Here is a 47,050-nt window from a genome sequence, read left to right as displayed (position 1 = left end):
AAGAACTATTTTTTAGCAAGTTGTTGAAAATACAGCAAATCAAGAAAAATCTATCTCGCATTCCATACCTATGTAGATATATTAATATAGAAGATTTAGCAAGTTAGATTTTCTTGTAAAGTGGTGTAAATAAAATACAAGCACTTCAAATTGTTTGCCAAAGACCTAAAGAGCTTACAAGAGATTCTTTAAAATCATTAAGACTTGAGCTGAATAAACATGGTTTTTCAGAAACACAGCTTAATAGTGCTTATAAAAACATGACTAATGAAGATATAACAGCAGATATAATCAGCTTTATTAGACAACAAGCAATAGGAAGTTCATTAATTGACCATGAAGAAAGAATCAAAAAAGCTATGAAGAAAGTCAGAAATCTTCAAACTTGGACTAAAGTCCAAAAACAATGGCTAGATAAAATTGAAAAGCAGCTTTTAAAAGAATGTATAATAGATAAAGAATCTTTTAATAGTGGAGCATTTAAAAAGAATGGTGGATATGATAGAATTGATAAGTATTTTGAAGGAAAACTAGATGAAGTAATAGAGGTTATAAATGACAACTTATATGATGAGAGGGGACTAGCATAATAATGAATAATCAAGAAATAGTAACTAAACTATGGAACTTATGTAATGTACTAAGAGATGATGGAATTACATATCACCAATATGTAACTGAACTTACTTATATATTATTCTTAAAAATGGCAAAAGAAACAGGAGTTGAGGGTAATATTCCAGAGGAATATAGATGGGATAATCTTGTAGAAAAAGAAGGAGCAGAGCTTAGAAGTTTTTATAGAAGGCTGCTTCTTGATCTTGGAGAAAAAGGCAATGGCAGAGTAAAGCAAATATATGCAGATGCCAATACTAACATAGAAGAACCTAAGAACCTTGAGAAAATTATTAAATCTATAGATTCACTAGATTGGTATAGTGCAAGAGAAGAAGGACTTGGTAATTTATACGAGGGACTTTTAGAGAAAAATGCAGGTGAGAAAAAATCAGGAGCAGGACAGTATTTTACACCAAGACCGTTAATAAATGTAATAGTACAGCTAACAGATCCAAAACCAGGAGAAAGATGCAACGACCCTGCTTCAGGAACTTTTGGATTTATGATAGCAGCAGACCAATATATAAAAGAGAAAACGGATGATTTGTTTGATTTAAGTGAAGAAGAACAAGACTTTCAAATAAAAGAAGCTTTTTCAGGATGTGAACTAGTACATGAAACTCACAGACTAGCACTTATGAATGCAATGCTTCATGATATAGAAGGAAATATATATTTAGGAGATTCATTATCTAACCTTGGAAAACAAATGAAAGGTTATGACGTAGTTATGACTAACCCTCCTTTTGGAACTAAAAAAGGTGGAGAAAGACCGACTAGAGATGACTTAACATATCTTTCATCAAATAAACAACTTAACTTCCTTCAGCATATTTATAGATCGCTTAAAAAAGATGGAAAAGCAAGAGCAGCAGTAGTTCTTCCAGATAACGTATTGTTCCAAGATGGTGATGGACAAAAGATAAGAGAAGACTTAATGAATAAGTGCAACCTTCATACTATACTTAGACTTCCAACAGGAATATTCTATGCTCAAGGGGTAAAAACTAACGTATTGTTTTTTACTAGAGGTACTACTGAAAAAGAGAATACTAAAGAAGTATGGTTCTATGATTTAAGAACTAATATGCCATCTTTCGGTAAGAGAACTCCATTTACAGAAAAACATTTTGAAGAGTTCATAAAAGCATATAATGCTGAAGAGAGAAGCAAAGTAGAAGATGAAAGATTAAGTGTATTTACAAGAGAAGAAATAAAAGAAAAAGGAGATACACTGGATTTAGGACTTATAAAGGATGAATCTTTAACTAGTTATGAAGACTTACCAGATCCTATAGAAAGTGCAGAAGAAGCAGTAGCAAAACTAGAAGAAGCAACAGACCTTCTTTTAAGTATTATAAAAGAGCTTAAAAGCTTAGAAGGAGGAAACTAGATGCCTAAGAAGAAAAAGACATTAGAGGAGTTACTAGAAGAAGCTTTAGTGCCAGAGGATGAAGTGCCATATAAAGTTCCTGAGAATTGGGTGTTTACAAATTTAGGTACTTTAATTTCAGTATCATCAGGTAAAGGTCTACCTAAATCTAAGATGAATTCAGAAGGTAGTGTACCTGTTTATGGTGGAAATGGAATAACTGGTGTTCATGATACGTATAACATAGAAGAAGAAAAGATTATTATCGGAAGAGTAGGAGCTAACTGTGGAAATGTTCATATAACCAATACAAAAGCGTGGGTTACGGATAATGCATTTATTGTAAGTTATCCAGATGAAAAATTAAATAAAATGTATTTATATAGATTGTTAAATAAAATTAATCTAGGTCAATATAGCAAATCTTCAGCACAACCTGTTATATCTGGACAAAAAATATATCCTGTATCACTACCCCTTCCTCCGCTTTCAGAGCAAAAGAGAATAGTTGAAAAAATAGAATCTTTATTTTCTAAACTAGACAAATCAAAAGCACTTATTGAAGAAGCTAGAGAAGATTTTAAAAATAGAAAATCATCAATACTTGCAAAAGCTTTTAGAGGAGAGTTAACTAAAAAGTGGAGAGAAGAAAATACTGGTGTTGAATGTGCAGAGACGTTATTAAAAAGAATAGAAGAAGAAAGAGAGAAGTTAAATAGTAAGAAAAAGAAAACTAATGATAGTGACAATATAGAGTCACCTTATGAGATTCCAGAAAAATGGAAGTGGGTAAAAATTGGAGATATAACAGATGTAGTTAGTGGAGGTACTCCAAAAACTTCATGTAAAGAATACTATGAAAATGGTAATATATCATGGATTACACCGGCTGATTTGTCTAATTACCAAGAAAAATATATACATTATGGGAAGAGAAATATAACAGAATTAGGATTAAATAAAAGTTCAGCCAAATTATTAAAAAAAGATACATTACTCTTATCTTCAAGGGCTCCTATAGGATATGTAGTTATTGCAGGAAAAGAATTATGTACAAATCAAGGATTTAAAAGTTTTGAGCCAACTAAAGCAATGTATCATATATATGGGTATTGGTATTTAAAATTTTCAACTGGTTTAATTGAATCATATGCAAGTGGAACGACATTCAAAGAAATATCAGCAAAAAAAGCAAGAATTATTCCTGTTCCTCTTCCGCCGATTGAAGAACAAATACAAATAGTAAAAATACTAGATAAACTTCTAGAAGAAGAATCTAAAATAGAAGAATTAACACAGATTGAAAACCAAATAGAACTTATTAAAAAATCAATACTTGCAAAAGCTTTTAGAGGAGAACTTGGAACTAATGATCCAAGTGAAGAAAGTGCATTAGAGTTATTAAAAGATATATTAAAAGAAAAGTTGTAGAATAAAAACAATCCAAAGTTTAAGAACTACATCTACAAAATGAAGGGGATTAAAATGTTAGTGAATGATTTAAATATTTTTGTATAAAACTCGTATTACAGCTTATTGAAGATACGTTAAGAAAGTTCGTTGTCTGACCGTAGGGAGTTTAGAACTTTTAGTATATTCAATAAGATGTAATGCTTAGTTTTATTAAAATATTTAACACATTCACGTTATTTTAATCCTCTTTATTTTGGATTAACCACCTAAGTTTCTTAGAGGTTTTTGAAAAATGAGAATATGCGAATTTTGGTGAAGTTTTCCTATAAAAAATTATAAAAATGAATGTTGACAAAATTACTTGGGTATAATATACTGAAATCAGAATTCATAGTTAAACACTAGGGATTAAAAGAGGTGATATAGTGAAACTATCAACTAAAGGAAGATATGGATTAAAGGCCATGTTTGAACTTGCTTTAAATCAAGATAATGGACCAGTTCCACTTAAACATATAGCACAAAATCAAAATTTATCAGAACAGTACTTAGAACAAATATTTGCAAAGCTTAGAAAAGCTGGGCTTATAAACAGTATAAGAGGAGCACAAGGAGGATACTTATTAGCTAGAGAAGCTAGTGATATAACTGTAGGAAATATAATAAGAATATTAGACGGTCCTATAGCTCCATCAGATTGTGTTCTTGAAAATGAAACAGAATGCAAAAGGTCGGGACATTGTGTGACTCAAGTTGTATGGGAAAAGATTAAAGAAAGTGTAGACAGTGTTATAGACTCGATTACATTACAAAATATGATAGATGATCATAAAAAACAAAAATAAAGATGAAATGAAGTAGAGGAGGGTGTCAAAATGGAAAAAAGAAGAGTTTATATGGATTATGCAGCTACAACACCTATGAAGAAAGAAGTTCTTGAGGCTATGCTGCCTTACTATAATGATTTATTTGGGAATGCATCTAGTGTACATGCTTTTGGAAGAGAAGTTAAGGGATGTCTAGATGAAGCAAGAGATCAAGTAGCTAAACTTATAAATGCAGAGTCTTCAGAGATTTATTTTACTGGTGGTGGATCTGAATCAGATAACTGGGCAATTAAAGGAGCTGCATTTGCTAATAAAGAAAAAGGAAATCATATTATAACTACTAAGATAGAGCATCATGCTGTACTTCATACTTGTGAATACTTAGAAAAACATCATGGATTTGAAATAACTTATCTTGATGTTGATTCTGAAGGACTAATAGATTTACAAGAACTTAAAAATAGTATTACAGACAAAACTATACTTATATCAATTATGTTTGCTAATAATGAAATAGGAACAATTCAACCTATAAAAGAAATAGGACAAATAGCTAAAGAAAAAGGAGTATTATTCCATACTGATGGAGTTCAAGCTCTAGGAAACTTGCATATAGATGTTAAAGATTTAAATGTAGATTTAATGGCTATGTCAGCTCATAAAATATATGGGCCAAAAGGTGTAGGAGCTTTATATATAAGAAAAGGTGTGAAACTACATTCTATAATTCATGGTGGAGCTCAAGAAAAAAGAAGAAGAGCTGGAACTGAAAATATGGCTGGGATAGTAGGTTTTGGTAAGGCAGCTGAACTTGCAAGAGTTAATTTAGATGAAAATATAAATAAATTAACTGAACTTAAAGAAAAACTTATAAAAGGTGTTTTAGAAAAAATACCTTATACAAGAGTCAATGGAAGTTTAAAGCATAGATTACCTGGAAATACAAGCTTTTGTTTTGAATTTATAGAAGGGGAATCACTTTTATTAAGTCTTGATATGATGGGAATAGCAGGATCTAGTGGATCAGCTTGTACATCAGGATCATTAGACCCATCTCATGTATTAATGGCTATAGGTCTTACACATGAGATAGCACATGGATCTTTAAGGTTATCGTTAGGATACAAAAATACAGAGGAAGATATAGATTATGTATTAGAAACTCTTCCGAAAATAGTAGATAAATTAAGACAGATGTCACCATTATATGAAAAGATAGTTAAGGGAGGAAACTAATAATGTATTCAGAAAAAGTAATGGATCACTTTATGAACCCTAGAAATGTTGGGGAAATAGAAAATGCAGATGGTATAGGAGAAGTTGGAAATGCTAAATGTGGAGATATAATGAAAATCTACTTAAAAGTAGAAGATGATATTATAAAAGATGTTAAGTTTAAAACATTTGGATGCGGTTCTGCAATAGCAACTTCAAGTATGGCTACAGAAATGGTGATAGGAAAAAGTCTTCAAGAAGCTTTAACTCTTACAAACAAAGCAGTTGCTGAAGCTTTAGATGGACTTCCGCCAGTTAAGATGCACTGTTCAGTTCTAGCAGAACAAGCTATAAAGTCAGCTATAATAGACTATGCTAATAAAAATAATGTTCATGTAGAAGGACTTGAAGATGTAGAAATAGAGGATGACCATGATCATCACCATGATATAGAGGAAGAAGAATAAAAAATTACCCGGGAAAATTCTCGGGTTTAATTTTTTTTAAAATATTATATAATAATAGTTGTATAATTACATAATAAAAATAAAAAATAAGAATAATTTAGTCTAAAAAATTAATCATAAGAATAGATAGAGGTGGTCTTTTTGAAAAAAAGAGTAATGATAGGAATGAGTGGTGGAGTAGACAGTTCTGTCGCAGCATATTTACTAAAAGAGCAAGGGTATGATGTCATAGGAGTAACTATGAAGCTTTGGCAGGATGAAGATGAGGAAATAATGGAAAGAGAAGGTGGTTGTTGTTCTTTATCCGCTGTTGAAGATGCTAGAAGAGTTGCAAATAAAATAGGTATTCCTTTTTATGTTATGAACTTTAAACAAGTTTTTAAAGATAAAGTAATAGATTATTTCATAGATGAGTATTCCAAGGGAAGAACACCTAATCCTTGTATAGCTTGTAACAAATATATTAAATCGGGTGAGTTTTTTGAAAAAGCTAAACAGTTGGATTGTGATTATATAGCTACTGGACATTATGCTAAGATAGAACATGATAAAGAATCGGGTAGATATTTACTTAAAAAATCCATAACTGATGCAAAAGATCAAACGTATGCTCTATATAATATGACTCAACATGAGCTTGAGCATACTCTATTTCCGCTTGGATATTATACAAAAGATAAAATAAGAGAGATAGCAGCTGAAGTTGGACTTATAGTTGCAAATAAGCCTGACAGTCAGGAAATATGCTTCGTAAAGGATAATGATTATGCAGGATATGTAAAGCGTCATACGAATAAACAAATAAAAGAAGGATACTTTATAGATAAAGAAGGAAACATACTGGGAAAACATAAGGGAATAATACACTATACTATAGGTCAAAGAAAAGGACTTGGCATAGCTCTTGGAAAGCCTATGTTTGTAGTTGATATATTACCAAAGAAAAATGCAGTAGTTTTAGGAGACCATGATGATGTATTTAGTCAAGGATTAATAGCTACTGATGTAAATTTTATACCTTTTGATGATATAGAAGAACCTATTAAAGTTCAAGCTAAAGTTAGATATTCTGGTAAACCGGAAAATGCTACGGTTTATAAAGAAGGAAAAGATAAAATAAAAATATTATTTGATAAAAAGCAAAGAGCTATAACTGCTGGTCAATCTGTAGTTATGTATGATGGAGATATTGTCATAGGTGGAGCCATAATAGAAAAAAGAATATAAATCGAAACTTAATTCAGATGGAGTTTTTACCCCATTTGAATTTTTAGCTGAGCTAATCCAGAAACTGTTAAGTTCTTAACTACAGCCTTAAAGAGGATGGAGTTTTAGAACTTTTAGATTTCGGATAAATATGAAAATTTTACTCAGTATATATTTTTCTCCTTTGTAAAAAATAGTTTTAGAAAGGGGTGAATAATATTGAAGAATAATAATAGTGTTATGACAAATCCTATGGTTATAGGCGGAGTTATAGGAGCAGCAGCTTCTATGTATGCAGTGTCTAGAATGAATATGGGACAAAGAAGAAGAATGTATAGAACAGGAAGAAATGTTGCTAAAGTTGCAAATAATGTAATGAATAGAATGGATAGAGGTTTCTTTTAATTATTGACATAATTTGATTTTGAATATAAAATTTAATTATGTAAAAATTCATATTTAAATACTGTGAAGAGAATTAGTAGATTGATTGATTCTTATAGAGAGGAAACCCTAGGCTGGAAGGTTTCTAGATAAATCTATCGAAGCTGTCTCGGAGTAGCGTTTTTGAAACAATTAAGTAGAAAACGTCGGATGTGACTCCGTTAAAACTAAGGCTTTATCCTGAGACTGCTTTGCAGTTGAAGTAGGGTGGTACCGCGAAATCAATCCTCGCCCCTATGTTCTATCATAGAGGCGAGGATTTTATTTTTGAGCAACGGAGTACGTTGGGACTCGTTGGCAACATGAGCAATGCGTTAGTATAAAGTGAATTTTTGTACATAATTATGAATATAAACTTAGGAGGAATAAGAATGAAAAAATTAGGATTAAATGAAATAAGAAGTAGATTCTTAGATTTTTTTGAAACAAAAGATCATTTAGCAAAAGGAAGCTTTCCATTAGTTCCACAAAATGATAATAGCTTACTTCTTATAAACGCTGGAATGGCTCCACTTAAACCGTATTTTATGGGAAAAGAAATACCGCCTAATAAAAGAATGGCTACTTGTCAAAAGTGTATAAGAACTGGAGATATAGAAAATGTAGGTAAGACAGCAAGACATGGTACTTTCTTTGAAATGTTAGGTAATTTTTCTTTTGCAGACTATTTCAAAAGAGAATCTATAAAGTGGGGTTGGGAGTTTATAACAGAAAATTTAGAAATACCTAAAGATAAGGTATGGGTTTCTGTATATGAAAATGATGATGATGCTTATGATATATGGAGTAAGGAAATGGGATTTCCAGAAGAAAGAATGGTTAGACTTGGTAAGGATGATAATTTCTGGGAGATAGGAACTGGACCTTGTGGACCATGTTCAGAACTATACTATGATAGAGGCGAAACTTATGGATGTGATAATCCTGATTGTAAACCAGGATGTGACTGTGATAGATATATAGAGTTTTGGAATCACGTATTTACACAATTTGATAAGGATGAGCAAGGAAATTATAATGAACTTGCAAGCAAAAATATAGATACAGGTATGGGTCTTGAAAGAATGGCTTGTATAATGCAGGGTGTAGATAACATATTTGAAGTTGACACTATAAAATATATATTAGATTCAGTAGTTAAATTATCTAGTGTTGAGTATGGAAAGGATAATAAAACAGATATATCTATAAGAATAATAACTGATCACATAAGAGCAACATCTTTCTTAATAGCAGATGGAGTATTACCTTCTAATGAAGGAAGAGGATATGTTCTTAGAAGACTTTTAAGAAGAGCTGCAAGACATGGCAAGTTACTTGGTATAAAAGGAGCATTTTTATATGAATTAATGGATAAGGTTGTAGATATAAGTGGAGATGCTTATCCTGAACTTGTTGAAAAGAAAGATTATGTTAAAAAGGTACTTAAAATAGAGGAAGAAAGATTTGAAGAAACTATAGATCAAGGTATAGAAATATTAAAGTCGTATATAGATGAACTAAAAGAAAACAATGAAAAAGTTTTATCTGGAGAAAATGCATTTAAATTATATGATACTTATGGATTCCCAATAGATTTAACTAAGGAAATACTTGAAGAGGAAAATCTTGAGGTTGATGAAACGTCTTTTGAACAAGAGATGCAAAAGCAAAGAGAAAGAGCTAGAAATGCAAGACAAAATGGAGAGTCAGATGGTTGGAAAGAAGATGTGTTCTCAAAGCTTGATAATGATATAAGAAGTGAGTTCGTAGGTTATACATCTTTAGACAACGAGTGTATAGTTAAAGCTATGGTAAAAGGAAACGAAATAGTAACTGAGGCTCATAATGGGGAGAGTGTAACTATAATACTTGATAAGACTCCTTTTTATGCAGAAAGTGGAGGTCAAGCAGGAGATAAAGGTATATTATCAAATGATAACTTTGAAGGGGATGTATTAGATACTAAAAAAGGTATAAATAATAGGATACACCATGAGGTTATAATAAAATCAGGAAGTTTGAAGTTAAATGATAAGGTGTGTGCTTTAGTAGAAAAGAAGATAAGAATGAATAGTGCTAGAAATCACTCTGCAACTCATATTCTTCATAAAGCATTAAAAGAAGTTTTAGGAGATCATATACAACAAGCGGGATCACTTGTAACTGCTGAAAGGCTTAGATTTGACTTCACTCATTTTGAATCAATTTCAAGTGAAGAACTTTCAAAGATAGAATTAATAGTGAATAGTCAAATTATGAACTCGTTAGATATTAGTGCAACTGAAATGTCTATAGCTGATGCTAAGAATATGGGAGCTACAGCTTTATTTGGAGAAAAATATGGAGATGTTGTAAGGGTTGTTTCTATGGGTGAGTACTCTGTTGAACTTTGTGGAGGAACTCATTTAACTAATACTTCTCAAATAGGAATGTTTAAAATACTTTCAGAGTCAGGGGTAGCATCAGGAGTTAGAAGAATTGAAGCTATAACTGGAATGAGTGTTTATGAATATTTAAACAAGAAGGAAACTGTTATAAATGAAGTATGTGCTACCTTAAAGGTTAAAGAAGATAACATTATAAATAAAGCTAAGTCTATTGTAGAAGAACTTAAGGATTCTAATAAGGAATTAGACTCTATAAAGAATAAATTAGCCATGGCTTCAGTTGATGATGCAATAACTAGAAAAGAAATCAATGGTGTAAATTTAATAACAGCAAAGTTTGAAGATATGGATATGAATGCTTTAAGAAATATGGGGGATAATCTAAAAGATAAATTTGGATCATGTGTCGTAGTAATCGCAAATAAAGCTGATGATAAGGTTAACTTTATAGTTACTGCTACAAAAGATGTGGTTCAAAGAGGAGTTCACTCTGGTAATATAATAAGAGAGGTTGCTAAGGCTGCTGGTGGAAATGGAGGAGGAAGACCTGACATGGCACAAGCTGGAGGTAAGGATTCTTCTAAAATAACAGAGGCTTTAATGAAAGCTAAAGAAGTATTAGAAAATCAAATTAAGTAATAATAGAACAGGAGCGAACTAATGCTCCTGTTTTATGTTATAATAGGATATTATGTAATAAAAATATACAAAAGAGGTGTTAATTATGGAAAATATGGACTATACTATGAAATTTGAGGCATCGAAAGAAGATAACCTAAGTGTTGATCAAATAATAGAAAGTGTTTATGCTGCTTTAGTTGAGAAAGGATATAATCCTATAAATCAATTAATCGGTTATTTATTATCTGGAGACCCTACATATATAACTAGTTACAATAATGCAAGAAGCTTAGTTAAAAAATATGAAAGAGATGAGATATTAGAGGAAGTTTTAAAAAAATATCTAGAAGGAAAGTAGGTAGACGAATTTGAAAAAGAAGTTTTTAGTATTATTTTTGCTAATAGTTGTACTAATTAATTCTGCACCCGACATGAGTTTTGCAAATGAAAAAGGAAAAGTCATATTAATAAATATAAATAGAACTAGTATAACTGATTTTGAAAATATAGAATATCTAAATAATAAAATGAATGAAACTGGATATGTAGGACTTATGAATATAAAAGGCTCAAATGGAACTTCAGATATAAGGTCCTATGCAAGTATAGGTGCAGGAACTAGAGCTTATATAAATCCGTTAGACATAGACTTTAGAACTTTAAATGAAAATAACAAAGAGATATACCTTAGAAGAACTGGTATAAATCCTGGATATATAAATAATTTAGATGTTAACAAAACTAATGTGTCTAATGAAAAAGGAGAATACGGAGCATTTTTAGGTGCTATTGGATATGAATTTAATAATAAGAATCTGGATTTAGCTATTTTGGGAAATGCAGATACTGATGAAGAAAAAAATAGAGAGATAGCTCTTATAGGAATGGACCAAAATGGACAGATTGAAAATGGAAATATAGAGGATATTAATATTAAAGATCAAACTATGCCGTTTGGAATAAGAACAGACTATGATAAGTTAAAAGAAGAAACACAAAAGTATTATGATGAAAATAATCTGCTCATTGTAGAACTTGGAGATACATATAGGTTAGATATGTATAAAGAAAATTTAAATGAAGCTTCTTATGAAAAAATAAAAAGAGAAATATATTCTAATATAAGTGATTATTTAGAAAAAGTATTCGAAATATCAAATAAAGACGATAGAATATATATTATTAGTGCTTATCCTGAAAAGCAAGACTATATAGATGGATACAGTTTATCTCCTATAGTTTTATTTGATGGAGAGGGAAAAGGATTAATAACATCTGGGACAACTAGAAGAAAAGGTGTTTTATCAAATTTAGATATATCTGCTGATATATTCGATTACTTTGGAATAAAGTCAGATGTTATAGTTGGAAAAACTATACAGAAAATTTCATATGATAATAATATGGAATTTTTATCAAAAGATTATGATAAAATAGTATCTAATATGAAAATAAGAATACCTGTACTTTATACTTATGCCGCATTTGAGATGATAATGTGGATAATAATGCTTGTAGCAATATTCTTTAGGCATAAGACTCCTAAAAATACATTTAGAGTTTTGTGTGCTATATTGAAATTCACAATATCTATACCATTTGTATTATTGATAGCGCCTTTACTTAATTATTCAACTAAAGGATCCATAATAACTTGTATAATAGGGCTACTAATAATTGTTTACTTTATAGTATATAAATTTGTAAAAGATGATTTGAGCAAACTTATACTTCTTAGTGCATTAGTTGCTGGGGGTGTATTAATAGATGGTGCTACAGGTCAGAATATGATAAAAAGCTCATTACTTGGTTATGATCCTATAATTGGAGCTAGATACTATGGTATAGGAAATGAATATATGGGAGTTTTGATAGGTTCTTTAATATTCTCAGTTGTAGGTATGCTGCAAAAAAATATAATAAATAAAAAAGTAGCATCTCTAATACTTCTTGCATCAATAGTAATACTAGGACATCCTAAAATGGGAGCTAATGTAGGTGGAACTATAACAGCAGTATTTTCATTCTTATATTTGATAATGACGCTTTATGATATAAAAGTAGATTTAAAGAAGATGATTTTTATAGGAGTTGCTGTAGTCGGGGTAGTATCTACTATGGCAATAATAGATATATACTTTATAAAAAGTCAATCTCATTTAGCAGGAGCTATAAAGAAAATAACATCTGGAGGACCTTTTGTAATACTTCAGATAATAACGAGAAAAATTGCAATGAATATGAAGTTAATAGGAGTATCTATATGGAGTAAGGTTTTAATATTAGGACTTTTAATAGTAATTGTACTATTTCAAAAACCTGTTGGAATACTTAAAAAAGTATGCGATAAATATTCATATCTTGCAAAAGGATGGACTAGTATTATAGTTGCAAGTATAATTGGATTTTTAGTTAACGATTCTGGTGTAGTTGCAGCTGCGACTAGCATAGCTTATGTTATAATACCTGTACTTGTCTTACTTACAAAAGAACTAGATACATCAAAATGATTTTAAGTCCCTGTTAATCAGGGACTTATTTTAAGGTGAAATTTACGATAAGGATGGTGAAAACCTTGGAGTACAATATATTAGGCAAAAGCGGATTTAAAGTTTCTAAAATGTGCTTTGGAGCTTTAACCATAGGACCACTTCAACGAAATTTTAATGCAGAAGATGGAGCAAAAGTTATAATTGAGGCCTTTGAAAGAGGTGTTAATTTTATAGATACAGCAGAACTTTATGGTACATATAAACATATAAATGAAGCATTTAAAAGTTATCAAAGGGATACGATAATACTAATGACTAAATCATATTCTTATTCTAAAAAAACAGCCGAGGAAAGTCTGAAAAAAGCAATGAAAGAGATGAATACTGATTATATAGATGGATTCTTGCTTCATGAACAAGAAAGCGAACACACATTAAGGGGACATTGGGAGGCTATGGAATATTTCATCAAAATGAAGGAAAAAGGATATATAAGATCTGTTGGAATATCTACTCATACAGTATCAGCAGTAAAAGCTGCTTCAAAAATTGATGAAATAGATATTATTCATCCAATAGTCAATAAATCAGGGATTGGCATACACGATGGAAGTATAGAAGATATGATAGATGCTATAAAAGAAGCAAAAAAAAATAATATAGGCATATACGCTATGAAACCTCTTGGGGGAGGAAACCTAATACACTCCTATGATGAATCATTGGATTTTGCACTTAATTTAGATATACTAGATTCAATAGCCATAGGAATGCAATCAAAAGAAGAAGTAATAGCTAATATTTTCAAATTTGATGGAAAAGATATACCTCAAAATATAAAAGATAAGTTAAACAATAAAAAAAGAGAACTTAAAATAGCTAATTGGTGTGAAAGATGTGGTGCTTGTGTATCAAAATGTCAGCACAGAGCATTATCTATAATAGATGATAAGGTAGTTATAGATAAAAATAAATGTGTACTATGCGGATATTGTTCAAAATACTGTAAAGACTTTTGTATAAAGATAATTTAGGAGGAATTTATGAAAAGAATAATGGGGCTTGATGTAGGTAATAAAACAATAGGTGTAGCGGTTAGTGATTTGATGGGACTCACAGCCCAAGGGATTACAACGATAAGAAGAAAAGGTATAAAAACAGATTTGATAGAGCTAGATAGAATAATAAAAGAAAAAGAAGTTACAGAAATAGTTGTAGGTCTTCCTAAGAATATGAACGGAACACTTGGACCTCAAAGTGAGAAGGTTGTTAAATTTACTGAAAAATTAAAGACTATAACTGATCTTGAAATAAAGTTTTGGGATGAAAGACTTACAACTGTTGCGGCTGAAAGATCATTAATTGAAGCTGATGTGAGTAGACAAAAAAGAAAAAAAGTAATAGATATGCTAGCTGCTGTACTTATTTTACAAGGATATCTAGATATGACAAGAAATATATAATATTGCTATATTAAATTTTAGGACTTTGGTATATAATAATAGTAAATATAAAAATTTAATGAGGTGACTTTAATGGAAGAAAATATAGTAACATTAGTAGATGAAGATGGATTAGAGATTCAATTTGAAGTTATAATGACTTTAGAAGCTCAAGATAATGAATATGCAATACTTATGCCGTTAGAAGAGAATGATGATGAAGAAGCATACATATTCAGAATGGAAGAAGAAGTAGATGGAGAATATGCTATTGTTCCTATAGAAGATGATGAAGAGTATGAAAACGTAGTAGCTGTATATCATACTTTAATGGAAGAAGAAGGATTAGAATAATATGATTTTTAAAATTCATACTAGAAATAGTATGAATTTTTTTTTGCACAAAATACAACGTTGACATTCATTATCATATGAAATATAATGTATTTATGAAATGAGAACTGTTTTAAATTAAGTGTGGGAGGAATTGCAATGACTTTAGATAAAATAGATAGAGGACAAAAAATAGAAATATTAGAAATACCAAATGAAAAAATTAGAGTACAGGCTATAAGACTAGGTCTTTATGAAGGAGCTAATTTAATTTGCTCTCAGAAGGTATTTGCAGGACCAATAGTTTTAAAAAATAGATTTCAAGAAATAGCTATAGGACGAAAATTAGCCAAAACCATAAAAGTAAAAGCAGTATAGGAGGAAATTAAATGTCTACATGTCATACTTATAATCCAAGCGTAACTATAAAAAATAGTGATATAAAATTAGTCTTAGCAGGTAATCCAAATGTAGGTAAGTCTGTGTTTTTCAATTACTTAACGGGTATTTATGTTGATGTATCGAATTTCCCAGGCACTACTGTAGATATAAGTTCTGGAAGGTTTGAAAATTATGTTGTAATGGATACTCCGGGAGTTTACGGAATATCTTCGTTCAATGATGAGGAAAGAGTAGCAAGAGATGTAATTCTTTATGCAGATATAATATTAAATGTTGTAGATGCTCTTCATTTAGAAAGAGACTTATTTTTAACTCAACAATTAATAGACACAGGAAAACCTGTGATAGTAGCTCTTAACATGATGGATGATATAAAGCGGAATGGAATAGAGATAGATATAGATAAGTTGTCAAAAGAATTAGGTGTTAAAGTAATACCTACAAGTGCTATAAAAGGTCAGGGACTTAAAGAGGTAAGAAATAGCTTAAATGAAGCTAGAGTAGGTAATATAATAGATATAGTAAAAGAAAAAACTAGTGAGATAAAAGAGATAGCAGATTTTGACTCAGAAAGACTATTGATACTTGAAGAAGATGAGAATTTATTAAAAAGACATGAAGTAAGTGATTCTCCTAGTTTAAGAGAGGATATATATAATCAAAGAAGAACTAGGATAGATTTTATTATATCTAGTATAATAGAACAAACTAATGAGGGCGCATCTTTTAGAACTAAACTAGGAAGATGGATGGTTGAACCTTTAACCGGAATACCGATATTACTTTTAACATTGTATATGATATACCAATCTGTAGGTGTATTTATTGCCCAAACTGTTGTTGGTGTAACTGAAGAGATCATAATGGGACAATATTATTACAATATTATAATGAATACTGTTGGAAAATTAGTATCAGATACTTCCTTTATAGGACACTTATTAATAGGAGAGTTTGGCGTTTTAACTATGGCTCCTATATATCTATTAGGACTTTTACTACCACTTGTTGTAGGTTTTTATTTCTTCTTATCTATATTAGAAGATACAGGGTATCTTCCAAGGATAGCGACATTAGTAGATAGAATGCTAACTTTTATAGGCCTTAATGGTAGAGCTATAATACCTATAATACTAGGATTTGGTTGTGTAACAATGGCAACTGTAACGACAAGAATATTAGGATCTAAAAGAGAAAGATTTATTGCTACTATGCTTTTGGGTCTTGCAATACCATGTTCAGCTCAATTAGGAGTTATAGCAGGTCTTATAGCTTCTTTGGGAACTAAATATACATTTATTTATATAATTACAATAGTACTTGTATTTGGTATTGTAGGAGTTTTATTAAATAAATTTATGAATGGTGAATCTACTGATTTGTTGATAGATTTACCACCACTTAGAATGCCTAAAGTTTCAAATGTTATGAAAAAAACATATTTAAAATCTAAAATGTTTATAATAGAAGCAGGACCTTTATTTGTATTAGGGGCTGTTATAATAACTGTTCTTCAGGATACAGGAGCTTTAGATGGTATAATAGATTTATGTGCTCCTATAACACAAGGTTTCTTAAAGCTTGATCCAAGGGTTGCTCAAACTTTTATAATGGGTATTATAAGAAGAGATTTTGGAGCAGCTGGACTGACAGATTTAGCATCTCAAGGAGTTTTAAATTCACCACAGCTGTTAGTGTCTTTAGTAGTTATAACTTTGTTTGTTCCTTGTATAGCTGCTATTATGGTTATATTTAAGGAAAGAAGCTGGAAGGAATCTGCTGCTATATGGATAGGAAGTTTTGTTATATCTTTCTTAGTTGGAGGAATATTAGCACAGTTTATATTATAATAATAAAATATATAAAGAAATTCTTGAGCATAACAACTCAAGAATTTTTTTAAATAAATATAAGGGTGGAAAATTTCAACTTGTAGAAAGGTGGAGTTGTGATGGAGATTAAATGTCCAACATGTGGGTATAATATAAAGGATAGTAAAAATATAAAATGCCCAAGATGCAATGCTAGTTTGGCTGATTTTTTTAAGTGTAGTGGAGTTTGTAAAAAGTGTAATCTAAAGAAAGAATGTAAAAAATAATATTTAATAATTTCAATTGAAAAAATATCAATTGATAAAGCTTGACATAACCATAAAATATGGATAAAATATTAAATGAAAAGAATTATTATTTGAAAATGTAGGTGATTATATGGAAAATTATATAGAGGTAGTGAAACTTAAATTAAAAGAAGAAGGTTATAAATTAACTCCGCAGAGAAGATCTATAGTTGACATAATGATAAAAAATGAAGGAAAACATTTGAATAGTGAAGAAATATATGATTTAGTTAAGGTAGCGTGTCCAGAGATTGGACTTGCAACGGTGTATAGAACTCTTCAGTTATTAGATGATATTGGAGCTGTATCTAAGCTTAATTTAGATGATGGGTGTTGTAGATATGAGATCAGCTCAGATGATGAATCACATAATCACCACCATCTTATATGCAAAAAGTGCAATAAAATAATAGAAGTTGAAGAGGATTTACTAGAGACTTTAGAAGAACAAATAGAAAAAAATTACGGATTTAAGATATTTGATCACGATGTTAAGTTTTTTGGGATGTGTAATAGCTGTAAATAAACCCCGTGGCATTCGCCATGGGGTTTTTAAAAATCAAAGTTTATATTTAAATGTACATATGACTACCAAAAAATATACGAACGTATAAATCAATTCAAATATATTTCCAGATAAGCTACCCACTTTAAATGGTGCTAGAGAAATTTTTTTATTAGATATTGGATAAAATATAGGTATTCCCATTTTAGTAAATATATCACCTAATAATATATGTGAAGCATAGCTAATTGAACTAAATAGTGCAAGTTGTGGACAGTTTATTAATGATTCTATTTCCTTTAATAAAAAATATAAAAGTATAATACCGATTAAACTATGAGTAAAGCCTCTATGTTTTAGCCATGGGGTGACTCCTATAAATATAGACAATGAAATAAAAGCAAATGGAGTTTTTATATAATACAAAGATAAGCATAGTATGAATGCTAAGGCTGAAAATAAGGATTTTCGAAGTGTAGTATGTTTTAATTTATTTTCTATAAATATTATCAATATAAAGCTTAATATAAAATTAAAAGTTAGATTTTTATTTATGTATATTAATATAAAAAAAGTAATCATATTAATCAAGTAAAGCGTATATCTGTAAATAGCTTTAGAAAATGAACTTTTTATTAATAAATTAGAAACTGTAGAATGAGATTCATCTATGTCTGGAAGTAAGGAACAAAATGACGAAATCATGAATGTTAATGGAGAAAGTGGTTTGTCGATTAATATCGAAGTTTCGACAACTGTCAATACTCCTATTGCAAAGTGACTTACGCCTCTCATGGGTAACCTCCTTAGTTTGAATAAGATTTAATTTGAGAATATCAAAATAAAATAAATTTGTCAAAAAATTATTCTATTAAATATATATAGATGTATGATAAAATGTATAAGTACTATGGTAATAGTTGGACGTTTTTTATTATTACCTATTTAAAAAAATGAACGGGTAAAACGGACAATTTAAATATAAAAGGAGATGATTTTATTGATGAGAAAAACGAACAAGTTAAAAATAATTCCTCTGGGAGGGTTAAGTGAGATAGGAAAAAATATGACTGCTATTGATTATAAGGATGAAATAATAGTTATAGATTGCGGTCTTAGTTTTCCTGAAGATGAAATGTTAGGTATAGATATAGTTATACCTGATATTAGTTATCTTTTAAAGAACAAAGATAGAGTTAAGGGTATATTCTTAACTCATGGACATGAAGATCATATAGGTGCTCTTCCTTATGTATTAAAAAAATTAAATGTACCTGTATATGGCACAAAGTTAACTATAGGACTTGTAGATGTGAAATTAAAAGAGCATAGACTTAATAATGTAAGTCTTAATATAGTTAAGCCTAAAGATATAATAAAAACTGATTTAATGGAAGTTGAATTTATAAAAGCTACTCATAGTATACCGGATGCATGCTCAATAGCTATTCATACAGAATTAGGTGTGATATTCCATACAGGAGATTTTAAAATAGATTATACTCCTATTGATGGAGATGTTATGGATTTTCATAGAATAGCAGAACTTGGGAAAAAAGGAGTTTTAGTTATGTTGGCGGACTCAACTAATGCTGAAAGATCGGGTTCTACAATGTCAGAGAGAACAGTGGGTTCATCTCTTGATGATATATTTAAAGGAGCTAAGAAAAGAATAATAGTTGCAACTTTTGCTTCTAATATACATAGAGTACAGCAAATAATTAACTCTGCTTATAAGTATAATAAAAAAGTAGCTGTATCTGGAAGATCTATGGTAAATGTAGTAAATGTAGCTAAGGAATTAGGATATTTAACTCTGCCAGAAGATATATTGATAGATCTTAATGAAATGAAAAATTACGAGCACAATGAATTAGTTATAATAACTACAGGATCTCAAGGAGAACCTATGTCAGCTCTTTCTAGAATGGCAGCATCAGAGCATAAAAAGATGGAAATTGAAAAAGGAGACTTAGTAATAATCTCTGCTCATGCTATACCTGGAAATGAAAAAACAGTTTCAAGAGTTATAAATCAGTTGTTTGAAAAAGGAGCAGAGGTTATATATGATGATTTAGCTGATATACACGTTTCAGGACATGCTTGCAAAGAAGAATTAAAACTTATGCATAGATTAGTTAATCCTAAATACTTTATACCTGTTCATGGGGAATATAGACACTTAAAACAACATGCTGAACTTGCAAAATCATTAGGAATGCCAAGTGAAAATATATTTACAATTAACACAGGATCTGTTGTTGAATTTGGCAAAAGCCATGCAAGACTTGCAGGATATGTTCCTTCTGGAAATATACTTGTAGATGGACTTGGTGTTGGAGATGTTGGAAATATAGTTTTAAGAGATAGAAAACACTTATCAGAAGATGGACTTATGGTTGTTGTCGTAACTATATCAAAAGAAAATGGAAAAGTTATAGCAGGACCTGATATAATTTCAAGAGGTTTTGTATATGTTAGAGAATCAGAAGATTTAATAGAAAAAGCAAAGGTTGTAGTAAGAGAAGCTTTAATTCAATGTGAAACTAAGCAAATAAGAGAATGGGCATATTTAAAAAATACTATAAAAGATGAACTTAAAAATTATTTATATGAAAAAACTAAGAGAAATCCTATGATACTACCTATAATTATGGAAGTTTAATAAATAATTACAAAAAGATGCAATTAATGTTAATTGCATCTTTTTTTATGCTTTTTTTACCAAATCTCAAACTGTATAATAAACCTTTTAAAGTGTCAAAATATAACTAAAATGAGATGAGGTGAAAAGAATGAAAAAAAAGTTAAGTTTAGCTTTAATTATGCTAATAATCATATCCTCATTTACTTCGTTTGCAAATGAAGATATGAATTTAACTTCAAAATCTGCTATATTGATAGATGCGAATAGCGGAACTATTCTATATGAAAAAAATTCCCATGAGAAACTACCTCCAGCTAGTGTTACAAAGATAATGAGTATGCTACTTACTATGGAAGCTTTAAGTGAAGGAAGAATAAAATTAGATGATAAAGTTACTATAAGTGAAAAAGCATCCAGTATGGGAGGTAGTCAATTATTTCTAGAACCTGGAGAGATTAAAACAGTTGATGAATTACTTAAAGGTATAGCTGTTGCTTCTGCCAATGATGGATGTGTAGCCATGGCAGAGCACATCTATGGAAGTGAAGAAGCCTTCGTAAAAAAAATGAATGAAAAAGCACAAGAATTAGGTATGAAGGATACACATTTTGCAAATACTAACGGACTACCTGTAGAAGATCATTACACAAGTGCTTATGACATATCATTGATGTCAAAGGAGTTAATAAAGTACAAGGACATTCATAAATATTTAAAAATATGGATGGATGAAATTGTAGTTGGTAAAAAGCAAAAGAAAATAGGGCTTGTAAATACTAATAAGCTTGTAAGGTTTTATAAAGGTGCTAATGGTATAAAAACTGGGTTTACTAATGAAGCTAAGTTTTGCTTGTCTGCATCAGCAACTAGAGATGATTTGACACTAATAGCTGTAGTTTTAGGTGCCCCTTCATCTAAAGAACGATTTAACGAAGCATCATCTTTGCTAAATTACGGATTTGCTAACTATGAGACTATAAAAATATACGACCAAGGACAAGTAGTAAAAAAAGTAAAATTAGAAAAAGCAGATACTGATAATATAGAGCTTACATGTGAAGAACCTCTCTATTATCTAAACAAAAAAGGAGATAATAAAGATTTCAAAGAAAAAATAGTTATATATGAAAATTTAAAATTCCCTATTGAGAAAGGTCAAAAGATAGGAGAGGTTCAGATTTATAAAGATAAGAAAATTATTATGAAATCAAATTTAGTATCAAATAAAGATGTTAAAAAAGCTGGTTATATGAAAATGTTAAATAAAGTATTAAACTCAATATTAAAATAAAAATTAACGCATAGTTCATGTTGTCAACGAGTCCTAACTGGTTGTGTTGATCTTCAATAATCAATAGCATCTATAAGACGAAAATTATATGATTTTCTAATAAATAAAAAACAGTCTAAGTTTTACTTAGACTGTTCTTCTTTTTATCTATTAGGTGTTAATCTGTTGAATATATTTTGAAGTTCGTTATTAATATCGGTCATAGGCTTTCCAGATTGCATATCTTGTCCTAATCTTTGTAATTGGTCATATACATCATTATCTTGAGTTATAACTACTTTTGTTATATTGCTATCAGCATTTTTGGCAACAGATTCTATTTGATTTTTTAAAGATTCAGTTAAAGTTCCCTTAGGATCTACAGCAACAACACAAGTATCTCCATTCACTGCAACTGAAGAATCTTCAACTCCTTTTAAATCGTTACATTTGTTTCTGATTGTGTTATTTAAACCAGCATTTTTTATATTCATATTGTTTTGATAAGTATAATTTGGATTTTTAGTATTTCCTACATATCCTGTATATTGATTAGTGTTGTAATTTGGATTTCGAGTATCTCCTACATATCCTGTATATTGGTTAGGATTATAATTTGGAGAATTTGGATTTCCTAAATAACCTGTATATGGTACACCTCTGTAGTTATTTGCTGTATTAGGGTATGTTGATTGATAATTAGGTGATTTCATTCCTACATTTCGATCATTTATATTTCTAGCAGCTTGATCATTAGTACAACCTATCATAAACGTAGATAAGCCCAATACTGTTATTGTAGTATAAATTAATGGTTTTGAATTTTTTTTCATAAATACACCTCCTATCAATTAGTCTTTCTTTTTGTATGAATTTTATAACGTTAGATAATTAGCAAGATATGAAAAAAATTCAAAATTAATCAGAAAAGGTAAATGTTCTAGATATTCTCGTAAGTGAATTTATAACTACTGTTATTGTGAGTGTTGCTGGAAGTCTAGGAGATTTTGAAGTAAATATAGTATCAAAATCTATATTGTTTTTTATAAGTAGCGAAGTTAAAGCGTTGACTTGTGCTAATTGAATTTTATCTGAATTTAAAAAACATTTAAATGCTTCGCTTTCTAGTAGACATGATAGTTCACTGTAAAACTTTTTCATAAAAATCTCCTTTCTATGTAAGATATAAACAAAAGACATTCTTCTTTTTATAATATGAAATATATATATTTATGCCACTTGACTATAAAGTAAAACTTAATTGAGCTATATAATGAAATTTCTTTAAAAAAATAGGTGAGTTTGTTATAATAAGTAATATCGTAAGAATAAGAATGGAGAATGAGAAATATGATTGATTTTTTAATAACTCTTCCGGGCATATTAGTAGCCATATCTATACATGAATTTGGGCATGGATACGTAGCATATATGTTAGGAGATGATACAGCAAAAAAAAGTGGAAGACTTTCGTTAAATCCATTAAAACATATAGATCCTATAGGATTTTTAATGTTAGTTATTGCACGTTTTGGATGGGCAAAACCAGTTCCTATTAATTCTAATAACTTTAAGAATGAAAGATTTGGACTTTTTTTTGTTTCAATAGCTGGTGTTGTATGTAATATAATATTTGCGATATTATGTTTATATTTATATAAGTATGAAAAAACATATATAGATATGTATGCATTAAATAGCATAATTTTAAGTGCCATAAGTATAAATATTGGATTTGCAGTATTTAATTTATTACCTATACCTCCTTTAGATGGCTCCAAGATTTTACTATCTATTCTTCCTAATAAATTGCATTATTATTATTTTAAATACGAGCATATAGGAAGCATTATATTAGTAATACTAATGATTACTGATAATATAAGAATAGTAGTAAATCCTATATATATTGTTATAAAAAATTTGATAAATATTATAGTTTAAGGGGTTTGATATGGGATATAATGTAGCTTTAAATTTTTATGAAGGACCAATGGACCTGTTATATGATTTAATAGTAAAAAATAAAATAGATATATACGATATATCTATCTTTGAAATAACCAAGCAGTATTTAGAGCATTTAGATACAATGGGTAAAATGGATCTTGAGATAACTAGTGATTTTATAATAATGGCTTGTAGGCTTCTTGAAATTAAATCTAAATATTTGCTATATAAAAAGAATGAAGAAGAAGAAGATCCTAGAGCAGAGCTTATGCAGCAGCTTATAGAATATAAAAATTTTAAAAATGCATCAAATTATTTGAAGGATAGAATGTATTTAGGAGAAGGCGTTTTTTTTAGAAAAAAAGAAGAAATCTATATAGAAGAAAAAATGGATTTATCAAATTTAAATATAGATATGCTTATGAAATTTTTACCAAGTGTTGTGAAAGAAATAAGAAAAGAAAATACGAAAAACAGATTAGATACAATATATAAAAAGCCTACTATTTCAATAGAAGAAAAAATTTCTTATGTAAAAGATCAAGTAGAGAAAAAAGGCAGCTTATTATTTAAAGATTTGATAAAAACTTCAGATAAAGAAGAAATCATAGTTACTTTTCTATCTGTTCTTGAACTCATAAAAACAAAAAATGTAGTAGTAAAACAAGAGAACTACTTATCAGATATAATAGTTAAAAAGGTAGAGTGATTTTATGAATAACAAAAAGATAAAAAATATTATAGAATCTGTATTGTTCTCATATTCAGATCCTATAACGGTAAAGGAAATAAAAGAGGTAATAAATGAAGATATGAGCTTACGTGATATAGAAAATATATTAATAGAATTACAAAAAGAATATGAAGGCCAAAATAGAGGAATACAAATATATAAGGTTCAAAACAGGTATCAAATGGGAACAAATAAAGAGTATGAAGAATATGTACGAAAGTTATTTGAGCCTAAAAAGAAAAAAAGTCTAACACAAGCTACTCTTGAAACATTGACTATAATCGCTTATAAACAACCTATAACTAAGGTAGAAATAGAAGAAATAAGAGGCGTTAAGTGTGATAAGGCGATATCTACATTGGTTGAACACGATTTTATAAAAGAAGCTGGAAGACTTAATAAAATAGGTAAGCCTATAATATATAAAACTACTGAAGAGTTTTTAAAGTTGTTTGGACTTGATAAGATAGAAGACTTACCTCCTGTTCAAGAAGAAGAAAAACAAGAGTAAAATTTACATAATATGATAGGGTTGTTAATATTTACTACAAAAACCAAGCTTATATCATTGTAGTAAATGTTAATAACCCTTATTTTAAATAATTATATCTTTAAATCTCTGTTTTTATAAAATACATATGTACCTATTAATGATATTACAATAATCATAAATGAAAGTATTATAAAAACAGGATTAATACCCTTTCCTAAAATTATCAATTCAGCTTCAAAGTATTTAAAAGGAGTAAAATATTTTAGATTCTCAAGATTATCGTACATATTTGTTATCATATAAATAATAAAGGTTATAAGTAGTATTCCAGTTGAAATAGAAGAGGTATCCTTCGGATTTTTAAGTATAGAGGCTAATAGTGAACCTATGCACATGAATATCAGTTGCAGACAAAACATACCTAACATTAACATTAATACATTTGCTAATATTGCATCGTTTTCATTAAAATAGTTTACAGCAGCTAATGATGCAATTAATGTAACTATATTTAAAATTATGATATTTAAAAGACATGCTAATAGCTTTGTAGTTACAACTTTACTTCTTGAAATCGGTTTTACAAGCAAAAACTCTGAAGTTTTATCGATTTCTTCTTTTGAGATAGTATAGGATCCTATCATAACAGCGTGTACAGCAGCAATTAATATAAGATATAAGAAAAGAACACCATAAAAGCCAATAAACGTTGACAAATCAAATTTACTTATACCCAGTATATTTAATAAAGATTTAGGGTATATATCTATTATATCTTTTATAGACTGACCTGATTCAGAAAATCCTGCAAATTTACCCATACCTCCACCAATCATTGCAATCATACCTATACACCATATTATAAGTGATTTCATATTAGACTTAATTTCTCTAACAAATATATTCATTAATTACGCCTCCTAGATTTTGAAATTAATAAACTAAACAGCATGAATATCTTTTTTTGAATAAATAACATAACTTGCTGTAATGGAAACTACAATAAAAGCTAAAGTCATAATAATAAAGGGTATTTCATAGTGACCATTTTCTATTATATAAGTAGGATTAAAATACTTAAAAGGAGTCACATATCTAGTCATATCATTAGCATCTGTTGAACTTAAAAAGCTTATAAAATAAAAAATAAATACAGTAGCAAGAGAAATAGAGAGTACTGATTTGATTTTAGGTAATACAACTGAGACAATAAGTCCTAATGACATAAATATTAGTTGAACGAATAGCAATGTTATAGAAATCATAAAAAATATTTTAAAACTGTAGTCTTCATTATTTACAAAAGAAATAATTATATTTGTAGCTATTATATAAATTATATTAGTAATTAATAAAGATACAACTATGGCCATTAGTTTATAAGTTAAAATTTTTGTTCTTGAAATAGGTTTTGTTAAAAGAAAGTCTGATGTTTTTTCACACACTTCTTTTGATATAATTGAAGTGCCCAAATTCATACCTTGAATTGCTCCAATCAAAACTATAAATGTAAAGGGAAAAGAATAGTATCCTAAAATATTATTAAAACTTTCTAAGGAAATTCCTACACCACTTCTTATTGATTCAGGAAAACCTTTTAATACATTTGTTAGTTTTTGAATATCTTTTGAAAAAGAAGGAAACATTGAAAAAAACATAATAGCTACAACAATTAATGATACTGTCCATATAATAGTAGACTTTCTATATGATTTTAATTCATGCAGAAATATATTCATTTTTTCTAATCCTCCTTTGAATAGTAATGCATAAAAATTTCTTCAAGATTAGGTTCGTCTATCCATATATTAGATATATTAACTGATGAGATTTTTTGAATAATGGAATTGATATTACCTTTAAATATAAAATTAACTGTATTTTCTTTTACATCTAACTTATTTACACCTGGTATATTAAATTGATTTTTATCTGGTTTTGATTGTGTTTCAATTTTGAACTTTTTATAATTGTTTTCTTTTAAAGTGCTAATTTTTTCTAGTTTTATTATTTTACCTTCTTTAATAATAGCAACACGATTGCACAGCTTTTGAACTTCACTTAAAATGTGAGAAGAGAAAAAAATTGTTGCACCTTTTTTGTTTGCTTCTTTTAACAAATCAAAAAAGTTTTGCTGCATAAGGGGGTCTAGTCCACTAGTAGGCTCATCAAGAATAATTAGCTTAGGTTCATGAAGCAGACATTGAATTATTCCAACCTTTTTTTTGTTTCCAAATGATAAATCGTCGATTTTTTTATTTAAATCAAGATTCATTACATCTGCTAAAGATTTTATTATTTTACTGCAATCCTTCCTATAAAAACTAGCCGAATACATCAAGAGATCAATAACCTTCATATTATTGTAATAAAAAACTTCAGAAGGTAGATAACCTATTTCTTTTCTTATTTCAGGACCATGCGTTACAACATTTTTGTTAAATATTTTAGCACTTCCACTAGTTGGATGTATTAGAGATAACAGTGTTCTAATGGTAGTTGATTTACCTGCGCCATTTGGGCCAATAAATCCAAAAATTTCTCCTTCTTTAACACTAAAATTTATATCAGCAATACCTCTTGATTTTCCATAACTTTTAGTTAGATTATTTGTTTCAATAACATTCATTTTTAAAACATCTCCTTAAAAATATTAAGCACTGTCTAAAGCGAGAAAACTTAATGTTATTGTTTACAAATAAATGTATATTATTCTTACTTTGGAGGAAATTTGAAGAAAGTAATTAGAGGAATTAATTATATAAAAAAATCGCATTATGCTATAGCATGATGCGATTTTTTTAAAATGATGGTGGAGTGGAAACCCATAGTATAGAAGCGTTTTTATTTGTATTATTAACAATATAATGCTCTTTGTCTGGAGTAAAGTAGAAACTTTCTCCTTTTTTTATTTTAAACTTCTTATTACCTATATGAATTATTACAGAACCTTTTACTATATAACCGAATTCTTGTCCTTGATGAGGTCTATCTATTACAGTTTTACCTCCTGGTTCTATATCTACCAAGATAGGTTCCATTTCATTTTTTTGAGAATTTGGAATAAGCCAATGTATTGTATACTTCAATTCCTCGTTAACAGATTCATAGATATCATCTTTTTTGTAAACAATCTTTTCTTCTACTACCTCATTAAAAAATGCCTTTAAATCCGTTCCTAAGGCTTCTAGAATATCCATTAATGTTGCTATGGATGGAGAAGTTAAGTCTCTTTCGATTTTAGATATAAAACCTTTAGTAAGATCACATCTTTGAGCTAATTCCTCTTGTGTTAATTGATTTAATATTCTCAATCTATTGATTTTTGCTCCGATTTTCAAAATAATCACTCCTAATAAGTAAGGGAAAAATGTTTTATGAATGGATTATGAATGCATGCCACTTTATAAGTATAATACATAATGAATAATATAGCTATATTAGATAATGAGAAAAATATATTATTTAATATAGGTAAAATTTCACGTCCAAGTATTAAATATACAGCAAAATAAAAAAAAGTCAATAGATTACATAAAAAAAAGTATGTATTTTACTTTTTAGGAAACAATATATATATGAAAATTATTATTTATATATTTTTATTTTTGATATTTTTAGGAATAATTATATTAAGTTCTAATATGAAAATAAGAATACAATTAATTAAAAATGGACAAAATGATGAAATAGCATTTAGAATAAAAGGTTTATTTGGAATCATAAAGTATGAAAAAAAATACTCTTTTTTTGATTTATCTCTTAATAAAAAAGGAGTAAATTTGGAAGCAGAAAAAGATACTTCTACGAAAGGAGATTTAATTAATAGTTTTAAAGAAAATTTAAATAATAAAGAAATACTGAAAAATTTCGAAAATTTTAAAAAAACACTTGAATATCTTTTCAAAAAAGCTGATGTAAAAAAAATAAAAATAGATACATATATATCTAATGAAAATGTATTTTTAAGTATATTTTTATTTAACTTTGTAAATATAATGTACAAATATATATACGATAAGGTAAATAGTGATCATTTAAAACTAAATATAAAACCAGGATTTAATGAAAATATATTTAAGATATATATAATAACAGATTTTAATTTAAGAATCATAAATTTTATAAAACTTTTAAAGAACTACAAAACTTTCAAAATAAATAAAGGTGGTGCATAATAATGTCAGAACAACAACATCCAATTGAAGCTTTAATGAAAACTACTATGGAAAATATGAAAGAGATGATTGATGTTAATACTATAGTTGGAAATCCAGTTGAAACATCAAATGGTTCAGTTTTAATACCTATATCAAAAGTTTCGTTTGGATTTGCATCTGGAGGAGGAGAATATAATAAGGGAAGTGGACCAGAAGAAGATTCAAATGATGCATATCCATTTGCCGGAGGGACTGGAGCAGGTGTGACTGTTCAACCTGTAGCATTTATGGTAGTAGAAAAAGATGAGACAAAGCTTATGTATGTAGATCAAAATGCAAATATGTTAGATAATATACTCAATAAAACACCTAAGCTTATGGAAAATATACAAAGTATGTTTTCAGGAAAAGAAAATAGTAAAAATAAATCTAAAAAAGAAGATGAAAATAAGCAAGCAAATGAAGGTTCTAAAAATAATAAAGAAGAAAATTAAAGCTGAAGGCAAAAACTTGCCTTCAGCTTTTCCTATTTGTAACCAAAACAAGCAAATTTAAATAAATTATATTAATGAGTATAGTTTGAACTGAATTAATGTAGAGTTTAAGAAATGTTATTTATATTGTATGAAAGGGGGATTGTTATGGGTAACAAAGTATGTGTTGATGCAGGGAGTGAATATTGCCCTTGTCACTTAGCTAAAAGTGGAGATTGTATAAGTTGTTCTTTACTATCGGGCAAAGATTTGTGTGAGTGTGATTTAAAAGGAATATGTATATACCAAAACTTCAAGAAAAATAACGAAAAAATAATTAAATCTAGAGAAGGTATATTATGCAAGGTATTAAAAAATCAAGAAATAAAAACTAATATATACTTGCTTAGTATAAGTATACCAAAATGGCTAGCATATGAATTGATACATCCAGGATCATATATACTTTTAAAAGATAGAAAGAGAGAAGATGATATGTTTAATAGTCCTATTTCTGTAATGAATATAGACTTGAAAAATCATGTACTAGAGATAGTTATAGAAAGTTTGGGACCTAAGACAAAAGATTTATTAAATAGTGATACAGTATATATAAAAGGACCATATACTAATGGTATATTTGGAATTAAGTATTTCAAACAATTAAAAAGCAAAAAAGTATTGATTTTAACAAAGGGACTCTCAAATGTAACATTGATAAATGCGGTTAATAATCTTTTGAAAAATAATAATGAAGTAAAAGTATTTTTTGATAATTCTGGTAAAAAAATTGAAGAGGTGGAAAGCAAACTAAAAGAATTAGAGGTGGATTTAAAGTATTTCGATTTTAAAAACAATGAAAATCGAATAAAAGAAGAATTAAAAAAAGGTGTAGATATGGTTTTTAGTGCAGGATCTAATAGATTCAATAAAAACATTATGAATATAGTCGATAGTGTAGACGATACAATAAACTTATCTATAACTAATAATAATTTGATTTGCTGTGGAGAGGGCGTATGCGGTGCTTGTATTGTAAATATAAAAGATGAAAAAATAAAAACTTGCAAGACTCAAATAGAGCCAAGAGTATATCTAAAGGAGGCTTTGAAATGAGAAAAGTTGTAGTCATAGGTGGAGGTTGGGCTGGATGTGCTGCTGCTATTAGCGCTAAAAAGGCAGGAGCTGAAGTTATTTTAATAGAAAGAACGGATATGTTGCTTGGTCTTGGAAATGTGGGCGGTATTATGAGAAATAATGGAAGATATACAGCTGCAGAAGAAAATATACTTTTAGGTGGCAGAGAACTATTTGAACTTACTGATGAATATTCAAGACATAAGAATATTGATTTTCCAGGACATAATCATGCAAGTCTATATGATGTAACTTTGATAGAAAGTGCCGTTACAAATAAATTAATTGATATGGGAATAAATATAATTTTTAGAACAAGGGTTATAGATGCATATGTTGAAAATAAAACTATTAAATATATAAAACTAGATAATGATACTAATATTACGGCAGATTCATTTGTAGAAACTACAGGATCAACAGGTCCTATGGGAAATTGTTTGAAGTATGGTAATGGGTGTTCTATGTGTGTTTTAAGATGTCCTTCGTTTGGAGGAAGAGTTAGTATTACTAAAAAATGTGGTATAGAAGACATAATTGGAAAAAGAAAAGATGGAACCTATGGTGCTTTTAGTGGATCTATAAAGCTTAATAAAGAATCTTTAAGCGATGAAATAAGAGAAGAACTAAACAAAAATGGAGTTTGTATAATACCACTTCCTAAGGAAGAAATTAATGAAGAAAAATTAGACATAAAAGTATGTCAACAATATGCATTAGACGCATTTGCTAAAAATATAGTTTTACTTGATACAGGTCATGCAAAATTGATGGCTCCTTTTTATCCTCTAGATAAGCTTAGAAGAATAAAAGGATTTGAAAATGCAAAATTTGAAGATCCGTATTCAGCAGGTATAGGAAACTCTATAAGATATTTATCTATTGCTCCAAGAGATAATAACTTAAAAGTTATAGGTCTTAATAATTTATTTGTTGCGGGGGAAAAAAGTGGCCTTTATGTGGGTCATACAGAAGCTATTTGCACAGGATATTTAGCTGGTCATAATAGTGTTAGAAACATGATAGGAATTCCTCTTTTACAGCTTCCTATAAATACAGTTATTGGGGATATAGTGTCTTATGCAAATGAAATGATGCATAAAGAAGGTGGAGATAAACTTAGATTTACATTTGCAGGATCTATATTTTTTGAAAGAATGAAGGAAAGAAATTTATATACAACCAATCCAGATGTATTATATGAAAGGATTAAGAAGGTTGGGCTTTTGAATATATATGAGGAGAGATTGATTTGAAGAAATTGAAGCTGTGGCATTTATTAGGTGCCATGGCTTTTTTTAATTAAAGATTTAGCACCTGCTGGAATTCAGGTCTACTTATGTTACCTCCAGAAAAGCCTTCATCTTTATAGATTATGAATTCAGTAATATTTAGGTGCTTTTCTCCATAGTCTTTATACATTTGTACGTGGTTTGCAATAGATTCACTTTTACCAGTAAAAATGAATCATTCAGTGAGTGGCAGATAAAGAATATTCATAGACTTATTAAAATCAATAGACGATGAATATGCAGGAGTATATAGAAATCAAAAGGTAATTATTTCAGGAGTACAACATGAACCACCAGAATCAATGCTTATTAAAGAAGAGATGGAAAAAACTAATAAATTGGTACAATAATGAATTCCAAGCACTGCATCCAATAGAAAGAGCAGCACTTCTTCATGTTATATTCGTAGGGATACTAAATCACATACAACAAATCAAAATGATAATTTTATAGGGTTAGTAGTTGAAGAAGTAAATAGAACTTTAGATTTGTATTTAAGACTTATATAAAAAGTATGAATAAAAAATATTGAAACGGTTCATAATATAATTAAGATACTAATACATTAGATAAAATCATAAATTACAAAAGATAATTTAATTGATTAACACCCGACAAATAATTTGATAAAATTATTTGGGAGGCAAATCTATGGATTGTATTTTAGTATCTCTATTCATTTTATTTATACATATTTATTATTTAGATATTAATATTGATGTAAAAGTTAATATTTATAATCTACAAAATAATAAATACAGTAGGATAAAATGGATACTTTCAGCTTTATTTAAATCTATGATAAGAACTTTCTTAGATTGGTTTTAGATAAAGCTTTAAAAGGCAATCTCTTTATAGGGATTGTCTTTTTTAATGCTCATAAAAGTATAAATAGATAATTGAGAGTTATTCTATAGTTAAGATAATAATCTTAAAATATATGAGAATAATATATGAACAAGAGATAAGTAATTAAAAAAATTATAAGTAGTATACAAAAAGAACATGAATATAAAAAAAGGTTGAAATATACTTTATATATATGCTATATAGTGATAAAATTATACATATTATGTAATTATTATATAGAATATGACTAAAAAGGAGTAAAGACTATGGGACAATTTGATAAAAATAAAAAATTAGAGTTTATATTAAATGATATTAACAGTATTCGTTCTGTATTAGAGGAGTATCAGGAACTTTTAAAATCAGATCAAGTTGTTGAAGATGAGGTTTATCAGATAGAATTTGTTAAAAAAGTTGAGGATACTATTGAACCATTACAAAAAATGGATGGTTGCTTTGAACAACTAGATAAGCTTAGTATTTGGGGTGAAAGCCATCTGAATTTTGATACAATGGATTTTGATGGAAATGCATCAGAAACGATTTTATTTTCTCACGCTTTAAAGTTTCCAGAACTTAAAGAGGATGTTATATCTACAGCCAAAGAAATTGTATCGTATTCTAGACGTCATAATGATACTTGTAATATGTGGGTAGATGATTTGTGTGTGTTTGGTATTGAAGCATTATATTTACTGGCATTTAATATTCCTGCATATGCTTACTTTAGTAAAACAAATGAATAATATTATGAATTGAAATCTGCCATGCTTTGTATAAATAATGTGGCAGATTTTATTATTAGGAGGAGTTATAGTGGTTGTAGGTTGCATAAAATTAGATATATTCTTATGGGATGAATAAAGTGACAGTAATGAACATAAAGACCTAAGATAAATAAAACTTAAGTTACAAAAAATGTTAAATATGTATACGATTAGAATGGAATGTGGTATAGTTAAGTTGTTTTAATAATTCATATAAAAGGAGATGAAAGTAATGAAATTCAAATCAAAAAAAATTATATTTATAATTACAGCTTTATTATGTGCAACTTTATTGTTTGGATGTTCAAGTGCTAGTACAAAAGCTCCAACTAAAGAGTATACAAACAAACTGAATACTTTTAAAATTTCTGTTGCAGGAGATTGGACTACTGATTATTCTGACAATGAGAATGGTATAACTTTAGATAATGAAGATAGAACTTTAACTTTTATGATACAAAAGTTTCCTAAAGAATTTCCTAACATGCAACAATTCAAGACGCTTGATGATTTTATTCCATTCTATGAAAAAATGGCAATATCAAGTATATTACAAATGGGTGAAGTTTCTAAGCTAGAAAAAGTTGATATTGATTGGGCTACAGATGCTAAAGCATATGAGATTGTGGCAAGCCAAGATGATATGGTGTCTAAGGCATACATTACATACATACAAACTGAAAAAGGATTTTATTCTGCAACTATTACAGGTGTGGAAAAACTATATGATAAGAATATAGAGACATTAAAAGAAGCAATAAAAACTATAGAAGAAATTAAATAAGTTAGTACTTTATATAAAAATAAACAATTAAGGACTATAAATGATTAAAACAGTAGCTAGGCAAAGCTACTGTTTTTTGTAGAGAAAATAGGAAAGAATATAGGATTGTTACATATTATATTAAAATAAAAGTGTAACTAAACATAAATCATATGAAATAAAAGATTTTAATCGCATTTTAAATGCAACTTTGATACGATAAAGAATAATATCTCATTGTAATCATGTTTGGGAAAAGTAGTGAACGAATGAAAAGTAAATTATTATCTGAAATTGCATATAAAATGATATAATCAGGTAAAAAATTAGATGCTATTAATAAAAGCATTAGAATATGAAAAAGTTCCCATCCTTGAAAAGGTAGTAAAGTTCCAAGTATATAGTGGTATAAAATATAAAATTGGAAAAGAGCACTATAGAGGATATAGGATAGATATGTTTTTTTACAACGAATTTAAAGATAAGTATGAATTAATGTATTTTACAAAAAAAGGATGAAATTCAATCGTGAACATAGTCCAGGTACTATATATTGCAAAAATAAAAAGGTTTTAAATAATTTATATAAAAAAGATATGGAAGCATGTGCTTAGCTATATGAAGTTTTTTAAAAGGGAGAGGGTATTATGTTAGAAATTAAAAAAATTAATTTTGGTTCATTTATTAAACTATGTGCACTTATTTCATTTTCATGGGGTATAGTATTTGGATTATTATTATTTATATCAAGCATTTTTGGAGGAAATGTTTATTGTAATTTTGGAAGTATTCATATTACAGGGATTACAGCTGGAATAATTAACATGTTTTTATTTCCTATGATAATAACTATAGGAGGTATTTTCTTTTCAGTAATTATCTATCTCCCATTTAAATTCATAAATACTTATCTATTAAAAGGAATAAAATTAAGAGGTATTTTTAATGTTATTGAAGAAGACAAGGACTTGGAGTAGGTTAACCCAATTAATAATTTAAGGTAAGAATTTATTCGTAAACGTAAAGAAATATACGGATATATATTTTAAATTTCCTTTGCTATAATCATAGGAGAACGTAAGGAGGTCTTAGTTATGGCAAAGGAAACAACTAAAATTAATTGGTAGAATATCATTAGTCTATATGTAAGAACTTCTTCAAAATTACAAAATATCTTACTAGCACTAATGTATTGGTCAGATACTTTGCCTGAGGAATTGCAAATGAAAAAGAAGAAATAAATTTTAAAAATCCAGTATACTAATTTTTCTAGTTAGTTATACTGGATTTTTTATTTTAAGACAGTAAATGTTTGAAGGATACCTAATTGCAGAGCAAAGTTTGAATACAAAAAAACTGACAACCGTTAGGTGTCAGTTAAGATGGTCTAATTATAGGTTATTTTTTAGACCCCTAATGTATTTTTCAACTATCGTCATCTTGTTCCTCCATAAATTTTGGTTGCATTGATTTTAGCGAGTCTCTTAATTTAAAAGAGCTTTTTCTCTCAAATTTTTAAACTCGGTTTTTATGGATTCATCTTCTGCTTGAGGATTTAAGCTTTTTTGCCATGCAACGTAATATAACATTATTTTATCTTCATATTTTATCCAATCGTCTTGATTGATTTTTAAAAATACACTCATTCCTACTTTTGCTTGCTGTTCTTGCGTGACTTCTTCTACATTTTTTGTTTCAATGATTTCAATAATTTCTTCAGACAAGGCGACTCCATTTTCTGCATTGTTCCACGCACCTTGCACACCAATAAAAACGCCACCTGCTACAAGAATCAAAGATACAAGTAAAAGCAAAAAGCCTGTTTTTAAATTTCCTTTTTTAAAATAAAGATACCCAAATAATATCCAAATTGCTACAATAAATACTACTGTACCTATAACGGCTAATATAGTTCCGAAATTTTCCATATTTTACTCCTTAATTTATACGTTATCTTTGAATCCATTCAATTAAAACTTTTATTCCTGCTATTATTCCACTGACTTTATTAACTCCAAAAACATCTGACAATGAACCTAAATAAAAATAATAAATGCCAAAATCAACTATCGTATTTTCTCATAAGCAAAGCTCTCCTTTGTATAAAGTATAAAACCACCCCATAGAATAAATTTGGGGCCCCACAGTTTTACAAATATTTTCAGTAGTGGTTATTTTTATATATATTCTACCATAATAAAATCATTACTTCAAACCAATTAAATATGAAGGTTAGGTTTTATAATAAAACTAGGTAATACCACATACTCATAAAGCTAAGGCTTTGGTTATCAAATTCATTGCCGCCATTCGATAAAAAATAGTATACTAATCCTACTTACGTATCTAAGGAGGCAAAGGTATGCAATGGCAAAAGCAAAAGTCCTAAAAAATATAAAGACTCTGAAGAACAGTATGCAGCAAATAATCAATAAGATATTTGAAATTATTTCAAAAGAAGAAATAGAAAAAACCTCAACAGATGTTGGCTTTGTCTGACTCGTTAGAAGATATAAATTTACGATATCTAATGGAGGAGTTTATAAGCAAATCTTTGATTCATGGAGTGTAAATGATCATATTTTCTATAAGCCATGGGATGTTAGAACTGAAAAGTAATATGAAGAGGATGGAGTGAGTAAATCAAATTGTGCTAAATGATATTTTAGAAAATAATTATATTAAAAATAACAAAACTCTAAATTATACAAGCATGTGTAATAAAAACAGTAGCCAACCAAAGCTACTGTTTTTCATTGCACAAATAAACAATATATAATCATTCCACATTATGGTAATATATATCTAGATAAGAAATATAATTTATATTAATTTATCTGAGGCATCAAAATTATTGTGTTTGTTTAAAGTTAGATAATAATAAGCAATGTTATTGAATCTTATGACTTAGAATTCCTGGATTGGGTGCATAATATACCATTAATAAATGAAATTTTTATTTTTATAATTCTAGTGAAGTATAAATCAATTGAAAGAAATAATATGTATAAAAATATAATTATAGCAACACTTATGGGTATAACTATATTTGCATTTATAATGACTACGTTTATGCGTTTCTTGACATATACAACAGATCACGTTGTCCATAAGAATGGGAAAACAATAGTTATAACTGTAGAAGATGCTTGGTTACATACATATGTTAGATTTTATAAAAGAAAGTTTTTTATTTTAAAGAAACAAATACCTGGGGGAGGAACTTTTGAAGGATCCTACGATCCATTTGAAAGAGGAGAAATTAGATACTAAATTATATGTTTAGGGGGATTTTCATGTCATCATGGGAAATGAATTTGATGTTAATAATGTTTATGTGGCCAGTTATTCTTTTTATGGTAGTATATATACATCACTACATGAAATTTAAGTTAGGAAATGGAGAAGAAAAAGAATTTGAAGTTTTGCCTAAACAGTATGCAGTTATATTAGAAAGCAATATTGGAGAGTTAACTTTTAAAGGAGATAAATATCTTGGGATTATATTGAGTTTAACATTTAATACTGAGAATAGAAGAACTTTTCATAATAGAACTTATGAAAAATGTATCTTTAACAATTTGTATAATCACAGCAATAGTAAAAATGTTTAAGGAGTGTATATTATAATGAAGAAAATATTATTAATCTCAGTATGTGTTGTTTTACTCTTTACGGGTGTAATATATGCAAAGGATATTAATGAAATAAGCTTAAATGGTGAAGTTATGACATTTCTTGTTGAGCCAATTAACGAAAAGGGAACAACCCTTGTTCCCATGAGGACCATTTTTGAAGCATTAGGAGCAACGGTAGTGTGGAATAGCGAAAATAAATCTGTATCTGCTATAAAAGATAATATTAATGTGTGGTTGCAGCTAGATAGTCGTATAGCAAAAATTAACAATGAAGAAATTACTTTAGCAGTTGCTCCTAAAGTTGTAAATGGAACAACTTTATTTCCTATAAAATTTGTTACTGAAACGTTTGCTGGAAATATAGAGTGGGATGCTGAAAATAAAAGAATTATCATAACAACATCTGAAATTAAAAAAATGATCTGGCCTGTACCAAGTTGTAATAGGATCAGTGCGTATTTTGGAAGGTTATATTATGAACCAAGAATCAAGGGTAAAAAAATATATTCAGGTATAGCTATACCTGCTAAAGAAGGAAGTGAAATTGTTGCTTCGGCAGATGGTAAGGTAATGATATCTAAAGAAGTTGGAGGGTATGGCAATGTAGTCTTTATTGATCATGGAGAAGGAATTGTTACAATATATGCACACTGTAGTGAACTGCTTGTAGAAGAGGGCAGTCAAGTAAAAAAGGGGGATAAAATAGCAAAAACAGGATTTACTGGTAGAGCAACAGGACCTTGTCTACATTTTGAAGTTAGAGTGAATGGAAAGTATGTGAATCCACAAAAATATGTAAAACCAATTGAAAAAAGTATAAACGGAGAATATAACTTAAAAATATCAGATGCAAAAGAAAAATTAAATTTATTATGTCAACAAATAAATAGTGAGTCAAATTCAAAAAATATTGAGCAAGTGTTAACTAACTTTACAAAAAGTATTGAAGATAAATCAATAGACGCTATATATTTTGCAAAAGAAACAGGAGGAATATATTTAGAATCATATAACGAATTACCAGATGATTATGATGCTAGAGAAAGAACTTGGTACAGACAAGCTAAGGAAGAAGGAGAGTATACTTCAGAAATATATATAGATATAGAGAATGGTGATAAAGTTATTACCATGACACACGGTATTTATGAAAATGGAAAATTCATAGGTGTAGTTGGATTCGATATGGTTTTAGATAAGGGTAAATAATATTTAATGAAGAATATAAGTATTATTATTTGATTAATTTTTTATGTAGCTTCAAAGATTTTGATTTGAAAAAGAAGATAGAATGATTTCTATCTTCTTTTTCTATATATCCCAATAAATCTTGAATAAAAGAATTTGAACTTTTAGTATCATTCATAAAAAAGACTCCTTTATATAGAAAATATTTTAGAATTAATTTACCATTTTAATTTTTTGACTCTATATATTTTTCTAAGGCTCTGAAAATTATATACATAAGTTGACAAGTGATTTTCCATAACATTAAAGAAAAATAAAAAGCTACTAAAGAACAAATAAATCCAAATGCAATATTGGGTTTAGCGTTATCAGTAAACCATACTGGGGTTTCAGATGAAACACTAACCATAATAGGATTAGCTATTGCAATAAACTTCCCAATAAAAAAACTAGGGACTATTAAGAAGAAAATTCCTGTATGGAATAGTTTTTCAAAAAGGTTAAGTGCGGTATCTGGCTTAAATTTTAAAAATTCGTTATTCATATTAAGTCTCCTTTACATAAAATTCATAACCAAATAATACCATTGATAAAAAGAATTATCAATAGAGGCATTGAATATGGGAGTTTTGCGTGAATTGGTTGAGATTATTCAAAAGAGGATTGAAGAGGAAAATCATAGGACATGGCTTGATGTGATGGAGGAAGTGAAGAATGATTTAAAATCTAACCATACCATATATTTAAAGAAATAGTTTAAATAACAATATAGTTTTAAAACCAGGTAAAGAAAAAAGAAATTACCATTAAGCAATTTCTTTAATACCTAAAGGATCTTCCCCATATTGGTTAGGTCCGTTAGTACCTTTTTTAAATAATATTATAAATTTCAAATAGACGTCATAAATAGGAATTAATAATAACAATATATGAATTCCAGAGCGATTTAAATCATGTAATCTTTGAACAATAAGACAGATATAAAATATCAAATAAGTTATAACTAATAAACTAATAAAAATGAAAACAAAAACATTTCCATCATCAAAAGGAATTGAATTCATGGTTAAATTTATTAATGAACAAATAATAAAAGCTATAAAATTATAATGAATATATTTAGATCGATTTATACGACCTTCAGAAGTAAATAGATTTTTCATTACTTCACCACCTTAATTTGTTATATTTATACAAATGCTGAATAATTATAACAAATTAAGTAATGAATATAAATAATTGATATTGATAAAATTAGAATTAATCTGGGGGTTGAATATATGAAAGACGATATAAAGGAATTTTTAGCTTGGGTAGATTTAAAGAAAAACCTAGTTATAGATGATGTAAATATAATTAATAAGATCACAGGAGAAGTACTTGAAGTTGAAGGATTAGAAGTGGAAATTAAGCCAGGGAAATTTGAAATTAAGTTTTAGAATAAGAGTATTAGAAGTTATTAGAAGATAAAGAGATTACAAATTAATGCAATCTCTTAGATTGCCTATTCTACAAAGGTATTTTTCACTCGTTTAGATTTTATTAAATATGGTGCCCAAATTGATAATGAAATTATAGATATAAGTAGTTGATTATATAAATTCTTTAACTCATATTCACCTATTAATGGAATTTGTTTGCATAAAATTATATCAATCACGTGGGAAGCTATCAAAAATATAAATGTACTTATCCATGCTTTGGGAAAATGTTTAGACTTTTTAAAAAATAAAAGTAAAACTCCTAATGAAAGAATTATCATAATAATGTTTGCTGCAAGCTCAAAAATAATAGTTGATTTGAGTAATGCATGATAATTTGGACTGCTAGGGGAAGTTATTAGAGACCAATTATTTTTCGAAAAGCAACTTTTAAAGATAGTATAAGTTGAATATATTAATTTTGGAGGGTTTCATACTATACCAATTCCAAGAAGTATCAACCAACCTCCTAATCCTTTGCATTCTACTTTTTTAACACTATCTGTTTCATTATTATTAGTAGACATGTAAATTACCTCCTTTTACTATTAAACATATTTTTCCATTACAATATTATATCGGTTACTTTATGTAAATGTTAAACATTTATGTAAAATATTAAAAAATGTGGTGTTATATAAATACAATTCAAGAATTAGGTATGTGAGATTTTGAGAGATACAAGCTATAAAAAGAATTATAAAATGGCCGACAAAGGAAAGCTTTTTGAAGAAGAGATAATAAAATCAAATGAAGATTATAAAAACAGAGGGATAGCTTTGATACAAAAGATTAGTACGCCATGGTAAGTAAAAAGACAAGGAAAGAAAACTGCCTTTTATTTATGTTAATGTTTAATGAATTGAATATGATTAGTAAAAGGAAAAAAATCCTTTTGTGTAGAATTATATATATAGAAGGGAGAGGGTAGAGATGGAACAATGGACAACTGATAGAATTACTAATGTATTGGAGGATGTAGTTAATAAACTTAGCTTATTATCTTATGATGATAATGAGCTAGATTCTATCATTAAAAAATTAGAGGATACGGCTAAAAGCTTACGTAAAGTTGAGAATGATTAGAATGAATCGAGGGTAGATTAGTCTGAACATTGAACTAATTAAATAAACAAATCAAGCAAACCCTAAAAAAAGTTCGTATGTTAAATCGAAGGAGGCGAAAAGTTAGTATAAAACTTATAACTTTAATAATTAGCATTGTAGCCTTTGTAATTGCAGTATCAGCATATAATAGATTTAAGAAGGGGTAATCAAGTGGCTAAAGCTAAAAAATCCAACAAGTAACTCCAGATTTTAAAGAAATTACATATAAAATGTTTGAGTATCTAGGAATGAGTCAAGCACACTTCTTTGAAAAAATAAAGGTGGTCATTTTATTTTAGATACATCTTTTTTTATGCAATCAATTTCAATCTAAAAAGGTAGCTTTTAATTAAGAGCTACCCCTTTTATATAGAAATATCATTTTCAACTTTAATAATCATCATATTATTATTAATGTATATATTTATAATCCCTGTATCATATTTTTCTCTTAATTCTTCAGCTAACTTATCTTCTAATTCCCTTATAGTTTTACATTCGTATTTAATTAGAGTTTCTTTAATATTGTATTTTTTATAAAATAGTATTTTTTTCATCTTAAAATCCTCTCCTTGTTAATATAAAATTAGGTACAAAAATAAACATATGAATTAGAAATACAAAATATAATTTACTAATATTTGTATTTAAATATATTCATAAAAACTTAAACTCAGTATAATATATGTTATAAGTAGGGTTTTGACTCTAATTATTTTCTAAATATAATCTTAAAGTTAATGAATTAATAATTTTAAAAAGTCAATACTCCTATGTATAACAATTATAGGAGGATTTTTTATGGGAGAAAGAAATATAGGAGCAGATTATATAATGTTTAATGGAATATCTGAAATGATAGATAGTATTAATAATATAAATGAAGAACAGTTAAATCAATTAGAGAGTTTAGCAAATTATTACACAAAAAACTATGGACACCGAGGAGAGTATTTATTAAGAAAACTAAGTATGATAAAAAATAATCTATATTAAATAGGGTTAGAGTTACTAGTTTATTAGTTTATTCAAATTAAAAGGTAGCTTTAAAGCTACCCTTTAAACATATCTCCTAAAACCTTTTCAATCTCATTATTTCCTAAAACCCATTCTGTTTTTATCTGTATTTCTTTATAATCTTCAATATCAGATTGTATATCTTTCTTTTCTTCAATAGATAGATAGTTAGAACTATACTTTAGGTGATTTTCCAATCTATCAATTGAAAAGTCTAAAGAATTTATAATTATTTGAAGCTGGTCATTAGTATACATACAAAACCCTCATGGATCAATTTTATATTTTGATTATTGCAATTAATAGAAAAAAATATAATAAAAAATTTATATATTTAAAGGACTAATGTTCTGATGTAATAAAAAATATATACATAAATGAAAATACACTACCTATAGTATAAGTAGTGTATTTTTGATGTTGATATAAAGATTCCTTGCACAGAAAATATTTATATCTTAAAGGGTATAATTAGACAGAAAAACTCAAAATCCTTTAAAGGATTTTGAAATTTTACAAATAATTAACAAAAGTATACTAAGTTCAAGATTAAAATATTTTGTTTCCTACATAATAGAAGATATCTTCATATTCATAGTTTTTATCTATTCATCTATTTCACTGAAAAAATGAATGAGTTTGTAGTACATTTTTCTACTTATAATTGTATTCTGTTTTTCCAAGCTATATAAGTATTTTCAGAGAAATCTAATATTTTACAAGCTTCATAAATTTTAAACTTATTTTTTTCTCTCCACTTCTTTAGAATATTTCCATAATCCTTTATAATAAATTTATAATAACTATCACAAAGAACTTCTTTTTCTAAAATAGTGACAAGATTAATTAGAACCTTTTTTGACGGATATGCATTATTAAGTTCATAGTGTATTACACCACAACAGGAAATGCTTATTAAATCACCCAATTCTTTAGCTTTTGATTTTTATTCATTCTAAGCTTTTTAATACGTTCACCAATAGTATCTGAGCTTAGAAGTTTCTATTGCTCAGGTTTTAATATAAAGCTAGTATTTTTTGTAATGGCCGCAATACTGAGAAGTATGCTCATGCAAGTCTATATGATGTAACTTTGATAGAAAATGCCGTTACAAATAAATTAATTGATATGGGAATAAAGATAATTTTTAGAACCAGGGTTATAGATGTACAGTATTGCATAGGTACTGTATTTTTATTGTCCTATATCTAGATCCATAGAGCATGGCCCAGTACCAGCATCTGTGTTCTGTACTGGACCTTATTACAACATTTTTCATATACAGTCTGTGTTAGATCTAAAGAGATCAAGAAGTACATCTGGAAGAATACATGAAATCATTTCTAATAAAAAATCAACCATAAAATCGCCTCCTAACTGTATTATATAGTTAGGGAGGATAAAGTAAACCTGCAATTATCAAAAATATGAATTAAATAGATTTTGTGTAGCAATATTCTTAAAATGCGTACTAATTTATAATAATTAAATTGCATACTACATTAATTACATGTAGTTTATGGAAACTATAATGAATTAAGTCACAATTAGCGAATACTACGATAATTATAGGATTCCTATATAGTTATGTAAAGAAAATATATAATAGGGTAGTGCAGTATTATTTGTTCGATTAAAAGGGGGAATTTATATAATTAATAATAAAATAGTCTTAGTTTTGTTTGCTTTGATAATCTTACTGACAACAGGTTGCTCAAATAAGGTAGTAATTCATCATAATTATATTTTTAGAGGAGAAAGTGAAAATTGGATAGGGGAGCTCAAAATAAGTGCAACCCAAATCTTTACTGAAATAGATAAAAAATAGACTATGATTTTAAATCAGAAGATATATTTACTCTTACCTATAAAGGAAAAATTGAAGATTTATTAGAAGCACAGGAATTACAATATTCCTATGAAACTCTTCACGGAAGAGGAAGCGGAAATATTGGAAAACCATATAAAAAGGAAATTATTCATAGCTCAAGTAGTAGAGGTGATTTGATAATATCGAAAGATGAAATCATTAAAGTAACTGTTGAGGTTGATGGTAAAGTTGAAAAATTTGAACTTATTAACACAGACAACTAATTAATCAAAACAGTAGCAAATCAAAGCTACTGTTTATTCTTGCACAAATAGAAAGTAAATATAAAATTCTATATTAATTCATAATTGCAAAATAAAACGTACTTAATTGTAGGCTTAAAAATTATAGATACTAGGTAAGGTTAACTTGACATTGAAATTAAATCATGGTATATTTTGGATGTAAGGTTAACGTTACAGGAGGGGGAGTTTATGAAAAATCGATTAAAGGAATTGCGTGAATCTCTTGAATTAACCCAAGAACAATTAGGAGAGCTTGTAGGGGTATCAAGGCAAGCAATTAATTCTATTGAAACAGAGAAGTTCGAACCTTCAATATGGTTGGCTTATGATATTTCCAAAATATTTCATTGCTCTATAGAGGAGGTTTTTATTTTTGAAGAAAGTAAAAGAAAATCAAGAGCACAGAAAAGTAGAGGTGGAATTTAAATGGCAATAAGACAAATTAGGCTCTTTGATGATGAAATATTAAGAAAAAAGAGCAAAGTAGTTAAAGTAGTAGATGATAGAATAAGACAAATACTAAATGATATGGCTGATACTATGTATAATACAGAAAATGGTGGAGGATTAGCAGCTCCACAAATAGGTATATTAAAGAGATTGGTTGTAATAGATATGGGCAGGGTCTAATAAAGTTAGTTAATCCAAGTATAGTTAGTCAGGAAGGAAGTCAGAAAGTCATAGAAGGATCTTTAAGTATTCCAAATACATTTGGCAAGTTAAAAAGACCTGCAAAGGTAACGGTGAAAGCCTTAAATGAAAATGGTGAGGAAATTATATTAACAGGAACAGGAGATTTAGTAAAATGTTTCTGTCATGAAATAGATCATTTAGAAGGTACCCTTTTTACTGATTTAGTTAGTGAATATATATAGAAGCATCAATTAATCAAAACAGTAGTCAACCAAAGCTACTGTTTTATATTGCACAAATATACAATGCATAGAAATACATGGTAAGATATAGAGAGAATGATATACATATAGAGAAATAAATAAGATAAAGAAATCTATCATTGTAAAGCATTTTATAACAGGCTAAGTTTTTTCTATGTTGCTATAATTAAAGCGAAAGGATGGTGCTGAATGAACTGGATTGAGAATATGAATAATGCACTAGAATATATTGAAGAAAATATTGATAATAGTATTACGTCTGATGATATTGCTAAGGTTGCTTATTCATCTAAATTTCATTTTATGAGAATGTTTAATATGTTAACAGGTATGACATTAGGTGAATATATTAGGCAAAGAAGATTGTCTCTTGCAGCTAAGGATATAATGTCAAGTAATAAGAAAATAATAGACATTGCATATAAATATGGATATGAAACACCAGAAGCATTCACAAAAGCTTTTAAAAAATTGCACAGCATTTCGCCATCAGAAGCAAGAAAAAAAGGAGAAAATTTAAAAGCTATTCCTCCAATATCCTTTCAAATAACAGTTAAAGGAGAGAAAAGAATGAATTACAAGATTGCAAAAAAGGAAGAATTTAAAATTGTGGGGATTTCAAAGCGTGTAACGACTAAGAATCATGAAAATTTTAAGATAATACCAAGACTTTGGGATGAAGTTGCTAAAAATGGAATACTTGAAAAAATGAAGAAAAATGCAAGTGAGCTAGGAATTTTGGGAGTTTGCCATGGTTATGATAAAGAACAAGAAGAATTTAATTATATGATAGCAACAGAAGGAGAACATATTGAAGGTTTAGATAATTATGAAGTTGTTAATGTATCTAGTTGTGAATGGGCTATATTTGAAAGTATTGGACCAATGCCAGATGCAATCCAAAAGATTTGGCATAAAGTTTTTGCAGAATGGTTTCCAGCAACTAGATATGAACATGCAGATGCTCCTGAAATTGAAGTATATTTACCAGGGAATCCAAATGCAGAGGACTATAAATGTCAAGTTTGGGTACCTGTAGTTGAGAAAACGCAGAAATAATTATTCATAACTTAAAATTATATTTTCTTTTATATACTAGTAACACCACTTTACAAGTAATTGAATAAATTCAATTCAAAAAATAACATAACTGAGCCTTAAATTGTTAATAATCTTTAGTGACAAAACCAAAAATAACAAATAAGGAGCTCAGTTATATTATGATTATT

The 47,050-nt window shown here is 28.3% G+C and carries 62 protein-coding genes and 1 other annotated feature; of the genes, 46 read left to right on the top strand and 16 right to left on the bottom strand.

Translation table 11 applies throughout. The annotated features are described in order from the left end of the window. The first annotated feature begins 134 nt into the window (after positions 1-134). The 18 genes from Tmeso_RS13705 to Tmeso_RS13625 all read left to right on the top strand — a co-directional run bounded on the left by Tmeso_RS13705 (position 135) and on the right by Tmeso_RS13625 (position 17,866). Positions 135-590 (top strand): type I restriction-modification enzyme R subunit C-terminal domain-containing protein, encoded by a 456-nt coding sequence (locus Tmeso_RS13705; RefSeq protein WP_278281494.1) that lies wholly within the window; start codon positions 135-137, stop codon positions 588-590. A gap of 2 nt (positions 591-592) precedes the next feature. Next, the gene (locus Tmeso_RS13700) at positions 593-2,011 is read left to right on the top strand and encodes a class I SAM-dependent DNA methyltransferase (protein ID WP_099192160.1); all 1,419 of its coding nucleotides are present in this window, start codon (positions 593-595) and stop codon (positions 2,009-2,011) included. After that, entirely contained in the window at positions 2,012-3,421 is a 1,410-nt protein-coding gene (locus Tmeso_RS13695; RefSeq protein WP_099192158.1) for a restriction endonuclease subunit S, read from the top strand. A 407-nt stretch (positions 3,422-3,828) separates the two neighbouring features. Next, positions 3,829-4,248 carry an RrF2 family transcriptional regulator gene (locus Tmeso_RS13690; protein WP_099192156.1) on the top strand — a complete coding sequence of 140 codons (420 nt, stop codon included), beginning with the start codon at positions 3,829-3,831 and terminating at the stop codon, positions 4,246-4,248. A gap of 30 nt (positions 4,249-4,278) precedes the next feature. Then, a complete protein-coding gene (gene nifS / locus Tmeso_RS13685) occupies positions 4,279-5,466 on the top strand; it encodes a cysteine desulfurase NifS (protein ID WP_099192154.1) in 1,188 nt (395 codons plus the stop codon). Further along, a complete protein-coding gene (gene nifU / locus Tmeso_RS13680; RefSeq protein ID WP_207653860.1) occupies positions 5,466-5,912 on the top strand; it encodes a Fe-S cluster assembly scaffold protein NifU in 447 nt (148 codons plus the stop codon). Before nifS ends, nifU begins: the two co-directional genes overlap by 1 nt. Before the next feature lie 141 nt (positions 5,913-6,053). Continuing rightward, positions 6,054-7,139, top strand: coding sequence for a tRNA 2-thiouridine(34) synthase MnmA (mnmA, locus tag Tmeso_RS13675; RefSeq protein ID WP_099192151.1), 1,086 nt, complete (start codon positions 6,054-6,056; stop codon positions 7,137-7,139). A 198-nt stretch (positions 7,140-7,337) separates the two neighbouring features. Beyond that, on the top strand, positions 7,338-7,523 hold the full coding sequence (locus Tmeso_RS13670; RefSeq protein WP_099192149.1) for a hypothetical protein: 186 nt from the start codon (positions 7,338-7,340) through the stop codon (positions 7,521-7,523). Positions 7,524-7,577: 54 nt separating this feature from the next. Then, positions 7,578-7,801, top strand: a binding site (T-box leader). Positions 7,802-7,933: 132 nt separating this feature from the next. Further along, the gene (gene alaS, locus Tmeso_RS13665) at positions 7,934-10,570 is read left to right on the top strand and encodes an alanine--tRNA ligase (protein ID WP_099192148.1); all 2,637 of its coding nucleotides are present in this window, start codon (positions 7,934-7,936) and stop codon (positions 10,568-10,570) included. Positions 10,571-10,652: 82 nt separating this feature from the next. Further along, positions 10,653-10,910: an IreB family regulatory phosphoprotein gene (locus Tmeso_RS13660; protein ID WP_099192164.1), complete on the top strand. Its 258-nt coding sequence runs from the start codon at positions 10,653-10,655 to the stop codon at positions 10,908-10,910. Between the two features lie 10 nt (positions 10,911-10,920). Next, on the top strand, positions 10,921-13,062 hold the full coding sequence (locus tag Tmeso_RS13655; RefSeq protein ID WP_099192146.1) for a hypothetical protein: 2,142 nt from the start codon (positions 10,921-10,923) through the stop codon (positions 13,060-13,062). A gap of 65 nt (positions 13,063-13,127) precedes the next feature. Continuing rightward, complete coding sequence (locus Tmeso_RS13650; protein ID WP_099192144.1) at positions 13,128-14,078, top strand: aldo/keto reductase; 951 nt, start codon at positions 13,128-13,130, stop codon at positions 14,076-14,078. 9 nt (positions 14,079-14,087) lie between these two features. After that, positions 14,088-14,507 carry a Holliday junction resolvase RuvX gene (ruvX, locus tag Tmeso_RS13645; protein ID WP_099192142.1) on the top strand — a complete coding sequence of 140 codons (420 nt, stop codon included), beginning with the start codon at positions 14,088-14,090 and terminating at the stop codon, positions 14,505-14,507. 72 nt (positions 14,508-14,579) lie between these two features. Then, entirely contained in the window at positions 14,580-14,840 is a 261-nt protein-coding gene (locus Tmeso_RS13640) for a DUF1292 domain-containing protein (RefSeq protein ID WP_099192140.1), read from the top strand. Between the two features lie 138 nt (positions 14,841-14,978). Continuing rightward, the gene (locus Tmeso_RS13635; RefSeq protein WP_099192138.1) at positions 14,979-15,197 is read left to right on the top strand and encodes a FeoA family protein; all 219 of its coding nucleotides are present in this window, start codon (positions 14,979-14,981) and stop codon (positions 15,195-15,197) included. A gap of 11 nt (positions 15,198-15,208) precedes the next feature. Next, positions 15,209-17,071: a ferrous iron transport protein B gene (gene feoB, locus Tmeso_RS13630; RefSeq protein WP_099192136.1), complete on the top strand. Its 1,863-nt coding sequence runs from the start codon at positions 15,209-15,211 to the stop codon at positions 17,069-17,071. Positions 17,072-17,172: 101 nt separating this feature from the next. Beyond that, a complete protein-coding gene (locus Tmeso_RS16545; protein ID WP_187296372.1) occupies positions 17,173-17,319 on the top strand; it encodes a hypothetical protein in 147 nt (48 codons plus the stop codon). A 112-nt stretch (positions 17,320-17,431) separates the two neighbouring features. After that, on the top strand, positions 17,432-17,866 hold the full coding sequence (locus Tmeso_RS13625) for a Fur family transcriptional regulator (protein ID WP_099192134.1): 435 nt from the start codon (positions 17,432-17,434) through the stop codon (positions 17,864-17,866). A gap of 33 nt (positions 17,867-17,899) precedes the next feature. On the opposite strand, the gene Tmeso_RS13620 is transcribed toward Tmeso_RS13625, so the two are convergent. Beyond that, positions 17,900-18,640: a metal-dependent hydrolase gene (locus tag Tmeso_RS13620; RefSeq protein ID WP_099192132.1), complete on the bottom strand. Its 741-nt coding sequence runs from the start codon at positions 18,638-18,640 to the stop codon at positions 17,900-17,902. A gap of 208 nt (positions 18,641-18,848) precedes the next feature. Here Tmeso_RS13620 and Tmeso_RS13615 point away from each other — a divergent pair, with 208 nt between their 5' ends. After that, entirely contained in the window at positions 18,849-20,510 is a 1,662-nt protein-coding gene (locus tag Tmeso_RS13615; RefSeq protein WP_207653859.1) for a ribonuclease J, read from the top strand. A 130-nt stretch (positions 20,511-20,640) separates the two neighbouring features. Next, on the top strand, positions 20,641-21,783 hold the full coding sequence (locus Tmeso_RS13610; protein ID WP_099192128.1) for a D-alanyl-D-alanine carboxypeptidase family protein: 1,143 nt from the start codon (positions 20,641-20,643) through the stop codon (positions 21,781-21,783). 143 nt (positions 21,784-21,926) lie between these two features. On the opposite strand, the gene Tmeso_RS13605 is transcribed toward Tmeso_RS13610, so the two are convergent. Together Tmeso_RS13605 and Tmeso_RS13600 are read right to left on the bottom strand one after the other, a co-directional pair. Further along, positions 21,927-22,595 carry a YhcN/YlaJ family sporulation lipoprotein gene (locus Tmeso_RS13605; RefSeq protein WP_099192127.1) on the bottom strand — a complete coding sequence of 223 codons (669 nt, stop codon included), beginning with the start codon at positions 22,593-22,595 and terminating at the stop codon, positions 21,927-21,929. Between the two features lie 85 nt (positions 22,596-22,680). Beyond that, the gene (locus Tmeso_RS13600; protein WP_099192125.1) at positions 22,681-22,923 is read right to left on the bottom strand and encodes a hypothetical protein; all 243 of its coding nucleotides are present in this window, start codon (positions 22,921-22,923) and stop codon (positions 22,681-22,683) included. A 189-nt stretch (positions 22,924-23,112) separates the two neighbouring features. Here Tmeso_RS13600 and Tmeso_RS13595 point away from each other — a divergent pair, with 189 nt between their 5' ends. From Tmeso_RS13595 to scpB, 3 genes are read left to right on the top strand one after another with little or no spacing between them, the layout of a single operon-like run. After that, positions 23,113-23,706: a site-2 protease family protein gene (locus Tmeso_RS13595; protein ID WP_242967934.1), complete on the top strand. Its 594-nt coding sequence runs from the start codon at positions 23,113-23,115 to the stop codon at positions 23,704-23,706. 10 nt (positions 23,707-23,716) lie between these two features. After that, complete coding sequence (locus tag Tmeso_RS13590) at positions 23,717-24,421, top strand: segregation and condensation protein A (protein ID WP_099192121.1); 705 nt, start codon at positions 23,717-23,719, stop codon at positions 24,419-24,421. A 4-nt stretch (positions 24,422-24,425) separates the two neighbouring features. Further along, positions 24,426-24,956, top strand: coding sequence for an SMC-Scp complex subunit ScpB (gene scpB / locus Tmeso_RS13585; RefSeq protein WP_099192119.1), 531 nt, complete (start codon positions 24,426-24,428; stop codon positions 24,954-24,956). Between the two features lie 92 nt (positions 24,957-25,048). Here scpB and Tmeso_RS13580 read toward each other — a convergent pair whose 3' ends face one another. The 4 genes from Tmeso_RS13580 to Tmeso_RS13565 all read right to left on the bottom strand — a co-directional run bounded on the left by Tmeso_RS13580 (position 25,049) and on the right by Tmeso_RS13565 (position 28,279). Then, positions 25,049-25,846 carry an ABC transporter permease subunit gene (locus tag Tmeso_RS13580; protein WP_099192117.1) on the bottom strand — a complete coding sequence of 266 codons (798 nt, stop codon included), beginning with the start codon at positions 25,844-25,846 and terminating at the stop codon, positions 25,049-25,051. A 33-nt stretch (positions 25,847-25,879) separates the two neighbouring features. After that, positions 25,880-26,677 (bottom strand): ABC transporter permease subunit, encoded by a 798-nt coding sequence (locus Tmeso_RS13575; protein ID WP_099192115.1) that lies wholly within the window; start codon positions 26,675-26,677, stop codon positions 25,880-25,882. A gap of 5 nt (positions 26,678-26,682) precedes the next feature. Next, complete coding sequence (locus Tmeso_RS13570) at positions 26,683-27,567, bottom strand: ABC transporter ATP-binding protein (RefSeq protein ID WP_099192113.1); 885 nt, start codon at positions 27,565-27,567, stop codon at positions 26,683-26,685. Positions 27,568-27,739: 172 nt separating this feature from the next. Further along, positions 27,740-28,279 (bottom strand): helix-turn-helix domain-containing protein, encoded by a 540-nt coding sequence (locus tag Tmeso_RS13565; RefSeq protein WP_099192111.1) that lies wholly within the window; start codon positions 28,277-28,279, stop codon positions 27,740-27,742. A gap of 237 nt (positions 28,280-28,516) precedes the next feature. Between Tmeso_RS13565 and Tmeso_RS13560 the strand changes: the two genes are divergently transcribed. The 4 genes from Tmeso_RS13560 (at position 28,517) to Tmeso_RS13545 (ending at position 31,964) form a co-directional block, all read left to right on the top strand. Beyond that, positions 28,517-29,116: a hypothetical protein gene (locus tag Tmeso_RS13560; protein WP_099192109.1), complete on the top strand. Its 600-nt coding sequence runs from the start codon at positions 28,517-28,519 to the stop codon at positions 29,114-29,116. 2 nt (positions 29,117-29,118) lie between these two features. Next, positions 29,119-29,592: a GerW family sporulation protein gene (gene ytfJ / locus Tmeso_RS13555; protein WP_099192107.1), complete on the top strand. Its 474-nt coding sequence runs from the start codon at positions 29,119-29,121 to the stop codon at positions 29,590-29,592. A 147-nt stretch (positions 29,593-29,739) separates the two neighbouring features. Next, complete coding sequence (locus Tmeso_RS13550) at positions 29,740-30,687, top strand: hypothetical protein (RefSeq protein WP_099192105.1); 948 nt, start codon at positions 29,740-29,742, stop codon at positions 30,685-30,687. After that, entirely contained in the window at positions 30,684-31,964 is a 1,281-nt protein-coding gene (locus tag Tmeso_RS13545) for an FAD-dependent oxidoreductase (protein WP_099192103.1), read from the top strand. The genes Tmeso_RS13550 and Tmeso_RS13545 overlap by 4 nt, the downstream gene beginning before the upstream one ends. Positions 31,965-32,010: 46 nt before the next feature. On the opposite strand, the gene Tmeso_RS17210 is transcribed toward Tmeso_RS13545, so the two are convergent. After that, positions 32,011-32,148: a recombinase family protein gene (locus Tmeso_RS17210; protein ID WP_408646067.1), complete on the bottom strand. Its 138-nt coding sequence runs from the start codon at positions 32,146-32,148 to the stop codon at positions 32,011-32,013. Between the two features lie 137 nt (positions 32,149-32,285). On the opposite strand from Tmeso_RS17210, the gene Tmeso_RS16540 reads away from it, so the two are divergent. From Tmeso_RS16540 to Tmeso_RS13520, 6 genes are all read left to right on the top strand, one after another. Then, positions 32,286-32,453 carry a hypothetical protein gene (locus Tmeso_RS16540; RefSeq protein ID WP_187296371.1) on the top strand — a complete coding sequence of 56 codons (168 nt, stop codon included), beginning with the start codon at positions 32,286-32,288 and terminating at the stop codon, positions 32,451-32,453. A 198-nt stretch (positions 32,454-32,651) separates the two neighbouring features. Further along, positions 32,652-32,828, top strand: coding sequence for a hypothetical protein (locus Tmeso_RS16535; protein WP_187296370.1), 177 nt, complete (start codon positions 32,652-32,654; stop codon positions 32,826-32,828). A gap of 287 nt (positions 32,829-33,115) precedes the next feature. Beyond that, positions 33,116-33,595, top strand: a complete 480-nt coding sequence (locus Tmeso_RS13535; protein ID WP_099192099.1) for a hypothetical protein — start codon at positions 33,116-33,118, stop codon at positions 33,593-33,595. A 253-nt stretch (positions 33,596-33,848) separates the two neighbouring features. Beyond that, positions 33,849-34,400, top strand: a complete 552-nt coding sequence (locus tag Tmeso_RS13530) for a hypothetical protein (protein ID WP_099192097.1) — start codon at positions 33,849-33,851, stop codon at positions 34,398-34,400. Between the two features lie 309 nt (positions 34,401-34,709). Beyond that, positions 34,710-34,898 carry a hypothetical protein gene (locus Tmeso_RS13525; protein WP_099192095.1) on the top strand — a complete coding sequence of 63 codons (189 nt, stop codon included), beginning with the start codon at positions 34,710-34,712 and terminating at the stop codon, positions 34,896-34,898. 128 nt (positions 34,899-35,026) lie between these two features. Beyond that, on the top strand, positions 35,027-35,356 hold the full coding sequence (locus tag Tmeso_RS13520; RefSeq protein ID WP_099192093.1) for a hypothetical protein: 330 nt from the start codon (positions 35,027-35,029) through the stop codon (positions 35,354-35,356). Positions 35,357-35,863: 507 nt separating this feature from the next. Here Tmeso_RS13520 and Tmeso_RS13515 read toward each other — a convergent pair. Continuing rightward, a complete protein-coding gene (locus Tmeso_RS13515; protein WP_099192091.1) occupies positions 35,864-36,307 on the bottom strand; it encodes a hypothetical protein in 444 nt (147 codons plus the stop codon). A 439-nt stretch (positions 36,308-36,746) separates the two neighbouring features. Here Tmeso_RS13515 and Tmeso_RS17010 point away from each other — a divergent pair, with 439 nt between their 5' ends. The 4 genes from Tmeso_RS17010 (at position 36,747) to Tmeso_RS13500 (ending at position 39,226) form a co-directional block, all read left to right on the top strand. Continuing rightward, positions 36,747-36,878 carry a hypothetical protein gene (locus tag Tmeso_RS17010; protein WP_278281484.1) on the top strand — a complete coding sequence of 44 codons (132 nt, stop codon included), beginning with the start codon at positions 36,747-36,749 and terminating at the stop codon, positions 36,876-36,878. 504 nt (positions 36,879-37,382) lie between these two features. Beyond that, complete coding sequence (locus Tmeso_RS13510; protein WP_099192089.1) at positions 37,383-37,652, top strand: hypothetical protein; 270 nt, start codon at positions 37,383-37,385, stop codon at positions 37,650-37,652. Between the two features lie 23 nt (positions 37,653-37,675). Then, positions 37,676-37,993 (top strand): hypothetical protein, encoded by a 318-nt coding sequence (locus tag Tmeso_RS13505; RefSeq protein ID WP_187296369.1) that lies wholly within the window; start codon positions 37,676-37,678, stop codon positions 37,991-37,993. Positions 37,994-38,008: 15 nt separating this feature from the next. Continuing rightward, positions 38,009-39,226, top strand: a complete 1,218-nt coding sequence (locus tag Tmeso_RS13500) for a peptidoglycan DD-metalloendopeptidase family protein (protein WP_099192085.1) — start codon at positions 38,009-38,011, stop codon at positions 39,224-39,226. 25 nt (positions 39,227-39,251) lie between these two features. On the opposite strand, the gene Tmeso_RS17005 is transcribed toward Tmeso_RS13500, so the two are convergent. Next, on the bottom strand, positions 39,252-39,383 hold the full coding sequence (locus Tmeso_RS17005; RefSeq protein WP_278281483.1) for a hypothetical protein: 132 nt from the start codon (positions 39,381-39,383) through the stop codon (positions 39,252-39,254). Positions 39,384-39,431: 48 nt separating this feature from the next. Beyond that, the gene (locus tag Tmeso_RS13495) at positions 39,432-39,749 is read right to left on the bottom strand and encodes a hypothetical protein (RefSeq protein ID WP_099192083.1); all 318 of its coding nucleotides are present in this window, start codon (positions 39,747-39,749) and stop codon (positions 39,432-39,434) included. 76 nt (positions 39,750-39,825) lie between these two features. Here Tmeso_RS13495 and Tmeso_RS17000 point away from each other — a divergent pair, with 76 nt between their 5' ends. After that, on the top strand, positions 39,826-39,960 hold the full coding sequence (locus tag Tmeso_RS17000; protein WP_278281481.1) for a hypothetical protein: 135 nt from the start codon (positions 39,826-39,828) through the stop codon (positions 39,958-39,960). Between the two features lie 51 nt (positions 39,961-40,011). Here the strand turns inward: Tmeso_RS17000 and Tmeso_RS13490 are convergent, their stop codons facing one another. After that, positions 40,012-40,368: a DUF805 domain-containing protein gene (locus Tmeso_RS13490; RefSeq protein ID WP_099192081.1), complete on the bottom strand. Its 357-nt coding sequence runs from the start codon at positions 40,366-40,368 to the stop codon at positions 40,012-40,014. A 117-nt stretch (positions 40,369-40,485) separates the two neighbouring features. Here Tmeso_RS13490 and Tmeso_RS16530 point away from each other — a divergent pair, with 117 nt between their 5' ends. Next, the gene (locus Tmeso_RS16530; protein WP_187296368.1) at positions 40,486-40,644 is read left to right on the top strand and encodes a hypothetical protein; all 159 of its coding nucleotides are present in this window, start codon (positions 40,486-40,488) and stop codon (positions 40,642-40,644) included. A gap of 65 nt (positions 40,645-40,709) precedes the next feature. Here Tmeso_RS16530 and Tmeso_RS17205 read toward each other — a convergent pair whose 3' ends face one another. Continuing rightward, entirely contained in the window at positions 40,710-41,102 is a 393-nt protein-coding gene (locus Tmeso_RS17205) for a DUF2569 family protein (protein ID WP_099192079.1), read from the bottom strand. A 288-nt stretch (positions 41,103-41,390) separates the two neighbouring features. On the opposite strand from Tmeso_RS17205, the gene Tmeso_RS16240 reads away from it, so the two are divergent. Further along, positions 41,391-41,495 (top strand): Holliday junction resolvase RecU, encoded by a 105-nt coding sequence (locus Tmeso_RS16240; protein ID WP_145993166.1) that lies wholly within the window; start codon positions 41,391-41,393, stop codon positions 41,493-41,495. Between the two features lie 124 nt (positions 41,496-41,619). Then, positions 41,620-41,772, top strand: coding sequence for a hypothetical protein (locus Tmeso_RS16525; protein ID WP_187296367.1), 153 nt, complete (start codon positions 41,620-41,622; stop codon positions 41,770-41,772). Positions 41,773-42,158: 386 nt separating this feature from the next. Here the strand turns inward: Tmeso_RS16525 and Tmeso_RS13480 are convergent, their stop codons facing one another. Further along, positions 42,159-42,350, bottom strand: a complete 192-nt coding sequence (locus Tmeso_RS13480) for a hypothetical protein (protein ID WP_099192077.1) — start codon at positions 42,348-42,350, stop codon at positions 42,159-42,161. A 244-nt stretch (positions 42,351-42,594) separates the two neighbouring features. Between Tmeso_RS13480 and Tmeso_RS13475 the strand changes: the two genes are divergently transcribed. Beyond that, complete coding sequence (locus tag Tmeso_RS13475; RefSeq protein WP_099192075.1) at positions 42,595-42,789, top strand: hypothetical protein; 195 nt, start codon at positions 42,595-42,597, stop codon at positions 42,787-42,789. Between the two features lie 56 nt (positions 42,790-42,845). Here Tmeso_RS13475 and Tmeso_RS13470 read toward each other — a convergent pair whose 3' ends face one another. Together Tmeso_RS13470 and Tmeso_RS13465 are read right to left on the bottom strand one after the other, a co-directional pair. Beyond that, positions 42,846-43,067 carry a hypothetical protein gene (locus tag Tmeso_RS13470; RefSeq protein WP_099192074.1) on the bottom strand — a complete coding sequence of 74 codons (222 nt, stop codon included), beginning with the start codon at positions 43,065-43,067 and terminating at the stop codon, positions 42,846-42,848. A gap of 401 nt (positions 43,068-43,468) precedes the next feature. Further along, positions 43,469-43,738, bottom strand: coding sequence for a hypothetical protein (locus tag Tmeso_RS13465; protein ID WP_099192072.1), 270 nt, complete (start codon positions 43,736-43,738; stop codon positions 43,469-43,471). A gap of 1,376 nt (positions 43,739-45,114) precedes the next feature. Here Tmeso_RS13465 and Tmeso_RS13460 point away from each other — a divergent pair. The 4 genes from Tmeso_RS13460 to Tmeso_RS13450 all read left to right on the top strand — a co-directional run bounded on the left by Tmeso_RS13460 (position 45,115) and on the right by Tmeso_RS13450 (position 46,880). Further along, positions 45,115-45,351 (top strand): helix-turn-helix transcriptional regulator, encoded by a 237-nt coding sequence (locus Tmeso_RS13460; RefSeq protein ID WP_099192068.1) that lies wholly within the window; start codon positions 45,115-45,117, stop codon positions 45,349-45,351. After that, positions 45,352-45,555: a peptide deformylase gene (locus Tmeso_RS17090; protein WP_330400360.1), complete on the top strand. Its 204-nt coding sequence runs from the start codon at positions 45,352-45,354 to the stop codon at positions 45,553-45,555. Beyond that, a complete protein-coding gene (locus Tmeso_RS13455; protein WP_330400362.1) occupies positions 45,492-45,800 on the top strand; it encodes a peptide deformylase in 309 nt (102 codons plus the stop codon). Before Tmeso_RS17090 ends, Tmeso_RS13455 begins: the two co-directional genes overlap by 64 nt. Before the next feature lie 210 nt (positions 45,801-46,010). After that, entirely contained in the window at positions 46,011-46,880 is an 870-nt protein-coding gene (locus tag Tmeso_RS13450; protein ID WP_099192066.1) for an AraC family transcriptional regulator, read from the top strand. Positions 46,881-47,050 lie beyond the last annotated feature (170 nt).

The sequence above is a fragment of the Tepidibacter mesophilus genome, from assembly GCF_002724055.1.
GTDB lineage: Bacteria > Bacillota > Clostridia > Peptostreptococcales > Peptostreptococcaceae > Tepidibacter_A > Tepidibacter_A mesophilus.
Note: the sequence above shows the minus strand (reverse complement) of the source record. Positions and strands in the feature narration are given on the sequence as shown.

Bases quoted from the DNA above. Each gene is read 5' to 3' on its own strand.
- Tmeso_RS13525 (WP_099192095.1), top strand. From the start codon at position 34,710: ATGCTATTAATAAAAGCATTAGAATATGAAAAAGTTCCCATCCTTGAA.
- Tmeso_RS13625 (WP_099192134.1), top strand. From the start codon at position 17,432: ATGGAAAATTATATAGAGGTAGTGAAACTTAAATTAAAAGAAGAAGGT.
- scpB (WP_099192119.1), top strand. From the start codon at position 24,426: ATGAATAACAAAAAGATAAAAAATATTATAGAATCTGTATTGTTCTCA.
- Tmeso_RS17010 (WP_278281484.1), top strand. From the start codon at position 36,747: ATGGCAAAAGCAAAAGTCCTAAAAAATATAAAGACTCTGAAGAACAGT.
- alaS (WP_099192148.1), top strand. From the start codon at position 7,934: ATGAAAAAATTAGGATTAAATGAAATAAGAAGTAGATTCTTAGATTTT.
- Tmeso_RS13610 (WP_099192128.1), top strand. From the start codon at position 20,641: ATGAAAAAAAAGTTAAGTTTAGCTTTAATTATGCTAATAATCATATCC.
- Tmeso_RS13545 (WP_099192103.1), top strand. From the start codon at position 30,684: ATGAGAAAAGTTGTAGTCATAGGTGGAGGTTGGGCTGGATGTGCTGCT.
- Tmeso_RS13605 (WP_099192127.1), bottom strand. From the start codon at position 22,595: ATGAAAAAAAATTCAAAACCATTAATTTATACTACAATAACAGTATTG.
- Tmeso_RS13640 (WP_099192140.1), top strand. From the start codon at position 14,580: ATGGAAGAAAATATAGTAACATTAGTAGATGAAGATGGATTAGAGATT.
- feoB (WP_099192136.1), top strand. From the start codon at position 15,209: ATGTCTACATGTCATACTTATAATCCAAGCGTAACTATAAAAAATAGT.
- Tmeso_RS13620 (WP_099192132.1), bottom strand. From the start codon at position 18,640: ATGAGAGGCGTAAGTCACTTTGCAATAGGAGTATTGACAGTTGTCGAA.
- Tmeso_RS13515 (WP_099192091.1), bottom strand. From the start codon at position 36,307: ATGGAAAATTTCGGAACTATATTAGCCGTTATAGGTACAGTAGTATTT.
- Tmeso_RS13635 (WP_099192138.1), top strand. From the start codon at position 14,979: ATGACTTTAGATAAAATAGATAGAGGACAAAAAATAGAAATATTAGAA.
- Tmeso_RS16535 (WP_187296370.1), top strand. From the start codon at position 32,652: ATGGATTGTATTTTAGTATCTCTATTCATTTTATTTATACATATTTAT.
- nifS (WP_099192154.1), top strand. From the start codon at position 4,279: ATGGAAAAAAGAAGAGTTTATATGGATTATGCAGCTACAACACCTATG.
- Tmeso_RS13530 (WP_099192097.1), top strand. From the start codon at position 33,849: ATGAAATTCAAATCAAAAAAAATTATATTTATAATTACAGCTTTATTA.
- Tmeso_RS13615 (WP_207653859.1), top strand. From the start codon at position 18,849: ATGAGAAAAACGAACAAGTTAAAAATAATTCCTCTGGGAGGGTTAAGT.
- Tmeso_RS16525 (WP_187296367.1), top strand. From the start codon at position 41,620: ATGGAACAATGGACAACTGATAGAATTACTAATGTATTGGAGGATGTA.
- Tmeso_RS13695 (WP_099192158.1), top strand. From the start codon at position 2,012: ATGCCTAAGAAGAAAAAGACATTAGAGGAGTTACTAGAAGAAGCTTTA.
- ytfJ (WP_099192107.1), top strand. From the start codon at position 29,119: ATGTCAGAACAACAACATCCAATTGAAGCTTTAATGAAAACTACTATG.
- Tmeso_RS13550 (WP_099192105.1), top strand. From the start codon at position 29,740: ATGGGTAACAAAGTATGTGTTGATGCAGGGAGTGAATATTGCCCTTGT.
- Tmeso_RS16240 (WP_145993166.1), top strand. From the start codon at position 41,391: ATGGCCGACAAAGGAAAGCTTTTTGAAGAAGAGATAATAAAATCAAAT.
- Tmeso_RS13570 (WP_099192113.1), bottom strand. From the start codon at position 27,567: ATGAATGTTATTGAAACAAATAATCTAACTAAAAGTTATGGAAAATCA.
- Tmeso_RS16545 (WP_187296372.1), top strand. From the start codon at position 17,173: ATGGAGATTAAATGTCCAACATGTGGGTATAATATAAAGGATAGTAAA.
- Tmeso_RS16540 (WP_187296371.1), top strand. From the start codon at position 32,286: ATGAACCACCAGAATCAATGCTTATTAAAGAAGAGATGGAAAAAACTA.
- Tmeso_RS13520 (WP_099192093.1), top strand. From the start codon at position 35,027: ATGTTAGAAATTAAAAAAATTAATTTTGGTTCATTTATTAAACTATGT.
- Tmeso_RS13600 (WP_099192125.1), bottom strand. From the start codon at position 22,923: ATGAAAAAGTTTTACAGTGAACTATCATGTCTACTAGAAAGCGAAGCA.
- Tmeso_RS17000 (WP_278281481.1), top strand. From the start codon at position 39,826: ATGGGAGTTTTGCGTGAATTGGTTGAGATTATTCAAAAGAGGATTGAA.
- Tmeso_RS13475 (WP_099192075.1), top strand. From the start codon at position 42,595: ATGGGAGAAAGAAATATAGGAGCAGATTATATAATGTTTAATGGAATA.
- Tmeso_RS13590 (WP_099192121.1), top strand. From the start codon at position 23,717: ATGGGATATAATGTAGCTTTAAATTTTTATGAAGGACCAATGGACCTG.
- Tmeso_RS13450 (WP_099192066.1), top strand. From the start codon at position 46,011: ATGAACTGGATTGAGAATATGAATAATGCACTAGAATATATTGAAGAA.
- Tmeso_RS13495 (WP_099192083.1), bottom strand. From the start codon at position 39,749: ATGAATAACGAATTTTTAAAATTTAAGCCAGATACCGCACTTAACCTT.
- Tmeso_RS13480 (WP_099192077.1), bottom strand. From the start codon at position 42,350: ATGAAAAAAATACTATTTTATAAAAAATACAATATTAAAGAAACTCTA.
- Tmeso_RS13575 (WP_099192115.1), bottom strand. From the start codon at position 26,677: ATGAATATATTTCTGCATGAATTAAAATCATATAGAAAGTCTACTATT.
- Tmeso_RS13505 (WP_187296369.1), top strand. From the start codon at position 37,676: ATGTCATCATGGGAAATGAATTTGATGTTAATAATGTTTATGTGGCCA.
- Tmeso_RS13595 (WP_242967934.1), top strand. From the start codon at position 23,113: ATGATTGATTTTTTAATAACTCTTCCGGGCATATTAGTAGCCATATCT.
- Tmeso_RS13470 (WP_099192074.1), bottom strand. From the start codon at position 43,067: ATGTATACTAATGACCAGCTTCAAATAATTATAAATTCTTTAGACTTT.
- Tmeso_RS13510 (WP_099192089.1), top strand. From the start codon at position 37,383: ATGTATAAAAATATAATTATAGCAACACTTATGGGTATAACTATATTT.
- Tmeso_RS13490 (WP_099192081.1), bottom strand. From the start codon at position 40,368: ATGAAAAATCTATTTACTTCTGAAGGTCGTATAAATCGATCTAAATAT.
- Tmeso_RS13535 (WP_099192099.1), top strand. From the start codon at position 33,116: ATGGGACAATTTGATAAAAATAAAAAATTAGAGTTTATATTAAATGAT.
- Tmeso_RS16530 (WP_187296368.1), top strand. From the start codon at position 40,486: ATGAAAGACGATATAAAGGAATTTTTAGCTTGGGTAGATTTAAAGAAA.
- Tmeso_RS17090 (WP_330400360.1), top strand. From the start codon at position 45,352: ATGGCAATAAGACAAATTAGGCTCTTTGATGATGAAATATTAAGAAAA.
- ruvX (WP_099192142.1), top strand. From the start codon at position 14,088: ATGAAAAGAATAATGGGGCTTGATGTAGGTAATAAAACAATAGGTGTA.
- Tmeso_RS17005 (WP_278281483.1), bottom strand. From the start codon at position 39,383: ATGAATGATACTAAAAGTTCAAATTCTTTTATTCAAGATTTATTGGGA.
- Tmeso_RS13460 (WP_099192068.1), top strand. From the start codon at position 45,115: ATGAAAAATCGATTAAAGGAATTGCGTGAATCTCTTGAATTAACCCAA.
- Tmeso_RS13580 (WP_099192117.1), bottom strand. From the start codon at position 25,846: ATGAATATATTTGTTAGAGAAATTAAGTCTAATATGAAATCACTTATA.
- Tmeso_RS13700 (WP_099192160.1), top strand. From the start codon at position 593: ATGAATAATCAAGAAATAGTAACTAAACTATGGAACTTATGTAATGTA.
- Tmeso_RS13560 (WP_099192109.1), top strand. From the start codon at position 28,517: ATGAAAATTATTATTTATATATTTTTATTTTTGATATTTTTAGGAATA.
- Tmeso_RS13500 (WP_099192085.1), top strand. From the start codon at position 38,009: ATGAAGAAAATATTATTAATCTCAGTATGTGTTGTTTTACTCTTTACG.